The sequence below is a fragment of the Streptomyces sp. NPDC020801 genome (assembly GCF_044334385.1).
Classification (GTDB): domain Bacteria; phylum Actinomycetota; class Actinomycetes; order Streptomycetales; family Streptomycetaceae; genus Streptomyces.
Window position 1 is genome coordinate 173015 of record NZ_JBIRST010000013.1, and the last position, 57545, is coordinate 230559.

Below are 57545 nucleotides of genomic sequence, written 5' to 3' on the forward strand. Positions count from 1 at the left end.
GTTTCGCGGGATTCGAGGGCCAGGGCGCGGATGTCGAAGTGTTCCGCGCGGGCCGCGTCGGTGATGGTCTCGCCGGCCTGGGCCGGCACAGTGCCAAGGGCGGCCTGGGCCCGCACGAGTGCCGCTTCCGCATCAAGCATGCCCTGAAGCCAGGCCTGGTCGCTGACGGCTGCCTCGACGGGGGTGCCGGCCCGGACGGGGGAGAGGAGTCCCGAATCGGCCGGGACGCCGGACGGCGCGGTCATGAACCCACTTCCCTTCCGCCGGCCCCGGCAGCTGTCCCGGCACCGGTTCCGGCCATTCCACCGGTATCGGCCCTTGCACCGGTCGCGGCCCCGGCCGGTATGCCGGGTCCGGTCCGGCCGGCGGCCAGGGCGGGTGGGAGTGCGAGGACGGCGCGGGCGATGGCGTCGGCGTCGGCGAGGCTGACGGAGTCGACGCCGGGGCGTGCCGCGGCGGCGGTCACCCAGTGAACCGACTCGGTGGGTACGCCGTGCGCGAAGCGGCGCGGATGGGCGCGGCCTTGGGCGTCGATGACGTGGCCGGGGCGGGCGGTGACGGCAAGTCCACCGGTTTCGTATGAGGTTCCGCAGCCGCCCTCGATCCGGAAGGGTGTGATGTGCCCTTCGTCCAGCAGTTGCCTCATCAGCGGATCGGTGGTCCGGCGCAGGTCGGGCTCGGGCAGCCGGGCCTCGATGAGGACGCGTGCCCCGACCGGCGGTGCCGGTATGTCCCGTGAGGTGCACACGAAGCCCGGCCGGCCGGGATCGGCGTGGATCTTGGCGCCCGGTCCGGTCACCTCCAGGATCCCGGCCTTGATCAGCGCGATCATCTGCTCGATACGGAAGGCCGGCGGTCCGATCGACAGGAAGGCGTTGAGGGGGGTGTACCAGCCTTCCAGGTCGTTGCGGTGGGAGTTGCCGTCCAGGCCGCCGTGGTCGACGGCGAGGCGGATCTCGTTGCGCAGGTCGCGCAGGATGTCCAGGGCGGCCTTGACCGGGTTGCTGACGTTCCCGCCGCGGGCCTGCCGGACGTCCTGCCGCAGGTATTCGATCAGCCAGGTGTGGAAGGCGTCCCTGCCGGTGAACTGCCGTCCGGCGCTGGGGTGCGCGAGCCTGTCCCAGTCCCAGCGGCTCTCGGCCGGGATACCGAAGGCGTCCAGGATCTCCACCCGGTGCGCTTCGCGTTCGGCAGCCAGATACAGCTCACTGAACGCCTCCCGGTCGGAGCTGCGCCCGCAGCTGTCCAGCAGGGTGCTGTAGTAGACGCACTCCGTCTCGCGGGTGATCAGCGGCCACAGGTCGGTCCCGAAGTAGACGCGGTCACCGTCCTGGGCGCGCTGGTGCAGCTGCGCTATGCGCTGCGCGGTCAGCAGCCGCGGGACGTACCGCCCGTGCGCGCCCTTCTCGTTCTCGCCGCGCGAGTGATAAGGGATGCCCCGCCGGGAGGTGGCGCACAACCGGGGCTCCAGCCCCGACTTCTCATACACCAAGTCCGTGCCGTGCCGGACGAACCGGCCGCCGCGGCCGCTGGTGAGCAGGGCCATGTGATCGAAGAAGTTCAGGCCCAGGCCGCGCAGCAGGACCTGTTCGCCCGGGGCGATGCCGGAGAGGTCCACATCGGCCGGGTTGGCGGGGGGTACATAGAGCAGTCCTTGCTTCCGTGCCTGGTCGGACAGCAGCCGTTCCTGGTTGCTCAGCTCGGCGCCGACATGCCCCTGGGAGAGGACCACGGCGTCCAGGCCGTCGATCAGCCGTCCGTTCTCCAGCAGCACGCTCTGCTGCACCACCGTGTCGTGCCCGCCGCCGAGGGCCACCGCCCGGGTGCAGTGGGTGGTGATGTCGACGTGCGGCGGGGCCGCCAGACATATACGGGCGAACATCTCCCGCAGGTAGCTGCCGAAGAAGGCCCGCGTCGGATAGCTGTCGGGGCCCAGCCGGCGCGCCTCGGCCACGGTCCGCTCATCCCGGCCGGCTGCCTCGCGGCCGTTCGTGCCGCGGACCTCCTGGGCCCATTCGTACAGGCTGGAGCCGGGCTCCACCGGCCCGTCCATGGACACGCTCTTGTCGGTGAACACCGTGATCTGGCAGGCCACGGTGTTCATGAGCAGCTGCTGTGACTGATCGGTGCGCCATACGGCTCCGGCACCGGCCGGCCAGGGGTCGACCAGGTAGATGTGGACGCGCCGGCGGTGCGGTGAGCGACGAGCGTTGGCGCACAGCCGTTCCAGCACGGAAAGGCCGCGCGGGCCGACTCCGACGATGCAGATCGACAAAGGCCTTCTGGGCACAGATCTACTCCTGCTGCGGGGGCCGATGGGGGGTTGCCGTTCTCTGCGATCACCGTAGGTCAGGGCCCAGTGCCTCAACGGACCACTTCATCACGGCCTCATTGGTCCACTTGCCGCCCCCGGCACGCGAGGCTCCCGGCCGTCTCCCAAGGGTGGCGATCTTCGAAAGGCGGACACTGAAGATCCGGTGCGGCGAAGGAAGTTGCTCCGGTCCAGGGCGGCCACCGCTGTCCCGGCGGCCGGCTCCCCTTCGCCGGGGACGGGACCGCACACGCGGCGGCCCGCGTGCTGCTCGCTTCGACGACTCTGGCTGCGTGCGGGAGCCGGTGGATCCGGCGCGGACGCGTCTGCGCCGAGGAGCCCGGATGCAGTGGGCCTTCGCCATCGCCCCTGACGGTCCCATCGACCGATACGGCCACGGGTCTCGATCATTGAGCCGAACCGCTCGGTGCAGTAATCGCTATCCTACGAGGATGCACGAAACGAAGACCGCGAAGGGCGCGGGGCGACCGCGGTCGGCGGAGAAGGATGCGGCGATCCTGCGGGCGGCGCTGGAGCTGCTCGGGTCGCATGGCTACACCCGCATGAGTCTGAGCCAGGTGGCCGCGACGGCGCAGGTGAGCAAGTCCACGATTCACCTGCGATGGAAGACGAAGGCGGACCTGGTGACTGCGGCGCTGGAAGCGCTGCGGATGGCCGACGCCCCGCCGCCCAGCGGGAACACGAGAGTGGACCTGCTGGCCATCCTCAAGGACTTTGCCGCGACGGTCGAGCGTGTGCGGGGAATGGCCATGATCGGTACCTGCCTGGCCGAGGAGGCACACACCCCCGAGCTGCTCGCCCTGCTGCGCGAGCGGACGGTCATTCCGCGCCGGGCGCTGCTGCGCAAGGTGCTCGAGGACGCCAGGGAGCGGGGCGAGGTGCGGCCCGGGGCGGATCTGGAAGCGGCGGTGTCGGCGCTGCTCGGCCCCTTCTACGCCGACTACATGGCTGGGCGCGGCGGCCACATGGGGTGGGCTGAGCAGGCCGTGGACCTGGTGATCGCCGGGCTGCGCCCGCCGCGCGGCTGAACGATACGGGCACCGGCTCTCTCCCGTGAAGGGATCCCGGTCCCCAATGGCGAACCTCTTGGTTCGGTAAATCGGAATGGGCTCGGTGGGCCCGGCTGCCTTCGGCTGGAACGTCTGCCCGGCGCGTGCCCTCCGGCGTCCCCCCGTGTTCGTCGCCCCCGTCGCCCCGCCGGATCCCCGGCGCCGGCGGGCCCGGCACGCCCCGCGCCCGCGCATGCCGAGCCCACGGCCCCGTCCCGACTGGGTTGTTGGATCACGCCACGGACCACGGAGCCGAAGAGGGCCGCCCGGCTGCCGAAGAACGGAACCTGCGAGTCCGGTTACCCGGCTGCGAGCCCGGCCGGCCTGGCGCGTGGATCGCCTTGCGGATCACCTGCCGGGCCGGGCGCGGCGCACGGGCGCAGAGCGGCCGGTGCCGCCGCGGCCGGCCCGGCCTTCGTCCTGAAGCGCAGATGGACGGTGGCCTTGCCGACCGCGACGGTGCGGGCGACCTGGTGGCGGGTCATCCGGGTGAAGCCCTGCTCGGCCAGCAGCGTCAGCGCCGCGTCCAGGATCGCCCCCTGCTTGCCTTGGCAGCGCGGTCGCCCCGCGGTGCCGGGGCAGTCGCCCCTGTCCGTAGTGCGCATGGCGGTCAGTCTACCGGGTTGAAATACCGAACCGCTCGGTTTAGTTTTACCTCGGTGAAGGTGCCGCGCACAGGACCGCGCCCCGGTACCAGCACTCCTTCGAAAGGACCCTGCCTCTCATGCGTTACGCAGTTCTCGGCACCGGCGTCGTCGGCCGGACCATCGCCGGAAAGCTCGTTTCCCTCGGCCACGAGGTGGTCATCGGCACCCGCGACGTCGAGGCCACGCTGGCCCGCACCGAGCCGGATGCCTACGGCAACCCGCCCATCGCCCAGTGGCTCGAGGGGCACGCGCAGATTCGTCTCATGCCCTTCGCGGACGCCGCGGCCTTTGGCGAGGCGGTGGTGAACACCACGGCCGGCACCGGCTCGCTCATGGCGCTCGAGGCCGCAGGCCGCGACAACCTGGCGGGCAAGATCCTCCTGGACGTCGCCAACCCCCTGGACTTCTCCCAGGGCATGCCGCCGTCCCTGAGCCCCGTCAACACCGACAGCCTCGGCGAGCAGATCCAGCGCGCGTTCCCCGAGACGAAGGTCGTCAAGACCCTCAACACGATGAACGCCCGGGTCATGGTCGACCCCTCCCGGGTGGCTGGTGAGCACAACGTCTTCGTCTCCGGCAACGACGCCGAGGCCAAGAAAGCTCGTCACCGAGCGCCTGGTCGAGTTCGGCTGGCCCCGGGAGAGCGTGATCGACCTCGGGGACATCAGCTCCGCGCGCGGCACCGAGATGCTGCTGCCGGTCTGGCTGCGCCTGTGGGGCACGCTCGGCCACGCCGACTTCAACTTCCACATCGCCGGCGCCCGTACCGGCACCTGACGCCGAGCCGGGCGGGTCGTGCGGCGGGTCGAACCCCCGGACCGCGGTGCACGGCCCGCCGTCGCGCTTCACGTCGGCGTGCCGCGGTGCTGCAGGTGCTGCAGGTGCTGCAGGCGAACTCTGCGTTCGGGGGAATTGCTTCCCGGTCGCAGCCCGGAATGGCCCCCACGGGCACGCGGGTGCCGAGGGGACGGGGGCCGGCCACGTTGCGAAGAGAACCCGGCGGCGCCGGTCTGGCGCCGCCGGGAAGCGCTCTTCTTCCTTCACGTGCGTTGAGGGCCTAGTCGGTCACCTTCAGCAGTTTGTTGGGCGTTCCACTGCCGGGGTTGGTGATCTTTCCGCCGGTGGCTGCACCGGTCAGTGCCGAGGCGACCTGAGCCGGTGTGGCATCCGGGTGGCCGGCGAGATAGAGGGCAGCGGCTCCGGTGACGTGGGGTGTGGCCATGGAGGTGCCGGAGATCGTCTTGGTCGCCTGGTCGCTGTCGTTCCAGTCGGAGGTGATGTCCGACCCCGGTGCGTACAGGTCGACCACGGAACCGTAGTTGGAGAAGTCGGACTGGGCGTCGCTGTTGGTGCTGGAGGCGACGGTGATGGCCTCGGGCACGCGGGCGGGTGAGCCCTTTGCGGCGTCGGTGGATTCGTTCCCGGCCGCGACCGCGAACGTGACGCCGGAGGCGATGGCTTTGCTGACCGCCGCGTCCAGGGCGGGGTCGGCGCCTCCGCCCAGGCTCATGTTGGCCACCGAGGGCCCCTTGTGGTTCTTGGTCACCCAGTCGATGCCGGCCACGACCTGCTCGGTGGTGCCCGAGCCGTTGTTGTCGAGAACTCTGACTGCCACGATCTTGGCCTTCTTGGCTACGCCGTGGGCGGTTCCGGCGATCGTGCCCGCGACATGGGTGCCGTGGCCGTTGCCGTCGTCCGCTGTGCCGTCGTTGTCGACTGCGTCGAATCCGTAGCTGGCGCGGCCCTCGAAGTCCTTGTGGCTGATGCGCACCCCGGTGTCGATGACGTACGCGGTGACTCCCTCCCCGGCCTTGTCGGGGTAGGTGTACTTGTGGTCGCCGGCGGTGTCGGTCTGGTCGATGCGGTCGAGTCCCCAGGAGGGCGGGTTGTCCTGGGTGGCCTCGGTGTGAAACGTCTTGTTCTGCTCCACCGTGGCGACCGCGGGGTCGGCGGCCAGCCGCTTGGCCTCGGTCTCGGTGAGGCTGGTGGCGGAGAACCCGTTGACCGCCGAACCGTAGGTCCGGCTGAGCTTGCCGCCGTACTGCGCAGCCAACTGCGCCTTTTGAGCGGGTGAGGCACTGTGGTCGAGCAGGACGACGAAGCTTCCGGCGACCGCACCTTCGGCATGCAGGCCGTAGACCGTTCCTTCGGCGGGCTGCTGCGCCTGGGCGGCAGGGGACACATACAGGGCAGTACCGATGACCGTTGCAACGGAGGCGATCGCGGTGGCGATCCTCGCCTTTCCCGTTCGCTTGTGATGCGCCGTCAAGAGGGGTCTCCTCGTGATGTGGGGGGATGAGTGGGGGGTTGAACGCCAGGCGTCAGGCACTTGGCGTGTTATCGGAGCGTGCCGACTTGTCGCGAACAGATCAACCCCGTGGTGTGCGGCGGACACCCCTCCTGCGCCCCGCTCTCCACGCAATCCCCTCACTTGGGATGGAACCCGGCAGTGAAACAGCAGCTCCTCACCTTGATTGAAAGAAGGAGGAACCTGGAAGGAAAGTTGGTGTGCCTTTCTGCACACATCGATCACGCATGCGGTCGCCCAGGTGCGTCAACGGCCAACTCGACGCGGGAGCAGATGGGTTCGGACCGCCACCTCGCGGGTCTCGTTCACGCCTCAAGCGTCCTTTGACTGCGCACGGCGCTCCAAGTCCTGTGGGAGTGTCCGGACGTCCGCCCAACCGCAGTGTCTCGGCGACCTTCTGGTACGGCGATGCAAGCACCGGCGCGCCCGGTGGGAGCCCCGGGCTCCGCCAAGCGGTGCCCGGGTGTGTGGCTGCCGCCGGACGACACCGGAGGCCACGGCCGTCCCGTCAGCGGAGCCTGCCCGGCTGGTCGTCGCCGGCGGGCTGCTGGACGATGACGTTTCCGCGGTTGAAGGCGTTGATGAGAGCGAAGGCGCACACCAGGGCGGCGAGCTGGTCCTCGTCGTAGTGCTTGGCGGCATTCGCCCAGGCCTCGTCGGTGACGCCACCGGCCGCGTCCGCGATGCGGGTGCCCTGCTCGGCCGGCTCCAGGGCGGCGCGTTCGGCATCGGTGAACACCGTGGCCCCCCTCATGGCCGCGACCAGGTTGAGGCGCGTCGAGGTCTCCCCGGAGTGCGCGGCGTCCTTGGTGTGCATGTCGGCGCAGAAACCGCAGCCGTTGATCTGACTGGCGCGGAGCGTTCGCCCTGTACTGGCCTGCCCCTGGCGCTCCGGTGGGCGGGGGAACAGGCAGAGCAGCGATGGCTCTGTCGTATGTCCGGGTGAGTCCGCGCCCGCCGTATGGCCTACCTGCGTGGCTTTGGGCGGTCGCAGGCATCCTCTCCGCTTACCGTCACCCGAGGAGCAACTCCCGGTCCTGACCATTCCGGATCGGAGGGGCGAACCGAACAGGACGTTGGGCGACGAGCGGCACCGCCATCGGAGAAGGGTTCCGGGTGCCAAGGAGGTCGGCAATGGCGACGCGACAGCCGCGGGCTCACCGGACACGGAGAAGGGCCCGTCGCACCGCCGGGGCCTGCGTGCTCGCTGCGGGGTGTGTCTTCTCAAGCTGCATGCCGACGGCCGCGGCGACTTCGCAAGGGGGTGCGTCCCGCCTCTGCGCGACGACCCCCTTCCCTCCGTCGCAAAGTACTCCACCCCCGATCCTGTCGGGCAGCGACGTGTGGAGTTTTGTCTCCGAGCCGGGCCTTCACCCCATGCGGGTGTCCGTCACCGCGCACAAACCGGGGACGGCTCCCGGCAGTATCTTCGTCGCCCCGTTCAGCGCGGACCAGATGGTCGGCCAGACCGGGGCACTGGTCAACGACAACTCCGGTGATCCGGTCTGGTTCCGCCCACTGCCTTCAACGAACCTCCAGAACGCCGACTTCAAGGTCCAGACCTATTACGGCGGCCGCAGAGGCCGGGGACAACCGGTGCTGACCTGGTGGCAGGGCACCCTCGCGCTTCCCCCGGCGTATACGAACCTGCCGGCCGGTGCGCCGGAACCGGGCGGCTGCTACTACATCTACGACACCCACTACCGCCTGCTCAAGACGGTCTTCGCCCATCATGGCTACTACCCGGACGAGCACGAATTCACCCTGACCCGCAGGGGCACGGCCCTGTTCATCGCATCCAGACCGGTGCCCATGGATCTCACGCCCTATGGGGGTCCGAAGAACGGAGCCATCGAGAACAGCGAGGTCCAGGAGGTCGACCTGGCCACGGGGAGGCTTCTCTACTCGTGGAACGCGCTGGACCACATCGACCCCGCCGATTCCGAGGAGGCAGCCTCCAGCGCATCGTCGTCCGGCGGAGTGTGGGACGCCTTCCACATCAACTCCGTCGACGAGGGGGCCGACGGCCGCCTATTGATCTCGGCCCGGAACATGTGGGCCATCTACAACGTCGCCAAGAAATCCGGGAAGATTCGCTATCAGATCGGTGGTAAGAAAAGCGACTTCACCTTCGGCCCGAACGCGGACTTCTACTGGCAGCACGATGCCAGATTCCGGCCGGGAAACCGGATCAGCATGTTCGACGACGGCTGCTGCGACCTGCCCGACGGCGCACCCGAACAACAGTCACACGGTCTGATCCTCAACCTTGACTTCCGCAGCCACAGGGCGACGACGGTCAAGACCTACTACCACGAGCCGCCGTTGTACTCGCCGACCCAGGGAAACACCCAGGCCCTCTCCAACGGCGACGAGTTCATCGGGTGGGGCCAGAGCCCGTACTATTCGGAGTACGCGGGTGCGGGGAACACCGAGGGCCACGGCGCGCAGAACCTGCTCTACGACGCGAAGCTGCCGGGCTCCGACATCTCGTACCGCGCTCTGCGGAACGAATGGATCGGCACGCCCTACTACCCACCGAGTGCGGCGGCACGGTCCGGCGGCGGGGGCAGCGTCGTCTATGCCTCCTGGAACGGCTCGACGCAGACCAGAGCATGGCAGGTACTCGCCGGATCCGACCCCGACTCTCTCTCGGTCGTCGCCAGGCACGTCCCACGGTCCGGATTCGAGACCGCCGTCACCACACCCAACCCGGGACCGTACTTCAAGGTCCGGGCGCTGAATGCGAAGGGCAGGGTCATCGGGGTCTCCCGCGTTGTGAAACTCTCCGGCTGACCGTTGGCGGAGACGGCGCCATGAGTAGGTCACGGCCGGGGTCCGGTGCCGCTCTCGCCGCGCGCCGCACGACGAAACCGCCGGGGCGGAAAGGCACACGCTCCACGCCTTTGCCCGAAGTTGCAGCGATGCGCTGCCGAGAGACGATGGGAGGTGGTTCGGGCCGGCCGTCATGACCGCATTCCTGAGGCAGGAGGCGTACCATGCCCACTTCTCCGTCCCTCTCGACCCCAGTCCTGGAGGCCGCGGCCAAGGATCTGGCGGATGCCACCTCGCAGCACCCGCGCATCTACGAAGTCTCCCCGGAGAACGGCCGCGAGATCCTCGATGATCTCCAGGCGGGCAGGGGGGTGGCCAAGCCCGCCGTGGACGAGGAGTGGGTGAGCGTCGACGCGGGAGAATACGGCCAGGTCCGCGCCCGTGTCATCCGCCCCAGGGGAGCGACGAGAACCCTGCCGGTGGTGTTGTACATCCACGGCGCCGGATGGGTGTTCGGCGACGAGAAGACTCACGACCGACTGGTCCGGGAACTGGCGGTCGGATCGGACGCCGCGGTGGTCTTCCCGGTCTACGACCTGGCCCCCGAGGCGAAGTACCCCACTCAGATCGAGCAGAACTACGCGGTCGGAAAGTGGATCATCCAGAACGGCGGGGAGCGGAACCTCGACGCCTCCCGGATGGCGGTCTGCGGCGATTCGGTCGGCGGCAACATGTCCGCCGTCTTCGCACTGATGGCCAAGGAACGCGGCGATATTCGCCTGGCGGCTCAGGTGCTGCTGTACCCGGTCACCGATGCCAACTTCGACACCCCCTCATACCAGCAGTTCGCCGACGGCTACTACCTCACTCGCGACGGAATGAAGTGGTTCTGGGACGCCTACACCACCGACCCCGAACAGCGCGCCGAAATCCATGCCTCGCCGCTGCGGGCCGACATCGGGCAACTCCGCGGTCTTCCCACCACCCTGGTCATCACCGACGAGGCCGACGTACTGCGCGACGAAGGCGAGGCCTACGCATCCAAGCTGCGCGAGGCGGGGGTGGACGTCACAGCGGTACGGGTGCTGGGGATGGTGCATGATTTCCTCATGCTCGACAGCCTCCGCGACTCCAAGGCGACCGTCGTCGCACGCACGCTGGCCATCGAAGCGCTGCGTCGAGCACTCCACCCCTAGCCTCGCCCTTTCCTCGTCTGTCTGGTCACCCGCGTTCGATACGCGATGCTCAGGCTTCGGCGGCTGCGGTGCGGATGTCCTGGCGGACATGGTCCATCAGATCGCCCATGTCACCGACACCGGGGTCGAGTTGCTCCGCGCGCGGCGAGACCTGGTGAAGCCAGGAGGCAGCGGCGAGGGCAAGCTCAACGGCGTCTTCCTTCCGGCCGTCTCCGAGCAGCTCTTCGATCTTGCAGGCGAGGCCGCCGAGGGTCTCGTCGTCGGTTTCCGGTACCAGGTGGCCCTTGAGGCCCGGGGGATAAGGGGTCTGCTCCCGGGATTCGCGCAGGGCGGTGACAACGGCCGGCCTTTCGCTGAACTCATCAAGGAGCCCCATCAGGACGTACAGCCGGGCCGTCAGCCGTGGCGGGCCCGGGTGCCGGTCCAGCCAGGCCATCAGTTCACGCTGACCACCGAGGTGGTCGATCACCTGCGCCATGGACTCGGTGGTCGAGTTGGGCAGAACCCCGTGGAACGGCAGGAGCTGCGCCATCTGGTCGGCGAGTGCTGCCTCGCTCTGGGGATCCAGCGTGCCGGCGACGAAGGCGCCGACCAGTGCCACGTCCAAGCCGAAACCGCTGGGCGCCGACCGGGCTTGTGAGGTGCGCGACGAGTCGTGGCGCAGACGCAAGAGCTCATTTGCGATCTTGCTCAACGGTTTGTGGTGCACGGATCCTCCCAGCACGCCAGAGGTAGGTCTTCATCCCGATGGTGTTCGTTGTTCCTGACCGCATGCTGTTGGGGGGGCACGGTGCAACGAGGGAAGCTGCTGCCTGGAGCCTGCATCAACACTTTGCCGTCCGATGCCAGGACGTGCGCGTCCGTTGGGGCCATGCGGGCGATGGAGGGCGCTGACGGGGGAACCACCGAATCCGCCGTCCGCGCACCGTAGGAGGGCGACGGGTTCCTTCAGATGCCGATCACGCCACTGGCCGCGGTCCCAGAACCCTGCGGGCCGTCTGACGCCGGGGCGCACCCGAGCGGATCTGCCTCGGCCCTCATCCTGCGCATCCACCTCCGCATCCGCCACCTCCACCGCAGCCCCCGCCCCCACCGCCCCCGCCGTCTCCACCAGAGGACGAGTGGGAAGCCGATGCGATCGGCCCGAACAGTGCCTCGCGCAGTGACGCGTCCTCGAGTCCGTACCCACCTCGGTGGGCGAAGTGCACGACGGCTTCCGGCACCGCGATCGCAGTGGCGGCGTAGACGCCACGTACGTACTTTCGGTGGTCCTGCCCCATGGCCCAGCGCAAGCGCTCGGAGGCCCGCGTGGTCTCGTACGCCGCCGTGTCCACCACGCCCTCCTCGCCCTGACGCATCCCGTAATCACGCACGTAGCGAGCCGCGACGGGCCGGAGTCGCGAAGGAGGCGCCCGGACAGAGCAACCCACCGGGCTGCCTGCCCGGTGCTGCAGGAAGAACCCGCCCTACCAGGCTCATCTACGAGAGCCAAAAAAATCGGACGGCGATGTCGAGAACCCGTGACCGGCTCCGTCCCAGCAGTGAACGCGACCACAATGGGTCGCACCAGCACCGAGGAGAACGACGATGGCCAAGTACTTGCTGCTCAAGCACTACCGCGGGGCCCCGGCTGCGGTCAATGACGTGCCGATGGACCAGTGGACGCCGGAGGAGATCTCGGCCCACATGCAGTACATGCACGACTTCGCGGCCCGGCTCGAGGAGACGGGAGAGTTCGTCGACGGTCAGGCTCTCGCCCCCGAGGGGACGTTCGTCCGGTACGACGGTGAGGGGCGCCCGCCGGTCACCGACGGTCCGTTCGCCGAGACGAAGGACCTCATCGCCGGCTGGATGGTGATCGACGTCGACAGCTACGAGCGCGCCATCGAGCTGGCCGGGGAACTGTCGGCCGCCCCTGGGGCGGGCGGGAAGCCGATCCACGAGTGGCTCGAGGTGCGCCCGTTCCTGGCCGCGCCGCCCACCATCACGGAGTGAGCTCCCAGATGAACGAGGCCCTGCTCCGGAGCCTCACGCCGAGCGTGCTCGCAATCCTCGTCCGCCGCGGAGCCGACTTCGCGGCGGCCGAGGACGCCGTGCAGGACGCGCTTCTCGAGGCGGTCCGCGTCTGGCCGGCCGACCCCTGCCCAGGCTCTTCGAGCAGGGTATACCCCATGCGGGACCCGAAGGGCTGGCTGGTCACCGTGGCCTGGCGCCGGTTCCTCGACGCGACCCGCGCGGACGCCGCCCGCCGCCGTCGTGAGGCCCTCGTCGACGAGGAGCCGGCGCCCGGGCCCGCGCCCGCGGTGGACGACACGCTCCAGCTCTACTTCCTGTGCGCCCACCCGTCGCTGACACCGTCGTCCGCGGTCGCGCTCACGCTGCGCGCCGTCGGCGGGCTGACCACCCGCCAGATCGCCCAGGCATACCTGGTGCCCGAGGCGACCATGGCACAGCGCATCAGCCGGGCCAAGCGCACCGTCTCCGGCGTGCGGTTCGACCAGCCCGGCGACGTCGCCACCGTGCTGCGCGTCCTCTACCTGGTCTTCAACGAGGGCTACTCCGGCGACATCGACCTCGCCGCCGAGGCCATCCGGCTCACCCGGCAGCTCGCGGCCGCGATCGACCACCCCGAGGTGGCGGGGCTGCTCGCCCTCATGCTGCTCCACCACGCCCGGCGCGCCGCCCGGACCGCGCCCGACGGCAGCCTGGTGCCGCTCGCCGAGCAGGACCGCGGCCGGTGGGACACCGGGTCGATCGCCGAGGGCGTCGAGATCCTGCAGGCGGCCCTCGCCCGCGACCGGCTGGGCGAGTTCCAGGCCCAGGCCGCCATCGCGGCACTCCACGCCGACGCGCCCACCGCCGAGGAGACCGACTGGGTGCAGATCGTCGAGTGGTACGACGAGCTCGTGCGCCTGACCGGCAGCCCGGTCGTCCGGCTCAACCGCGCGGTGGCCGTCGGCGAGGCCGACGGACCGCGCGCCGGTCTGACGGCGCTCGCGGCGCTGGACGACTCACTGCCCCGCCACGACGCGGTGGCGGCGTACCTCCACGAGCGCGACGGCGACCTGGCGACGGCGGCACTGCTGTACGCCGAGGCGGCCCGAAAGGCACCCAACCTCGCCGAGCGCGACCACCTGACGCGCCAGGCCGCCCGGCTCAACGCCCGCCGGTGTCGCTGACGGGTCGCGCTCGGATGTGCCCGCAGCACCCTGACGGCCCCTCGGCCAGAGCGGTCGCAGCAAAGTGAGCAGACGTGAAGCGCCGGAACACGGGAGCACACGCGGTCGGTCATGGCCCGGCCGGCCGGGCGGCGCCACCGTCCGGACAGGCGTGGCATCGCCCACTGACCACGCACCGGAGAGCCGACCGGGCAGCGCCACGGCGGATCCCGGACACCGTCTGCGGGCCCGTCCCTGCCGCCCCGGGTATTCGGGCGCGAGCCCCGCGTGAGGAGACGCCCGCTGTTGCCGCGATTGCACAGGGTGTGACCAGCACGATTGGCGCCGCGAGTGTGAAGGAAGCAGTCTGCGAGGATGTGTGGATGACTGTGCGGAGCAGGAATCATGTGACGGTGTCCGGCCGGGCCGGGGGGCCGGTGGTGATGCTGGCGCACGGGTTCGGATGCGATCAGAACCTGTGGCGGCTGGTGGAACCGCTGCTGGAACGCAACTTCACCTTGGTGCTGTTCGACCACGTGGGAGCCGGGCGCTCCGATCTGTCGGCGTGGAGCAGGGAACGCTATTCCACGCTGGAAGGCTACGCCGAGGACGTGCTGGAGATATGCCGTGAGCTGGCGCTCGGCCCGGTGACGTTCGTGGGGCACTCGGTGAGCGCGATGATGGGCGTCCTGGCCGCGGCGCGGGAGCCGGAGGCATTCGCCGGCCTGGTGCTGCTCGCCCCTTCGCCGTGTTTCATCGACGACCCGGCCGCCGGCTATCGCGGCGGGTTCAGCGCCGAGGACATCGATGAGCTCCTGGGTTCGCTGGATGCGAACTATCTGGGCTGGTCAGGCGCCATGGCCCCGGTGATCATGGGCAATCCCGAGCGGCCGGAACTGGGTGAGGAACTGACCAACAGCTTCTGCCGCACCGATCCGGACATCGCCCGCGTATTCGCCCGTGTCACGTTCCTGTCCGACAACCGTGAAGACCTCGCCAAGGTCACCGTTCCCGCTCTGGTCGCGCAGTGTTCCAACGACGCGATCGCGCCCCCGGAGGTCGGAGCCTTCGTGCAGTCCCGGATTCCCGGCAGCCGGCTGGTCACCCTGAACGCGACCGGGCATTGCCCCCAGCTCGCCGCACCGGAGGAAACGGCTGCCGCGATCACCGACTTCGTCGGTACCCCGCGATGATGTCCAAGACCAGCGACGGCGACAGCGGCGAGCATCCGGTTCCCGGGGAACCGCCCGGTGCCGACCACGCGGCGTTCTCCGCGCTGCTGGAGGACAGCGCCGAGGATCTGTACGAGCACGCGCCGTGCGGCTACCTCTCCACCCTGCTGGACGGCACGATCGCAAAGATCAACACGACGCTGCTGGGCTGGCTCGGTTACGCCCACGACGACCTGGTGGGCCACAAGACGTTCTCCGATCTGCTGACCGTGGGGGGCCGGCTCTACCACGAGACCCACTTCGGCCCGCTGCTGCGCATGCAGGGCGAGATCAGCGGGATCGCCCTGGAACTCAAGGCGGCCGACGGCAGCCGTCTGCCCGTGCTGGTCACTTCCACGGTCAAGACCGGCAGCGACGGGCAGCCGCTGCTGATCCGCACCACCGTCTTCGACGCCCGCGACCGCCGCGCCTACGAAACCGAACTGCTGCGCGCCCGCCGGCAAGCAGAACGCGAACGCGAAGAACTCAAGCGCCTCAACGCCACCCTGCAGCAGACCCTGCTGCCTCCGGCGCTGGTGAGCGTGCCCGGCCTGGACGTGGCCGCGCACTACCACATCGCCTCCACCGACATGGTCGGCGGCGACTTCTACGACCTCTTCCCCCTCACCGCCGGGACGTGGGGACTTTTCCTGGGCGACGTATGCGGCAAGGGCGCCGCCGCCGCGGCGGTCACCTCTCTGGCCCGGTACACCCTGCGTGCCGCCGCCGTCTACGACCCCGATCCGGTCGCAGTCCTGAGCAACCTCAACACAGTCCTCAACCACGAGTACAACGGCCACGACCCGCGGTTCTGCACCGTGATCTTCGGACTGCTCACCCCCGACACCGATCAGGGCGGCTTCCGGATCACCCTGGCCAGCGGCGGCCACCCCCCGGCCCTGCTCATGCGCGCGGACGGAACCGCCGACTACCTGCCCACCCCCGGCGGACAGCTCATCGGCGTCCTGCCCGACGCCCACATCGCCACCACCACCATCCGGCTCGAGGCCGGCGACACCCTGCTGCTTCACACCGACGGCCTCACCGAGGCCCGCACGGCTCAAAACAGCAACGACGACCGCTACGGGGACGAAGCCCTCCTCGCCTTCGCCCAGGCTCTTGCGCCCACCACCGCCTCCGGCGCCGTCGCCGCGATCCGTGGGCTGCTCGACACCTTCGGCAGCGGCGTCGACGACGACACCGCAGTCCTCGCGATCAACGTGCCCCGACCCACCAGTGAAGAGCAGCCGTGACTCACCTCACCCTCCATACCCGAACCACCCCCGCCGGGCCCGTCATCGAACTGACCGGAGAACTCGACTACAACAGCTGTTCCCAGGTACGCGGACTCCTGCCCCAGCTGACACTTCAGGCAGGTCAGCAGCTCGTCATCGACCTGGCCGGCATCACCTTCTGCGACTCGAGCGGCATCACCGCCCTGATCGCCGCCCGCAACCACGCCCTCGCCGCCCAGGCAGGCATCGCCCTGGCAGAAGTCCCCGACCACATCAGCCGCATCTTCGGCATCGTCGGGCTGGACCAGGTCTTCCCCACCCACCCCACCGCACAAGCGGCCGAAGCAGCCTGGACACCCCCCGCAACCCGCCCCTGAAACAACCACCCCGGCCCCCATGGAACCACCGGGCCCAGCCGATGGGCGATCCACTCGGTACTTGGCCGTCCGGATTCCCGTGGGCGCGTTGGCTGGTTCCCGTGGGCGCGGCCGATGCAATTCGGTGCGCCGACGTCAGGGCACCCGCCGATCACGTACGCCCTCTATGCCCCATGTTCGCACCATCGTGGCGTTTAAGTGGATTACCCACCTCTTCGCTGATCAGTACCCGAGACGATGGCCACCGAGAGGACTCCCCTTCCCAGGGGCCTCCGGGACGAAAGGACATACGTATGCGAGGCAAGCAGGCGGTCGGCGCGGGCGTTCTGGCACTGGCCCTGGTGTCCGGAGTCGGCTGGGCCGCTCAGGCCACCACCAGCGAGACCGCCACCGGCCCGGCTGCCGCGGCCAAGGCACCGGCACGGGCAGGCGCCATGGACGGCTACCAGATCGTCAGGCTCCCCAACGCCAACGTGCCCAACTTCCAGCGCCGGACCGTCCACTGTCCGGCGGGCAAGCGCGTCATCGGCGGCGGCGCCGAAGCCCAGGGCAACCACGCGATCCTGGTCGGCAGCTTCCCCACCGACGACGGGACCGGCTGGATCGGACTCGGCCGCCAGGACGGCTACTCCACCGTCGGCATCAGCGTGTACGCGATCTGCGCCCACGCCTGAGCAGCGGACCCTGACGCAGGGGTGGGTTCCTGCTGCCTGGCAGCAGGAACCCACCCCTGCGGCGCGTAGGCACCGACGGCGGCTCCCGGCGTGCGCCCCACCGCAAGGCCGCCCGTAATAGATCTTGACCGTGGGGGAGGAGCGGGGCGGGGAGGGGTTGCGTTGCGTGAGTGGGTGGGTCGTTCGGCCCGTAGGTTCGGCCCTCCGCGGGGCGGGCCTCGGTCGCGGGGTTCGACGTGGCCCGGCAGCCCGGGTCCGTGCGCCGCCGTATCGGGCTGGTCTTCCAGGAGCAGACCCTGGACGACCAGCTGACCGCCGAGCAGAACCTGCGTTTTCACGCCGTGCTCCACCACGTGCCGCGGGCCCAGGTGGAACCGCGGATCGACCGGGTACTGCGGCTGGTGGCGCTGGAGGGGCGGCGGCACGACCTGGTGTCCGCCTTCTCCGGTGGGATGGCGCGCCGCCTGGAGATCGCCCGCGTGATGCTGCACACCCGACGAGCTCAAGCGCCGCGCCGGCGCCGACACCGTCGACCTGGTGACCGCCGACAACCCCCATGCCGCCGCCCGGCTCAACGCCGCCGGCTACCAGGTGCGGCGAGCAGGCCGTGATGACTCGGATCAATCCGCTCACCTGCGCCGTCGATCCGCTCCGCCATCTGGTCTTCGCCGCGCAGCACATGCCCTCCAGTGCCCGGGCCCGATTCCCCACCGGAGTAACGCTCTTCGGATACCAACTGCTGCTCGCCGCGGAGCTGGGCATCGTCTGCGCCTGTGCGGCCGCCTTCCTCGCCCTGGCCGTCAGCGGCTTCGGGAAACCCGAGTAGACCCTGTTCAGGCCCGGTCTCCATCCGCTCGCCGGAGGCGATGGCAAGACGCCCGGGCGGCGACAGCCGCCGTTCCCACTGTGCGACACCCGCCCCACACGGGTCCGCATGCGCCGGAGGAAGCTCTGGGGTAATCCTCGAATCAGGGAAGCGGCCGTGCATGGCGTGCCGGCGCTGTCTGGACAGGCGGACCCGTTCACCGTCATTCCAGCTCTTCACGAGACGGAGGCCGTCGCCATGGAACCAGTCGTCACCGCGGGGCTCGACGGCTCACCCGAGAGCCTTGCCGCCGCTCGTTGGGCCGCCGACGAAGCCGAGCGGCGCAAGCTGACGCTGCGCCTGCTGCACGCGTGGCCCCTCCTGGTGCCGGAACCGACCCGCGTCCCCTCGGAGATCGATCAGAACTACTGGCCGAAGCGGATCGTGCACAACGCCCGGGAGGAGCTCCAAGCGAGCCACCCGGGCCTCTCCATCGTCGGAGACCTGGTCGCCGACGACGCCCAGAACGCACTGCTCCGAGCGGCATCGGAATCCGAGATGCTCGTGCTCGGTTCGCGCGGGCTGGAGCTTGTCGAGAGCTACTTCCTGGGCGACATCAGCATGCCCGTCGTGGCCCGGGCCGAGCGGCCGGTGGTCCTCGTCCGTGCCGAACCCCCCGAAGACGGGCCACCGCCCACACCGAGTACGGCAGGAGGCGTAGTCGTGGCGCTGAAACTGCACGGCCCCTGCGACGACCTGCTCGAATTCGCCTTCGTCACCGCTGCGGCGCGGGGCGCGCCACTTCGGGCCGTCCACGGCCGAGGCGTGCCGCTGCATGCACATGCTCCGTGGGGCATGGACCACGGAATCACCGAAGAGATCAGGCAGGACGCGCAGAGCCACCTGACGCGGGCGCTTCGTCCCTGGCGGGAGAAGTTCCCGCGCGTGGAAGTTGCCGGCAGCGTCGGTCTCGAAAGCGCCGCCAAGACCGTCGTACGGGCCGCCGAGGGCGCCGGGGTGCTGGTCGTCGGCCGGCGCAAGCACCGTCCTGCCCTGGCGCCGCGCCTCGGCTCCGTGGCCCAGGCCGCCATCCACCACGCGCGCTGCCCCGTCGCCGTCGTCCCCCATGACTGAGCCGAGCCGGCACAGGGAGGCGACGATGCCGCCGCACCAGAGCGACGCGTCCGTGCTCCGGCCCGGCACCGGGCCCGACACGCCCCCGCCCCCACGTGCAGAGGTCCGCGAGACCCACACCGCGATCCTGTTCTTCGTCGGCGAGCGCGCCTACAAGCTCAAGAAACCGGTCGATCTGGGATTCCTCGACTACACCACCGCGGCGGCTCGCCGGACTGCCTGCGAACGGGAAGTCGCTCTCAACCGCCGCTTCGCCCCCGACGTCTACCTGGGCGTGGGAGAGGTCCGCAGCCCGCAAGCCGACGCACCCGAACCGCTCGTGGTGATGCGCCGCATGCCCACGGACCGCCGTCTCTCCTGGCTGGTGCGGGAAGGGGCCGCGGTCGACGATGTCCTCCGGGCCGTCGCCCGGCAACTCGCCACGCGCCACGCAGACGCGCCCCGCAGCCGGGAAGTGGACGAACAAGGCACGCGGGACGCGCTGTCCTCGCGCTGGGAGGCCAGCTTCGCCCAGGTCCGGGCCCTGGCCGGGAACGGCGTTCCGCCCGACGGCGTGGACGAGGTCGAGCGGCTCGTGCGTCGCTATCTCGCCGGTCGCAGGCAACTGTTCGACACCCGAATCGAGCAAGGGCGGATCGTCGACGGCCACGGCGACCTCCTCGCCGAGGACATCTTTTGCCTCGACGACGGCCCCCGCGTCCTGGACTGCCTGGAATTCGACGACCACCTGCGCTACGTCGACGGTCTCGACGACGCCGCCTTCCTCGCCATGGACCTGGAGCAACTGGGCGCTTCCGAGGCCGCGGCGTACTTCCTCGCCCGGTACAGCGAATACTCCGGCGACCCCGCGCCCTCCTCCATGTGGCACCACTACGTCGCCTACCGCGCGTTCGTCCGCGCCAAGGTTTCCTTGATCCAGGCCCGTCAGGGCGCGCCCCGCGCCGAGACGGCGTCCGGGCGGCTGGTCACCACGGCGCTGCGCCACCTGCGCGCCTCGGCCGTCGGCCTGACCCTCGTCGGCGGGCTTCCGGGCAGCGGGAAATCCACGCTCGCCGGGGCACTGGCCGATCGTCTGGGCGTCACGCTGCTGAGCAGCGACCGGCTCCGCAAGGAGCTGGCGGGCCTCCCGGCGGAGCAATCCGCCGCGGCCGGCTACGGGGAAGGTCTGTACACCCCCGAGTGGACCGCCAGGACCTACACGGCCCTGCTCGACCGTGCCCGCGCTCTGCTGTCCAGCGGGGAGTCGGTCGTCCTGGACGCCACCTGGTCCGACGCGGGACAGCGCGAAGCGGCCCTGCGCATGGCCGAACGCGTCAGCGCCGACCTGGTGGCCCTGCACTGCCGGGTTCCGGGTGATGTGTCGGCGGCCCGTCTGAGTACGCGCGCCGCAGGAGTGTCGGACGCCGACCTCGACGTGGCCACCGCCATGGCGGAGAAGGAGCCGCCGTGGCCGGAGGCCGTCACGATCGACACCAGTGGTCCCCTGGAATCCGCGGTCATCCAGGCATTGGCAGCCGTACGGCCGTGGGGGACCGGCCAGGCCCCGGTCTTCCGCCGCCCCTACATGGAGCCGGACTGACGCGGCGGCACGTCACCGCGGCGACGACCCGATGTGCAGGTCCCCGCCGCCGACCATTCCGCCCACCGCAAGTGCCCCTCCCTCACACTCGATGACGCGGTCCTTGCCGCTGAGGCCTCCCCACGGCCCATGAGGTCGGGCTGTTCGTCTGGTCCGGTGCACTGCCCGGCTCTACCGTGGAAACAGAGGCTGGACCGTCGAGCGGCCGCAAGGCGGAGGGCTTGGAGGGCGCGGGCCGCATGCACCGGGACGAAAGGACGGGGCGCCAGGCGTGATCGGCGAAGACCGTGAGCCGGCAGAGTTCGTGCCGCTCGCCGGGGCGGCAGGGCAGCGGACCGGCGGCCAGGACGCCGGGCCGTGGGCGGGGTTCGGGCCCGTGGTGGCCGTCCCGATCGGTACGGGCATGGCGGTCCGCGGCGTGCTGCTCCTCGCGCGCCACAGGGGGCGACCGGTTTTCGGTGTGGCGGAGACCGGACCGCCTGCAGGCTCCGCGGGGCACGCGGCCGTGGCCATCGGGGGCCGTCCCGTGATCTTCGGGCTGCATACGCCTGGAGTGGGCCCGCAGGACCAGGAACGCGATGCCGGGTGACCACGGCGAGCACGCCGTACCCGCCCAGCCCGTCGCCGGCCTGCGGTACCTGAGACCTCACGCCGCCGGTCGGGAGTGATGGCCGATGTCCGGGCGACGGGAGGCCGAGGCGGTGCGGGGTGCCGAGTGGGCGCACGGGCGTCCCGCGCGACCGGGCCCGCTGTGGTGGCTGGTGGCCGTGCTCCTCGCTGCGGCCGTGGTCCTGGTCGCCGTCCTGCGGCGGCGCGAACTGGCCCAGGCCTACCACCTCATCGCAGGGGTACACCCGCTGCCGGTGGCGGTCGCCGTGGTGTGCGAGGCGGTGTCGATCGTGTGTTTTGCCGCGGTGTACCGCTGGCTGCTGGGCATGGGTGGGCTCCGCTGGGCCCTGCGGCGCACGACGGGGATCGTGGTGGCCGCCAATGCCGTGGCCGGTGCGTTGCCCGGCGGGGCGGCCTTCTCTGCCGCCTGGGTCTTCCGGCAGCTGCGCCGCCGGGGCGTGGAGCAGGTGCTCGCGGTCGCCGTGCTGGTGGTGGCCGGTGGACTGTCGGTGCTGGCGCTGGCCGTCCTGTTCGTGGTCGGCATGGTCGCCGCGGGACCGGCGGGGCTGCGGACCGTTCTGCTCCCGGTGGTCGGCCTGCTGCTGGTCCTGGGGATCGCCCTGGCGGTCTTCGGGGCATCCCGCTTCTCCGGCTTCCGCAACGCGGTGGGGCGAGCGTGGACGGACGCCGGGATACGCTCCCGCCGCATCCGGCAGGCCCAGGAGGCACTCGCCCAGCTGGTCGAACAGGCCCGCAGCCTGCAGCCCGGCCTGCGGCCCTGGCTGCGACCGTTCGCGTTCGCGCTGCTGAACTGGGTCTTCGACGTCGCTTGCCTGGCCGCCAGTCTGTGGGCGTTCGGTATCGGCCTGCCCTGGCACAGCCTGTTGCTCGCCTACGTCCTCACCCAGATCCCCGGCAGCCTCCGCCTGACCCCGGGCAGCCTCGGCATCGTGGAGACGAGCCTGTCCGCACTGCTCATTCTGTACGGTCTGCGGCCCGGACCGGCGATCGCCGCGACGCTCCTGTACCGGGCCGTCAGCTATTGGGCCCTGCAGCCCATCGGCTGGGCGTGCTGGCTCGCGATCACGCTCCAGACCGGTCCGTCCAGCTCCGTGCCCGGCCGCCGTGCACGACGGAGCAATCTCAGCCCGTAGCAGTCGAAGAAGTTCACCCGCCTTGCCCCCGGGACGGACGGGTTCACCCCGAGCGAGTGGCACTGCTCTCGGGCCCGGACCCGTGCCTCGGCCGTCGCGGTACGAGCCGGGCCTGGGGTGGCATGGCACCGGCCCGGCCCCTCGCGGCCCGCACACGCCGGTACTCCGCGGCGGGCGGCGATGGAGGGCTCGGGCGGATTCCATGGGAGCGAGCCGTTGCGGGAAGCCGCGTCCGGACGATGTGCAGCTGCGCGCCGACTCCATCGGTGGAGCCCGGGACCGAGTGCGCTTCCTGCAGGAGGCCCTGCCGGCCCTCGGTCACAGGCTGGGGTGATCGCCCAGGCCGCGCGCACCAACAGTGGAAAGGCCGCAGGGCCGGTGGGCCGGGTGCTGCGGGACGCCCTCCTCCCGCTGTTCGCCCGCCTCGCGACCCCCGAGAAGATGGCCTGGCAGTACGACCACCGGATCGACTGGGACGCACCCGTCGCGGCCTGAGGGGTCGGACTGCAGTCCGCGTCTCCTCTTCCGTACTCTTCGCCAGGACGCGGCGTCCGTCATCGGGACCGGTCCGCGGGTGACCTGTGCCGGCCCCCGTCCAGGGCTCGTGCAGCACAGTTTCCAATGGCGTGGCACGCAGATCGAATACGCCGTCGGCAAGAGTGGCGGACTCTCCTCGAGCAGCCGACGTGCGGCCGCGGGCAGCGCCGTCGGGTCCCTCGGCCCGCTCACGGGTCCCGAACGGCACGTGGGAGGCCCGACAGGCGCGGTCTGCTCCGAGGCCGTAGCCACGGCGGCCGTACGGAATCGCCTCCGGAGAGGTCGCGATGCCCCGAGGCCGCGACCGACCTGCGCGAACCAATGTGAGGTGCAGCACATGGATGCGGGACTTCCGCTCCGGCGCGTGGAGGCGTACGTTCCGTTTACCCCGCGAGGGCGCCATTCGAGGCGCTGGCCCGCCGGTCCCGGGACGGCGGGCCAGCGGGGGCCAACCAGAGTCCGTGTTCAAGGATCACCAGGTGACGGGATCACGGTGGGGTGATACGCCGTAGTGAACCGACCCATCATGAATGGGAGTTACTCGCTCCGCTGATACCGCGGGCTGCGACGGCTCGGCGGTTTCATCAGGACGCTGCAAGGACACGTGCGCCGTCGGCCTCGACGGTGATCTTCGGGTGGCGGGCGGTGAAGGCCGCGCGCCCGGCCTTGAGCGTGCCCAGGAACAGGATCACCGGGTCCGGTGCGGCGGGCAACTGCTCGCCATGAGCTCCCACGCTCCCGGCATCCGGCAGCCGACCTGACCCTCAGAGTTCCCGAGATCTCAAACGCGCTCCGAGCCGACCCCACGAGTGGCTCATTAGTCCCGGTCCACAAGGTGAGGGACCGCTGATGGACTGAGACTCGTCGACATGCTTTGCCACCTCTGTACGTGCTGTCCCACTCACGGCCATGCGGAGTGATCAGACTTCCGCTCGCGCGCCATGGTGACGCGCGATGAGGAGGGGACGATGAACCGTCTGGGAATCGCGACCGCGGCGGCCACAGCCGTGGTCCTGTGCCTGGCCGGCACGGGTCCGGCCAGTGCCAAGGGGCCGGCCAGCGCCAAGGCGCCGAGACTCCGGGCGCGCGACGACACCTACACAGCGCACGCCGGGCAGACGCTGAGCGTCGGTGCGCGGCATGGCGTACTGGCCGACGACACCGGCAGTCCGGCGACACTCGTCGCGCACACGCAGACCGCCCACGGCTCGCTGACACTGAACCAGGACGGTTCGTTCCGCTACGCCCCCGACGCGGGTTTCCACGGCACCGACACCTTCACCTACAAGATCAGCGACGCGGTACGGTTGTACCAGAGCCACCTGAAGCCCCTCGCTGTCATCGGCGGAATACCCGTCACCGCGGGGGCGTACGGTTCGTCGCTCTACCCGGTGCCCGGATCCAAGGACGAGTTCTACGGCCTCACCGACCGGGGCCCGAACGTCGACGGGCCGAACGGCGAAAAGGTGCTGCCGCTGCCGGACTTCGACCCCGCGATCGGCAGATTCCGGCTGAAGGGCACCAAAGCCGTGCTGGAGCGGACGATCCCGCTGCGCGCAGCCGACGGCACCCCGTACAACGGACTGGTCAACTCCCGGGCGAGCACCGGCGAGAACCTGTTCGACCTGAACGGCAACGCACTTCCGCACTCCCCCTACGGCTACGACTCCGAGGGCCTGGCGGCCATGCGCGACGGCACCTTCTGGGTGTCCGACGAGTACGGGCCCTACCTCACGCACTTCGCCCGCGACGGCAAGGCCATCGAGCGGCTGTCCCCCTTCGACGGCTCGCTCCCCGCCGAACTGGCGAACCGCGTGCCGAACAAGGGCATGGAGGGGCTGACCCTCACCCCCGACGGTCACACCCTCGTCGGCATCATGCAGTCCGCGCTCCAGCAGCCCGACCTGCCGGGCGGCGTCAAGGCCAAGAACGTCACGGCGCTGCGCATCATCAGGTACGACCTGCGCACCCGCGCCACGCACGAGTACGCGTACCTGCTGGACGACCCCAGGACGAACAGCGGCGCGGTCAGTGAGATCACCGCGCTCGGCAGCACCCGCTTCCTCGTCGACGAACGGGACGGGAACGTCGAACCCGGCGCCTGCAAAAAGCTGTTCGCCATCGACATCTCTGGGGCCACGGACATCGGCCCGTCCGCCACGGTGCCGGGCGCCGTGTACGACGCGGCCAAGGGCGGGCTGCTCGTCGGCTCGGCCCGACAGACGGTCGAGGCCCACGTGGGCGCCGATGACACCGCGACCGCGACCGGCGCCCTGAAGTCCGCGGGCATCACCCCCGTCACCAAGAACCTCCGCCTCGACCTCGGCGGCCTGGTCAGCAGCCTCGACCCCACCGGCGGCTTCTTCGGCCACGACAAGATCGAGGGCGTCGCCACAAGGGACGGCGGACGCACCGTCGTCCTCAGCAACGACAGCGACTTCGGCATCGACGGCGTCTCCGGCACGACGCCGACCCCGCCCTACGTGCTGCACGCCAAGATCCTGGCCAACGGCAAGCAGGACGACGGCGAGTACCTGGCCGTGGACACCACCCGCCTTCCGGCCGCCACCAGTACGGCAACCGTCACCATCACCGTACGGTGACGCCTGTGCGCCATGACCACCGAAGGGACACCGGCATGACACGCGTCCTCGCATCCGCCGCCGTCCTGGCGGCAACCCTTGCGCCGGCCGGCACCGCCTTCCCGGCGCACGCCGACTCCGCGCACGCCGACCGGTCCCTGTACACGACATACACGACCAAGACGCCGTACGCGCCGCAGGAACGCCTGGCCGACTACCAGCCCGTGCCCAAGGACTTCACCCCCGTGTTCACGGAGAACGTGGCCCGCCACGGCTCACGCGCCATGTCGGACAGCAGTGACGGCGACGCCGTCCTCACGGTGCTCGGCAGCGCCCGGGACCACAACGCGCTGACCGACCTGGGCAAGCGGCTCGGTCCTCAGGTGGAGTCGCTGCTCACCGCGGGCTCGTCGATCGGCTACGGCAATCTCGCCGGCCTCGGCGCACAGGAGCAGCGGCAGACCGCGCTGCGCATGCAACGCCGCCTGCCGTCCCTGTTCGCGGACATCACCGCCAAGGGCGAGCCGATCGAGGTCGAGACCTCCGGCGTGGCCCGCGTCGTGGCGAGCGCGAACGCCTTCACCGCCGGCCTGACCGCCGGCGACCCGGCGCTGGCCCCGCTGATCCGGGCCCCGGTCACCAACAAGGACCTGCTGTACTTCCACAAGCAGCCGCAGAACGCCGACTACCAGGCCTACCTGGCAAACGACCCGCAACTGACCGCCGTGCTCGCCGAGATCGACGGCGGGCCCGCCACCGCGAAGGCCGCCGGGGACGTCGCCTCGCGCCTGTTCACCCCGGCCTTCACCGCGGCGATGTCCACCGACGACCGGATCTCCTTCTCCCGCTCGCTCTACGAGCTCCGCAGCGCCGCCCCCGATCTGCGCGTCGAGGCACCCGACGTGGATCTGGGCTCCTTCCTCCCGCCCCGGGACGCCGAGTGGTTCGCCTATCTCGACGACGCCGAGGAGTTCTACCAGAAGGGTCCCGCCTTCCGGGGCCGCACGATCACCTACAAGATGGCCGGCGTTCTGCTCGACGACCTGTTCGCCCAGGTAAAGGCGAAGGCCGACGGCACCAGCGACAAGGGCGCCGTGCTCCGCTTCACCCACGCCGAGGAGATCGAGCCGCTCGCCGTGCTGCTCGGCCTGCCCGGCAGCACCAAGGGCGCGGACACGGAGGACCCCTACACGTACCGGAACAACCCCTGGCGGGGTGCCGAGGCCGCCCCGATGGGCGCGAACATCCAGTGGGACCTGTACGCCAGGACGACCCTCCAGGGCACGCGGTACCTGGTGCGGATGCTCTACAACGAGAAGGAAACCGCCTTCAAGCCCTCCTGCAGGCCGATCGGCAGGGGCAGTTACTTCTATGACCTGGACGAACTGGAGCGCTGCTTCGAACAGGGCTGATGCCGGTGCCCGCTTCGCGGTGCCGGCGTCCCAACCGTGCCGTCGGCACCGCGGCTTTCGGCCGATGTGAGACAAGCCCGAACCGGCTCGTCGGCCGCTTCGGGGCTCTCCGAAGCGGCCGCTCAACTGCCGCACCGACCGCACTACGGTGGCGTGCCGGCCTGGGCGGGCAACGCGCCGAGCTGATCGACGGCATACGGCGGCGGACCCGGTCACCGGGTCAGGAGGGGGACGCCCGCCTGCGCCTGCGGACCAGCAGCACCGCAGCGGCGGCGCCCAGAGCGAGGGCTCCGGTGCCCGCACCCGCCCACACGGCGGTCGGTACTCCCTCGTCACCGCCGTCGCGAGCGGGGCCCCGGGTGACGGTGAGATAGCTGGTCCTCTTCACCCGCCCGCGGTGGCTGACGACGGTGACGGGATACGAGCCCGGCTTCAGGCCGGGCTTGATACGCGCCGCACCCCAGAAGGTCGGGGCATCCATCTCATGGCCCTTGAGGAGATCGGACTTCAGCTTGGCCGGGGCCTGGAACGCCGGGGACGTCGCGGTCATACGCTCCTCCTCCCCGGGGTCGGGATAGGCGTCCTGCCACCTGACATGCACCGTCCTGCCCGCCGCGATCGTGAAACCCTTGGCCCGGGCGTTGAGCACAAGGCCCGCCTCGCCGAAGAACGCCGGGCCCTCGGCCTTGCCCAGATAGTCGTCGTCGCCGGGGCGTGCCGAGCGGACGTTCAGCCGGGTCTCGGCCTTCCGCTTCCCGTCCGCATCGGTCACCCATACCGCGTATGCCCCGTCGTGGAGGGTGTGCGGCAACGGCACGTCAAAGGCGTTGAAAATGCGGGTGTTGTTCCAGGAGTCCTTGTCGTGCGCGAGGTGGACCGGCGAGGTGAATGCCGTGGAATGGGCCGTGAAGGACTTGCCGGTCTCTCCGGGGTACAGGTCGTCGAAGAACAGATCCACCTTGGTGCCAGGCCGCCTCACGCGGTCTTCGTCCACTTCGATGGACGGACGCTTCGTCGGCTGGACGTCGATGGTGCCACGCGCCACGACCTTGCCCCGGGCTTTGACGACGAGCGGATACGATCCGGGCTTGGCCGACGCAGGGATGGGCGCCTTGACGCCGTATCCGCCGGTGTCGCGCGCAGGGTCGTCCATCCGAATCGGGGCCGCGAAGACCGGCGATTCGGCCACCAGGTCCACGCCGGGCTTCCGTTCGTAGCCGATCAGATCGATACCGATGGCCTCTCCGGGGCGTGGGTCGGCAAACGCCTGGCTGATGGTCGGAGGGTCTTCGCCGGCCGCCGCCGGCCGCGCCAGGCACCCACCACTCAGCACTCCACCGCATACGCAGGCGGCCACCACCCGCTGCCAGCCCGACCTCATGGCTCCCCCTCTCGCTCACTGAGGAAGAGGGAAGGACCAAGGCGGCGGTTGTCCGGCCCCGAGCCACCAGCACGAGGACACGGGTGCCTGCCAATCGGACACCCGGCGACCGTTGCCACGCCGTCAGCCGCGCCGCTGAGCGGGCACGCGGCCAGTCGGGTCATCCATGGCGCAGTCACACAGGTGTGACCGAGCATCCGGGTCGGCAGCGCTCGCCAACTGGAGCGCTCACTACGGCGGCACCCTGGCCGAGTGCGGGAAAAGCGTTTCGTGGGGCGGGACTTGATCCGGGCATGATTCCTACCGTGCATGAGGTTGGGGGCGGACGCGGGCGCGGGCGGTACACCCGGTACGCACTGACGGATACGGAACACGGTCACATTTGGGGTATGTGCGCCGCAGCGGACGGACTTTTCGGGGAGCCCCGGCGCGGGACGTACGAACTGTTCGGCTGGGTCCCGGAAGGCGCCGAGTTGCGCGGCTGGGTCGGAAGCCGGGTGTGGCTGGTGCCGGACGACGAGGCACTCGACCCCTGGCTGCTGGAGGACGCGGAGAGCCTGGGTCGGCTCTCTGGGACGGACAGTCTCGTGCTCACCGGCCTGGACGACTACGAAGGCCCGCCCGAGGGACACAGGGGCCCCGTCCGGGTGCACGACGGGGACCGGTGGCTGGGCTCCTGCCGGGAATTTGCCCGCATCCTGCCGTCCGATCAGGCGCCGTCCCCGCTCGTCCTGCGAGGGCTCGCCCCGTCGGATCAGTTGCGGGCGGCATGGCGAAGGGCACCCGGCGGGCACTGGACCTGGATCAGGCCGCCCTGGAGGTACAAGACGACCGGGGCGAGCCGCTCACCTATCGACTGCTGTCGGCCGAAGTCCGTGCCTGGAGCCCATCCTCCCACGGGACGGATCTGATCGACCTGGAGCTTGCGGGAGAGCAGTTCACGCCCGTTCCCGAATACGCCCGGCCCATCTGGGAGCGGTGGCTCGCCGGGCCGCCGGACACCCTGGGCGCGTGGACCGGCCTCGACACCCGGTGCCGCGGGGCCTGGCTCGATCTTGTCCGAGAGCGTGACTGCCGGCGCGCCCACCGTGACCGGCCGGCTGGTCACGCCTACGAACTCGACGGCCGGCACATCACCGACGAGCCGGGCCTCTACCTGGCGCTGGGCGAGGCGGTGAACGGGCCGGGTGGCTACTTCGGCGTCTGCCTGGCCGCCCTCGACGACTGCCTGCGCGGCAGCTTCGGCCACACCGTCCCTGCGACCCTGCTCTGGCGGGACGCCGCGACCGCAAGCGGGAACCTGTCCCAGACTCTGACAGCGGACGGCCAACCCTATGACCTGTTCGTCGCGGTCCTCGATGTCCTGGCCGAGGGCGGCATGCACGTCACCCTGGCATGACCTGCGACCCCATAAACCGCCCGCGCAGCGTCGCAAACGCCGCCGTCTTCGTCCGCCGCAAGCCGTTCGAGCGAGGCAGACCGCCGAGCCCGATCGGGGGGCCGGGGACCACGCGGCCCAGAACAGAACGCCGCGTCCGCGACCCGCCCGAAGCAATTCGCCCCGCCGAGGGTCGATGCAATCACGGAATTGGGGAGCTCTGCGACCACGGGGGGAGACCTGTGCCCGCACTGCCGTCATGGCCGGCGCCTCAGCTGATGCGAGCTCCTGCGCCGCTGACACGGACGCGCCGGTCACCCGCGCGCAGCGTCACCGTGAGTTGGCCGGGGCGGCCCAGGTCCTCGCCCTGGTGCAGGATGAGGACGGCGTCCTCGGGGACCAGTCCGAGCTCACGGGCGTACGCACCGAACGCGGCGGCCGCGGCGCCGGTCGCAGGGTCCTCGACGACGCCGCCGACGGGGAACGGGTCACGGACATGGAAGACGGTGGCCGACTCCCGCCACACCAGCTGGACCGTGGTCAGGTCCAAGCGGTGCATCAGGGCCTCGAGGCGCGCGAAGTCGTACGCGAGATCTGCGAGGCGAGCGCGCGTCGCCGCCGCGAGAACGAGATGGCGGGCTCCGGCGAAGGCGATACGAGGCGGGAAGGCCGGGTCGAGATCGGCGGCCGGCCAGCCGAGCGCGGCGAGCGCCTCCGCGAGGTCGGCGTCGGCGATCTCCCCGATGTGCGGCTCGACACTGGTGAGCGTGGCCCTGACAGTCCCGCCCTCCTCGGCCACCTCCACCGGCACGGTGCCGGCGCGCGTCGCGAACAGCAGTTCCCCGGGGCCCGTCCGCTCGGCGAGCGCGACGGCTGCCGCGACGGTGGCGTGCCCGCAGAACGGCACCTCGGCCTTGGGGCTGAAGTAACGGATGCTGTACGCCCGCCCCTCCTGGCCGCCGAGACCCTCCGGGGGCGCGGTCAGGAAGGCGGACTCCGAGTATCCGAGGTCGGCGGCGATGGCCAGCATGTCGCTGTCGTCCAGGGCGGTGGCGTCCAGAACGACGCCGGCGGGGTTTCCGCCGTCGGGGGCGCTGGAGAAGGCGGTGTATCGCAGCACCTCGGGCCGCGGCGCATTCGTCGTCATGTTCGTGGCAACTCGGAGCGGGCCCGCGGCTATTCCTGGACGCGGGTGGAGGCGGGGATGGGTGCGTGCGGCGGGCACCCGCGGCGGAAAGTTCGCCGGCAACACCTCGTGGCAGAAGACCCGTCGGCCTACCGGCCGATGGATGCCGCCGGTTTGCAGCGCCGCCGCCCGACCGGGCTCGCCCTGAAGGGTGAGGACCTCATCGACGCCGACCAGGTAGCCCCACTGTGGCTACCGTTGTTCCAGCAGCCCACTGAACCGACTCCTGGAGAAACACCCGTGCCCGTACCCCTCGGCGAGGACGTGGTGGCGTTGCTGCGCCGCCCCTGCACCTGCTACATCGCTACAACGATGCCCGACGGATCGCCCCAGCTCACCCAGACATGGGTCGACACCGACGGCGAGCACGTCCTGATCAACAGCGTTGAGTCGCATCAAAAGACCCGAAACATCGCGCGCGACCCGCGGGTGGCCGTGGCGGTCTCCGACCCCGCGGATCCGACCTCCTACGTCCAGATCCGCGGTCGTGTGGTGCGTGTGACCACCGAGGGGGCGGTCGACCACATCGAGGCGCTCGCGCAGAAGTATCTCGGCGGGCCCTACCCGTGGTTCGGCGGCCGAGACCAAGTCCGGGTGATCTATGTGATCCAGCCCGAACGGATCAGCAGCCCCCGCGGCCAACGATCGTGATGGCCGTGGGGCCGGGACGGCCCGGAGCGGTTCGAGTGGGGCCACCGCACTCCGGAGGCGGAGCTGCGGCGGCGGCCGGCCGCGCCACGGGTGGTTCCCGTTCGGCCGGAGGGGCCGCGCGCCTGCATCGGACGGTACTTCTCCATGCTGGAGTCGGTGCTCGTCCTGGCCGTGCTGCTGTGAGGCTGCGAGCTGACCGCCCTCGACTGGGAGGTGCCTGTCGGCACGGCCGTCACCCTCCAGGCACGGGGTCCGGCCCGCTGCCGACTGACGCCGCGGTGCTGACGGCCGCCGCCTTGCGCCGCTCCCGCCACCAGGCCGCGACCAGTGCCACCGCGGTACCGCCCACCGCGTAGGCGCCGAGCACCCACCATGCGTCCGCCGTGGCGTGCGCGCCGAAGTACACGGTGTTGCGGACGAGCGTGGTGCCCGCGCCCGGCGGCAGCGCCTGGCCGATCGCGCTCCAGAACCCCGGGAGCAGCACCGACGGGTACACCCCGCCCGAGCTCGGGTTGCCCAGCACCACGAACAGCAGGATGGTCAGCCCGGTGCCGAGCATGCCCAGCAGCGTCTGCAACGCCAGCGAGGTCGCCGCCGACGCGAACACCACCAGCGTGCCGATCCCGGTCAGCGCCCAGAAGTGACCGCTCAGTGCGTCGAACACCGGGCCCACGATCACCGCGCCGGCGACCCCGGACACGATCGCGTACAGACCCAGCACCGCCAGCCTGATCATGATCCGGTGCTGGTTGGCCGGTCGCGAACCGGCGGACATGTTCATGATCGTCGCAGTCAGGTAGCCGCCGACCACCCAGCCGAGCACCAGGTAGAAAGAGGTCATGCCGCGCCCGTCGCCGCTGTTCGGGGCTTGGATGTCGGTGACCGTGACCTGACGCTTCTGCACGGCCTCGATTTTCTGGGCGAGTTGTGAGGCGGTCTGTGACACCGAGGGGCCGCCCGCCGAGGCGACCAGCAGTGTGTCCTTGGTGCCGGCCGCGTTGAAGAGGAAGGCGGCGTCCGCCCTGCGGTCCATGATCTGCCGCCGGGCGGCGGACTGGCTCGCGGTGGCGGTCGCCTTCACCGGGTCGCCGTCGAGCCCGTTGAGCGTGGCCACGATCTGAGCCGAGGCCTGCCCCGGGGCCACCACCGCCACCGGAATCCGGTGCGGGGTGGGGGAGTGGAAGGCGCCCAGATAGGAGACGGTGAAGGCGAGTTGTATCAGCAGGCCGCCCAGTACGAGCCCGAATGCGCGGATGCTGATGGCGTCCCGCAGTTCGGCCAGGAAACCCCCGGTGGGAGCGGCGGTGGTGGAGGGAGAATCGGCGTTCATGGACGCATGGTCTCAGCCGGGCACCGCTGTTCACGCAGCCCCCCGCGGACGCGTCGGCAGTCCGGCCGCTCGCACGCACCCCCGAACGCCCCGGCGCACCCAACGTGGTGAGTGTCTCCAACTGGTCTTCTGTGAGGGTTTGTTCGTAGTCCATGCCGCGGGTCCGCCGCCGCGGTGCCGACGTGGTTCACGCCGCCCGGTCCGGTGCCGTTCGCGGAGAGGCGCCCGGCCCGAGACAAGATCCCCGACGGCGTACAGCGCGTTTCCAAGTCCCCGTCCACCGCGGGGCCCAACCGGCCGTCGTCACGCTCTGCGGGTCTCCCGTCCGGCATCCCCGACCCCAGGACGCGGGCGAATCGCCGACTTGCATCCACGCGCAGGGAAGTTGTGCCGGTGCGCAGCATGCCCCGGGCGGCCTCGCCAGACACGCTACGTCGAAGTAACTTCACGTCTCGTATTGATGTCCGAGTGCCAGGGAGGCCGCGATGGGACACCCCCGACACCCCAGCCCGTTGGTGATCGATGCGACGGGCCGAGACATCCACGGGGAGGCCGCCCGGGTGCGCGAGAGGGGACCGGTGACGCCAGTGGAACTCCCCCACGGCGTGCCGGCGTGGGCCGTCAGCAGCCCCGACCTGCTCAAGCGCCTGCTCACCGACCCGCGCGTGTCCAAGGATCCCCGGCAGCACTGGACCACCTGGATCGACGGCGGGATATCCCCGCAGTGGCCGCTGTTCACCTGGGTCGCGGTGCAGAACATGTTCACCGCGTACGGCGGTGAGCACAAACGGCTGCGCGCCCTGGTGTCCAGGGCGTTCACCGCGCGCCGAACGGCGGCGCTGCAGCCCCGCGTCGAGGAGCTCACCAAGTCGCTGCTGGACGGCCTCGAGGAGGCCGGGCGGCGCAGCAACGTCGTCGACCTCCGGGAGGAGTTCTGCTATCCGCTGCCGATCCGGGTCATCAGCGCGCTGTTCGGGCTGCCGGAGGAACAGGGCGCGGAGCTGCGGGCCGTCGTGGACGGCATCTTCCACACCTCGGCCGCCCCGGACGAAGTCACCGACATCTACGCCCGGTTCTACGCCGCGCTGCGCGAACTCGTCGCCCTCAAGCGGCGCTCGCCCGGCGACGACCTGACCACCGCTCTCATCGCCGTCTGCGACGACGGGAGCGACGCCCGGCTCAGCGAGCAGGAGCTGCTCGACACCCTGGTGCTCATGGTCAGTGCCGGGCACGAGACCACGGTCAACCTCATCGACAACGCGATCCACCTCCTGCTCGCCCACCCGGACCAGCTCGACCACGTCCGCGCGGGCCGCGCCTCCTGGGAGGACGTGGTCGAGGAGGCGCTGCGCGTGGAGGCGCCGGTGGCCAGCCTGCCGCTCAGGTACGCCGTCGAGGACCTCCCGCTGGGAGAGTTCGGCGGCCCGGACGATATCGTCATCGGCAAGGGCGAGGCGATCCTCGCCGCCTACGCGGCCGCCGGGCGCCATCCGGACCGCTACGGTGAGGACGCCGCCGTCTTCGACGTCACCCGCATCGACAAGGAACACCTGGCCTTCGGGTACGGCGTGCACTTCTGCCTGGGTGCCCCGCTCGGGCGGCTGGAGGCCCGCATCGCGCTCCCGGCGCTCTTCGGGCGCTTCCCCGGGCTGCGGCTCGCTGTCGAGAGCGAGAAGTTGGAACCGGTCGACTCCTTCATCTCCAACGGCCACCAGTCCCTGCCGGTGCGTCTGTCCTGAACGGCCCGGGCTGATCACCGCGGACGATCACTCAGTACCGATCACTCGCCCCGCCACCAGGCCCGCAGCCGGCCGGACCAGCCGCGCCGCGTGCCCCCGCCCGCCGTCGAGGACCACTGCGGCGGTGCGGACGGTCGCCCCGCCGCGGAGACGGATCCGGGCTCGGCGGAGCGCTCGTCGACCGCGCCGGACGGCTCCGTGGCGGCCGGCGGGAACGTCACCGGCAGAGCGGCCAGCGCCCGGTGGAAGGGGCCCGGACGCCAGACCAGTTCCTCCACGGGCACGGCCAGTTCGACGTCGGGCAGGCGGTCGAGCAGCTTCTCCACCGCCACCGCCGCGATCAGCCGGGCAGGCCCCTGTGCCGGGCAGTTGTGCGGTCCCGCGCTCCACGCCAGATGGGCGCGGTTGCCCGCCTTCTGATCGGCCGTCAAAGTCGGGTCGGTGTTGGCGGCGGCGAGGGAGACCACGAGCGGGTGGCCCTCACGCAGCGTCACCCCCTTGTACACGGCGTCGTGCACCGGATAGTGCACGGCGTAGTTGGCGATCGGCGGGTCGGTCCACAGCACCTCGTCCAGGGCGTCCTCCACCGGCAGACTGCCCCCGGACAGGTCGCCCCCGAACCGGTCGTCGGACAGCAGCAGCCGCAGGCTGTTCGCGATCAGGTTCTGCTGGGGCTCGGTGCCGGCGCCCATGAGCAGGACGAGGGTGTGGACCATCTCCTCGTCGGTGAGCTCCGCGGGATGGGCCATGAGCCAGGACGTCACATCCTGCCCCGGACGCTCCCGCTTCAGCGTGACGAGGTCCAGCAGCGTGGTGGCGAGCAGCTCGTTGGCCTTCTCGGCGTCCACGCCGTCGAAGATCCCGGACATGCCCTCGACCAGCCGCTCACCGTAGTCCGCCGGGCAGCCGAAAAGGTGGTTGAACACCAGCAGCGGCAGGACCTGGGCGTACGCGCCGAGCAGGTCGGCGCGACCGGCCGGGGCGAACCGGTCGATGAGCGTGTCGGCGCTCCTGTCCACGTAGCCGCGCAGCGTGTTCGGGTCCACGCGGGCCAGGCTGTCGGTGATGGCGCCGCGCAGCCGGCGGTGCTCCTCGCCGTCGGCCCACAGCGCGTTCGGCCGGTACATCATCATCGGCACGACCGGGCTGTCCATGGGCACGGTGCCGTCCGCCAGGTCCTTCCAGCGACGTGGGTCCTTGGAGAAGGTCTCGGTGCCGCGCAGCACGTGCAGGGCGTCGTCGTAGCCGAGGACGAGCGAGGCCGGCACGCCGGGCGCCAGTTCGACCGGCGCGACGGGGCCGGTCCTGCGCAGCCGCCGGTACGCGGCGGCCGGATCGGCGGCGAACTCGGGTCCGTACAGGGGTTCGTGGGCCGGGCAGCCCGGGGGCGGCACCGCTGGTGGCGGCGGCACCGGTGGTACAGGTGGTACGGAGGTCACGCGTGCTCCAGCTGGCCGTTGGGGGTCCCCCCGCTCGAGCGAAGTCGAGAGTGGGGGAGGGTCATGAGGTACTCGACGAGGGAGATCAGGGCGCGGGTGGAGGAGATCCGGTCGCGGGCGTCGCAGCGGACGAGAGGCGTCTCGGGGAGCAGGTCGAGCGCGTCGCGGACCTCGGCGAGCTCGAACGCGGGCGCGTCGTCGAACTCGTTGAGGGCGACCGCGTACGGCAGCCCGAGCTCCTCCAGCACGCCCATGACCTCGAAGGACTGGCTCAGGCGCCGGGTGTCGGCGAGGACGAGCGCGCCCAGCGCGCCCCGTGTCATGTCCTGCCACAGCTGGGTGAAGCGCTGCTGGCCGGGAGTGCCGAACAAGTAGAGGACCAGGTGGTCGTTGAGGGTGAGCCGGCCGAAGTCCAGGGCGACCGTGGTGGTGGTCTTGTCCTTCATGCCGGCCAGGTCGTCGACGAGGGCGCCGGCCTGCGTCATCACCTCCTCGGTGCGCAGCGGACGGATCTCGGAGAGCGCGCCGACGAAGGTGGTCTTGCCGACCGCGAAGTGTCCCACGACCAGCAGTTTGGCCGCGGTCCGCACGCTCGGCCGCAGATAGACGCCGCCGGTGGCGTGTTCAGAGGCGGGCGCGGAGCCCATCGAGCACCTCCTGGAGGATTCGGGCGTCGGTCGGTGCGGCGGTGGGGATCGGCGCGCGGGTGACGAGGTGGCCGCTGTCCATGAGGTCGGCGATCAGCACCTTGGTGATGCCGACCGGCAGCCCGAGATGACCGGCCACCTCGGCGACGGAAAGGGCCCCGGGCCGGCACAGCTCCATCAGCCTGCGCTTCTCCGGGTTCAGGCCGGTCAGCGGCAGGTCGTCGGTGGCGATCAGCAGCGTGACCAGGTCCAGGGTGTTGCGGGTGGGGTGGGCGCGGCCGTCCGTGACGACGTACGACCGCACCAGCCGGTCTGCGGGGCGGCGGCGGGGAGTCATGCCGGGCTGCCGGTGTCCTGCCGGGCGGGGCTGGTCAGCTCCTTGCCGAGCCGGTCGACGAGTTTGTGCATGCGGTAGGTGACGGCTTCCATGTCCACGTCCTCTCCGGTGGAGACCGCGAGGTAGGCGCCCTCGCCGGCGGCGACCAGGAAGACGTAGCCGTCGGCGAACTCGATCAGGGTCTGCCGCCACGGCGTGTGCGCGGTGCCGCAGAACTCGGCGGTGCTGCGGCTGATCGACTGCACGCCGGACAATCCGGCGGCCAGCCGCTCGGCGTCGTCCCGCTCGATGTCCTTCGAGCAGGCGCGCAGCATGCCGTCGGCGGAGAGCAGGATCGCGTGCCGCGCCTGCGGCACCTTCAGCACCTCGTCCAGCATCCAGCCCAGCTCGTTGCTGGTGGGCCCGGTCATTCGTGGCTGTTCCCTTCGTCTTCCTGGGGGGTGTCTCGGCCGGCCCGACCCGAGCGGGTGCCGCGCGCGAAGGCGCCCATGCGCCGTGCGTTCTCCTCGGCCGACCGGCCGCCCACCTCCACGGTCGGCATGGCGGCGGCCTCCGCGTCCGCCTGGCGGGCGGCGCGCCGACGCCGTTTGGGCAGCCCGCCGGACGTGGTCCCGGTGACGTCTTCGGGGTCCCGGCCCGGGGCCCCCGGCGGGATGGGTCCGGGGGCGGCGTCGGGCGTCTGGCGGGGGATGGGCCGGGCGGCGGGTGCCGGGCCGCGGGCGGCGCCGGAGGCGGGCACCGCCGCGGAGGAACCCTTGGGGGCGGGCACCGGCCGGGAATCAATCCCGGTGGCGGGCACCGCCCCGGAGGCGGCCCCGGTCGCCGGGGCCGAGCGCCCGCCGCCGGCGGCCCGTGCCGCGCGCCCGGCCGCGTCATCGGCAGGCACCGGGCGCAAGGCGGTCTCGGCGGCACGGGCGTGCTCGGGGGGCGGCGCCTGGGCGACGGCGAGCGCGGGTGCGGGCGGCTCGGCCGACGGCGGACGCTCCTGCTCGGCGCCGAGGTGTGTGAGCAGCGCGCTCGGCAGGAACACGACGGCGCGGACACCGCCGTACGGGGAGAGCGTGTCCACGGAGACGGTGAAGCCGTACCGTTCGGCGAGCGCCCCGATGACGGCGAAGCCGAAGCGGGGCGGGTCGCCGAGCCGGATCACGTCCACCGTGCGGCTGCCGGACAGCAGCCCCGCGGCGTGCTCGACCGCCATGCCGTCCATGCCGACCCCGGCGTCGTCGACCACGACACAGGCACCGTTGTGCACCGTCTGGACGGTGACCTCGACGGTCGTGCCCGGCTGCGAGTGCCGGGCGGCGTTGTCGAGCAGTTCGGCGACCGCGAGCACCACCGGTTCCACCGCCCGGCTGCGTACGGCCATGTCGACGCCGCCGTTGACGCGGACGCGCCGGTAGTCGCGGATACGGGAGGTGGCCCCGCGGACCACCTCGACGAGCGCGGAGGTGGCGCGCTGCCGGCCCGGCCAGGATCCGCACAGCACGGCGATGGCCTGGGCGCGGCGGCCGAACTGGGCGTTGGTGTGGTCGATCTCGAGCAGGTCGCGCAGCACGTCCGGCTGGTCGTGCCGGTCCTGCATCTCCGCGATGGACACCTGTTGTTCGCTGGCCAGGGCCTGCAGGGAGCGCATCGACGCCTTCAGCGCGGCCTTGGCGGACCGGTCGGCGCGCGCCTGAGCGTGCTCCACCGCCGAGGCGAACCGTTCGAGTACGCCGTCGAGGCAGGCCGCGAAGTCGGTGCCGGCGAGGCGGCTGCCGAGCGGTCCGGCGGCCGGGTCGGGCCGGTCCGCGGCTTCCTCCAGGGCCGGCAGCCGGGCCGTGACCAGGTGGCGCAACTCCGCGTCCCGTGCCCGCAGGTCCTCGATCAGTTCGGCGGTGCGTCCGCGTTGCCGTGCGGTGATACCGCGCTCGCGAACGAGCAGCACGGTGGCGGCGAGCAGGACCGCGGCCAGGCCCCAGAACACCGCCTCCGGTATCTGTTCGGTCATGAAGTCCCTCAAAAGCGGGGGTGGGTGACGGAGGCATGACGGTAGCGGCGCCCTTCCGTACACACTTGTCCGAGCGCGCAAAGAAGTTTCCGTGGGGCGCAAACGCTGCGTGGGACGGCAGCTGCGTGGGACGGCATGAGGAGGCCGGGTCACCTTCTTACCTTCGGCATATGCCAAGCAACTCCCGAGCCCCGCAGGGAAACCGGTTGCTGCCCTAGTCTGACTCGAGTGACAGACCGTGAGCACACGCGTGCCCACGGCTGTTCTTCCGGCCGTCGGGACACGTTGCAGCGGAGGGGATGCGTTGCCCGCGGGACGTTACGTCGTGGAGTCGCAGACCACGGGTGAAGTGGATCCGGGTCGGCGGGTCGACTTCTGGAGCGAACACATCGGGTCCTACCAGTCCCGGATGGGGTACCGATACGCGCGCACGGACAACTTCTGCGGCGGGACGGACCGTCAGCGCACCGACAAGTACCAGCTCGTCCGGTTCTGGTCGGACGAGATCGAGTACACCCGGACCGCCCAACAGGTCCGGCAGGGTCCCGACGGGGATTACCGCTTCCTGTTGCCGCTCGACGGGCGGATCGTGCTGCGCCAGAGCGACGAGGAGGCGCGGCTCTCCCCGGGAGCCGGCGCCCTGGTGACCTTCGGGGCACCGTTCGAGTGTCTGCAGGCGGCGTCCACGCGGGCGTTCATCCTCACGATTCCCGCCCGCGAGATCGACGGTCCGCTGAACCGGAAGTCGCCGGTGGCCGGCGGGGTTGACCTGACGAAGGGGCTGGGACGTGTCGTCGCCTCCATGCTGAACGACCTGCACGCGCAGCGCTACGCCCTCACCGACCCCCAGTTCGACGCTGTCTCCGACCGTATCGTCGAACTGCTGTGCATGCTGCTCTGCGGCGACGACCGACCCGACGCCCCCGGGCATCTGTCCGAGGTGGAGGCGATGGTGCGCCGCTACGCCCGCGACCAGGCGGCCGACCCGAAGCTGACCGGCACCTCGATGGCCCACGCCCTGGGCTGGTCGCTGCGCCAGATCCAGCTGGCCCTGCAACGCGTCGGCACCACCCCGCGCGACCTGATCCGGGAGGAGCGCCTGCGCCTGGTCCGCGACCGCCTTCAGTGTGCCGACTGCGTGCACATGACGATCACGGATCTGGCCCACGCCTCGGGCTTCTCCTCGGCCAGCGCGATGAGCACGGCCTTCCGCCGCCGCTTCGGAGTGAGCCCCCGCGAGATGCGCCTCAAGCCCCGCTGACGGGCCGCTCCTGGCCGTCCGACGCGATGCCGACCACCCACCCCGCGTGCCACTGCCCATGGGGAACCCGTGCTCGCCCTCGGGGCCCCGGCCCGCTGTGGGACTGCAACGGCGGGGCCGGCCGGCAGTGGAACCCGTCCTGACCGCGCCGCACCCGGGCCCGCACCTCTCGCCAGTACAACGGTGTCTGTGCTGGTGGGTGTGCAGTGGCTGGGCGCTGTCGTCTTCCGCGTCAGGTTGACCGGGCGGAGCGATCTCCGACCCAGTATTGACGTGAGCACGACCCCTGGCTACGTTGCGGCAGTGCTTCGCATCGAAGTGTTCGAAGTCCCCACGGCAGGTAGCAGGTTGACGAATCCGGTCACCCGTGGACAACGTTGTCAGGCTAGTTGGCGGTGAATCTTGAGTGAGTTTCAGCTGTCTCGGGACAACGTTGTCGCCGCCCGACCGTCCGCCTGCCTCGAAGCGTCCTGCCACCGAGCCGTTGCCCTTACCCTCTTCGGCCCGGCGCGCTCCCGAAGGCATCCCCCATCACCCGCGCAGGAGGCAGATCGATGTACCCGTTTCCGTCCGCCGGCCGCCGACGCGGCCCGCGCAGACGCCCGCCAAGCAGCCTCCGGATCCGCGCCGTCCTGGGTGCCGGCGCTGGTGCCGCTCTCCTGGGCTCGTACGCCTTACCCGCTCCCATCGCCTGGGCGACGCCCCAGGTGTCCGAGCGGCCGGCGCACCTCGTGTCGTCCCCGGCGGATCTGGTCAACCCCTTCATCGGCACGTCCAACGACGCCAACGACTTCCCCGGCGCGGACGTCCCCTTCGGCATGGTGCAATGGGGGCCCGACACATCGTCCCGGCCGCCCGGCGGCGGGTACGAGTACAAGGACTCCTCGATCTCGGGGTTCAGCCTCACCCATATCGCGGGACCGGGCTGCGGGGCCGCCGGTGACGTGCCGGTGCTGCCCACGGTCGGGGCTGTCAACAACGGCGCCATGGACTCCTTCTCGCACGCCGACGAGTCCGCCTCACCCGGGTCGTACAAGGTCGCCCTCGACAACAGGGTGACCACCGAACTCACCACCACCACGCGCAGTGGCATGGCGCGCTTCACCTTTCCCGCCTCCTCCCAGGCCAACCTGATCCTCAAGCTGACCGGCAGCCAGAACGGCGCCGGCGCGACCCAGTTCAATGTCGTCTCCAACACCGAAGTCAGCGGGCAGGTCACCAGCGGACGGTTCTGCGGCGCCGGAAACACCTACACCGTCCACTTCGACATGGTCTTCGACCGGCCTTTCATCTCCAGCGGCAGCTCGCTCGCCCACCGGGCGAGCCCACCTGCACCGTCCGCCGGACGTGCCGACAAGAACGCTCCCGAGCAGCCGAACAAACCGCAACTGCACGGCGCCATGCCGAAGCCCACCGCTCACCCGGTGACACCACACGCCTCGGCCGCGGTGAGCGCCGCATCGAATGCGCACGTCACGTTCGACACGACGGCGAACCCGGTCGTTCAGGCCAAGGTCGGCATCTCGTACGTCTCCGTGGCGAACGCGACGGCCAACCGTGACGCGGAGAACACCGGATGGAACTTCGACGGCATCCGGACCGCCGCGCACCAGGCCTGGGACACGGCACTGGGCAAGATCCGGATCGCCGGCGGCACTTCGGACCAGCAGAAGAGCTTCTACACGGCGCTCTACCACTCACTGCTGCACCCGAACGTCATCAGCGACACCAACGGCCAGTACTACGGCTTCGACGGCAGGACGCACACCGTCGACGCCGGGCACAGCGCCGCCTACGCCAACTACTCGGGCTGGGACATCTACCGTTCCCAGGCGCAGCTCGAGGCACTGGTCAGCCCGCAGGTCGCCTCCGACACCGCCCAGTCGATGACCGACGACTACGCCCAGACCGGCATCTTCCCCAAGTGGTCGGAGAACAACGGCGAGTCCTACGTCATGGTCGGTGACCCGGCGGCCGCGATCATCGCCGACTACTACGCCTTCGGTGCCCACGACTTCGACACCTCGAAGGCGCTGTCCGGACTGCTGAAACAGGCGAGCACCGCCAACAACGACCGGCCGGGACTCAACTACCTAGACAACCCCGGCTACGAACCCCACGACGGCAGCTACGGCTGCTGCAACTTCTACGGCCCGGCGGCCACGACACTGGAGTACAACACCGCGGACTTCGCCCTCTCCGCCTTCGCCGGAGCCCTCGGCGACAGCCGGAGCCGGCAGACCTACGCCCATCGCGCGCAGGACTGGCGCAATGTGGTGAATCCGGCTTCCGGTTTCGTCCAGCCCCGCAATGCCGACGGCTCCTGGACCGGCGGATTCGATCCCACCAGCGGCTCGGACATGGTCGAGGCCGACTCGTGGATCTACTCAGGCATGGTGCCTTTCGACGTCGCCGGGCTCGCCACCGCCAAGGGCGGCAACAAGGCGATGAACGACTACCTCGACACCGTGCTGCGCAGCTACACGGGCGCCAACGGCTACGCGTGGGTCGGCAACGAGCCCAGCATCGAACTGCCCTGGGAGTACGACTACATCGGCGAGCCCTACAAGACTCAGGGGACCGTGCGCTCGATCCAGGACCAGATCTGGTCGAACAGCCCAGCCGGCCTCGCCGACGGCAATGACGACCTCGGCGCGATGAGTGCCTGGTACGTGTGGTCGGCGCTCGGGATGTACCCGATGACCCCGGGAACGTCCGATCTCGCCCTCGGCTCGCCCCTGTTCTCCCAAGCAGTGATCACGCTGCCGTCCGGCAAGACCCTGACGGTCAACGGCAACGGCGCGGCGGACAACGCCCCCTACGTCCAGTCCGCTACGTTCAACGGCTCCGCGTGGAACAACGCCTACGCGCCGACGACCGCGATCACCTCCGGAGGCACGCTCACCTACACGCTCGGAACCAGCCCGAACGTGAACTGGGCAGCGGGCGCCGCTGCCGCCCCGCCCTCCTATCCCGGTGACGCCGGCACACCGCCGAAGCCACGCGTAGGTCCCGTCACCGCAGGCGTGAACTCCGCGCTGTGCATGGACGACGACAACTCCGGCACCGCCGATCACACAGCGATCCGGCTGTGGAGCTGCAACGGCACCTACGCTCAGGACTGGTCGATCGCCTCCGACGGCAGCCTGCGCACTCTCGGCAAGTGCCTCGACGTGCCGGACAGCGGAACGACCAACGGCACCCTCGTGCAGCTCTACAGCTGCAACGGCACCGGCGCCCAGAAGTGGCAGGCGGGCACGGACGGCAGCCTGAAGAACACCAACTCCGGTCTCTGCCTGGACGATCCCAACTCATCGACGACGGAGGGCACCCGACTGCAGATCTATACGTGCAACGGCACAACGGCGCAGAAGTGGACTCTGCCGCCGGCCTGATCCGACACCTCGGTACCACACACCATCGGCATGGGCTTGTGTCCCGTCAGCCCGCGGGACACCAGCCCATGACACACATCCTGGCCCGCGACCGGTGACGCAGCGCGACAGCCTCCCTCGACGCGCCGTCCCCGAGTGATCGCGCCTGAAACAGCCGGGCCCGTCATGGCCGTCCTGCCCACCGGGACTTTCCAAGACCCGGGCATGAACTGTTGACTGCACCTCAGTTCCCCAAAAGAGCGGGCGACTTCATGGGCGGCAACCTCCACTCACCTGGACAGCTCGGTCCGCTACTCGGACCGGTAGCGCCCGGCGGCGACGCCCACCCCCGGCAGAGCCGAATTTCTCACGACCATGAGAGAGTCGACCGGTAAATGTGACTGTATGAGTTACCGCTTGAGTATTCCGCTGTCATGACCAATGAGAAGATAGTAGAGGGGAAATGCTGCACTTCGAGCAGGAGGTTCGTCATGTCCTGTCCGCCGTCGGTTGATGCGCGTAAAGCGCTGGATTTCCTCAGGACCAGTGGTCTGGTCGATCTCAGTGTTCCCCTGGAGCGCGTGGTCGGCCAGGTCAGCCAGTTGGACGATGTCGCAGGCTATGTGCTGGCCTGGGAGCGCTACGTTCTGGTCGTCGCCAACGAGGTAGCGGACGTCTCCGCGCCCGCAGACAGCTGAACCGCTGGAACCGAACAAGGTGACTGCCGGGAGGATCACGGTGGAAACAGCAGAACCCGGCGTCCGGTCATCTCGAAGGCGCGCGGTGGAGGACCGGGCGGTTGCCTGGCTCGCTGCGCGCCGGGCCATGCTGGACCCACGCAACGCGCAGCCGGACACCGTGCTGTTCACCCGAAAGGCATTGATCGAGACAGCTTTTCTGGCGGGGTTGCGTGCCCGACTCGACGATGCTCCCCTCGACGGTGACTATGCGGCCATTCTTGAACAGGTCGAGGACGTCGCCAGTCAGCCCTCGTACCGGGAAATGATTGCGCGGGACGAGACAGCCCTCCTGCTGTACGCCGGAACGTACGCAGCGCTGCGCCTGTGCGGCCGGGAGGACCCGGAATTCAGGCGCATCATCCAGCAATCAGTGGACGGCGGGTACGCCGCGGTTTTCGAAAGGGTTCCCTACCGGCAGCTGGACCTGCTCCACACCCTGTACCTGTGCGGCATCGAACACGACCTGCCGGCCATGGACACGGTTCTGCCGTTCACCCTCCTTTGCCGGCGCCCGGACGTCCTCAAGCTGGCCGACCGCGACATCTACGCCATCACCCACACCATCTTCTACGCCACGGACTTCGGCCGGCGCGAGCCCGTATGGCCCCGCGGCTACAGTCCCGGCGGAGCCGCCGAAGTCCTCGAAGCACTCCTCGTGCTGGCCGAAGCCCGTGCCAACGCCGACCTCGTCGGGGAGCTCCTTTGCTGTCTCTACTGCCTCGGTGTCAACGACTCCGAAGCGGCAGAACGGGCCTGGGCATTCCTGGAATCCGTCCAGGAGGACAACGGACGGGTCAACGGCCCCGAAGGCATCATCCACCCCGGACTGGACAGCGGGGATGACGCCTTCCGGCATTGGGCGGAGGGCTACCACACCACCATCGTCACCGCCCTGGCCGGCCTGCTCCAGCGAAGCCCCCGGCGCCTCACCAGACCACGCCCGAACCCGCCGACTGCGGAGGTACCTCTGAGGGCGCCCCTGCGGGGTGCTGTGGTGTGGCTGTGCGACGAGAGCCTGGCGCAGGATCCGCGCGTGGGACTTGCCGGAGTCGCTGCCGCCGCTGTCGGCGCTGCCGCAGTCCAGGAACACCAGCTCGCCAGGCCGGCCCTCGAGCACTACGCAGCACACCTCGCCGACGCGCCCGGGGACCTCTGGCAGGAACAGGGTGTGGAAGTAGCGGGGGAGTTCGCCCTGGCACTGCGCGCAGCGGGACTCAGCTGCCCGTCCCTGGAAGACTTCCTCAGATCCACAGCCGAGGTGGTCAGCTCACTCGACACCATCCCTGCCGACGTCGCCGATGGCGTGCACCGGCTGATCAGCCTCGGCCTCCTCAGCCCATCGGCTGCCGCGGTCATCCCCCGGCAGACCACACCACGCGAGCAGCGTGCCTACCTTCTCCAGTCCGCTGCCTCCCTGCGCGAAGCCAGAGAGACCTACCACCTCGGCCAACTCGCCACCGGCATCCGCACCCTCGCCCAGACCGGATGGGCCCGGCACCGCATCACCCAGGACGCCCTCACCTACCTCATCGCCCAGCAGACCACCACCGGATCGTTCGGCTACCCTGCCTGCGACAGCCCGGTGGCGCGTACACGGGCCCAGTACTCCTGGACCCGAAGCGCAGTAACCGCCCTCGCCACCACAATGGGGCACCGGCTGAGGTTGCGGCGATGATCGAGGGCCTGCTGCGGCACTGCACGGACGCCGAGATCGAGTCCAACTACCTCAACACGCACGGCGCGAGCGTGGTGGGGTTCGCCTTCACTGAGCTGCTCAACTTCCGGCTGCTGCCCCGGTTGAAGAACATCGGCAGCATCCGCCTGTACCGCCCGGACGACGACCCGCCCGGGTGGTCGGCGCTCGGCGCCTCCCTGACCCGGGCCATCAAGTGGGACCTGATCGAGCAGCAGTACGACCAGATGGTCAAGTACGCCACCGCCCTGCGCCTGGGCACCGCCGAGGCCGAGCAGGTGCTGCGGCGCTTCACCCGCGGCGGACCCAAGCACTACACCTACTCTGCGCTCGAAGAACTCGGCCGCGCCGTACGCACGACCTTCGCGTGCGACTACCTCGCCAGCTCCGGCCTGCGCCGCGAGATCCACGGCGGGCTCCAGGTCGTGGAGAACTGGAACAGCGCGAACACCGTCCTGCACTACGGCAAGGACGGCGCCCTGACCGGCCCGGACAAGGAACACGCCGAGACCTCGATGCTCGCGCTGCACCTACTCCAGTCCGCCCTGGTGCACGTCAACACCCTGCTGTTGCAGCAGGTCCTCGCCGAACCGGCCTGGGCGAAGAAGCTGTGCGACGAGGACCGGCGAGGACTGACTACGCTGTTCTGGCCGAACATCAACCCGTACGGCACCACCGGCCTCGACATGGACAAGCGGCTCGACCTGCTGCCTGCCCTGGTGCCCGGGCCGCGCCGGGCGGCGGATGACGGCGTTCAAGCAGCAGGCTCGGCATCCGACCGCTGAACCGGAGCAACACCGCCGCCCGCGTCGTGACCACCCGCAACCTTCCATGGACGTGATCCAGGCGGGAGCATCCTGGTGTCGGTGGACGGGGGTGGCAGACCATGGGGCGTAGACGGGGTGCGTGGGCCGGGTCGGCGGTAGCGGGAGCAGCCGCAGTGGTGGCGGCTGTGCTGGGGCCGGTGACCAACTACGCCAGTGCGGCGGTGCCTGGCTGGGCGGCGCAGGCGTGGGTGATCTGACCGGTGTTCGCCGTGCCGGTGGCGGTCAGCATCGGGCTGTTGCTGTGGGGTCGGCATCTGGATGCCGCAGCAAGGCCCCCGGCGCGGCCGGCACCGGTGAGCCGACTGGCCCGAGGCCAGCAGGCTTCGTTACGCCCCCCGCATGTTCAGCGCGTGCGGGGGCGTGAGGGCGAACTCGCCGTGCTGGCAGGCATGCTTCGGCGGCCACAAGGCCGGTTCGCGGTGCTGTGCGCGGTCGGCGGGATGGGCAAGACAACGGTGGCCGCGCAACTGGCCACCCAGGCCGAGGCGGCGGGCTGGCGAGTGTTTTGGGTGCGCTGGCGCGACGGTGCCGAGCTGGCGCAGCAGATGGTGCAGGCGGCGCTGGCCTGCGGCCTGCCAGAGGCAGAGCTGGAGGCCGCGCGAGCGGGGCAGGCGAGTCTGCCGGATGTGGTCTGGCGACAGTTGGGCCGGGTGCGGCGGTGGCTGCTGGTGGTGGACAACGCCGACGAGCCGCACGAGATCGGCCCGGCAGGGGAGCCGGTGGCCGACTATCGCGGCTGGATCCGTCCTCACGGCCGGGGCCTGCTGGTGGTGACCAGCCGGGATGGCAGCGAGCAGACCTGGGGTCCGTGCGCACAGCTGGTGCCACTGGAGCCACTGCCGGTGCGGCCTGCGGGGCAGGTCCTGCTGGACGCTGCTCCCGCAGCCGGCACCGCCGAGCAGGCCCGGGAGCTGGCGGCGCGACTGGGCGGGCTGCCATTGGCGTTGCACGCGGCCGGCACCTATCTGGCCGGACCCACCAGCCGCTACCGCACCTTTGCCGCCTACCACCATGCCCTGGAACAGGAACTGCGGTTCTTGTTGGGAGCGGCGCACCCGAATGCCTCCCATCCGCACGTCGCCCGCGCCGTGGTGCGGCACACCTGGGAGGTGTCCTTGGATCAGCTCGCCGGGGAGGGCAACGCTTTGGCCCGCCCTGTGTTGCGACTGCTGGCCCTGCTGGCTCAGGCCCCCGTCCCACTGTCCCTGATCACCCCGGACCTGCTATCCGTCGTCACCGGACACTATCCGTCGTCACCGGACACGACGTCAGCGCGGTGGCCCGGGAGGCCGCGTTCGCCGGCCTGCACCGCTACGGTCTCCTCGGCCTGCCCCACTCTCCCGGCAGCACCGGCCCGGCGTCGGGCAGCAGTGAGGGGGCGCAGGCGGTGCTGCATCCCCTGATCCGAGAGATCAACGCTGTCGCCCTCACGGCCGAGACCTCCGATCTCGCCGTGTGGCACCAGGCCCTTGCCGAGCGGCTGACCACGGCCGTGCACGGGGCCAACCAGCGCGGGCGCGCTGGTTGGCCTGCAGCCGTGCTCCTCGCCCCCCACCTGCCGCTGCTGCTCGACTACGCGGACCCGCGCACCGCCACACACCACCGCACCACTCTCAACGCCCTGGCGCAGGTGCTGCAGAAGGCTGGCGCTTTCGGTGCGGCGCGCCTGCTGCATGAACGGGTCCTCGACGTCGAGACCCGCATGCTGGGTCCCGGGCACCCCGATACCTTGACCAGCCGCAACAACCTGGGCAATGCCTTGTTCGGAATGGGAGAGCCGGCCGAGGCAATACGCCTGCTCCGGCAGACCCTGGAGGACCGCACCCGCATCCTGGGCCCCGTGCACCCCGATACCTTGACCAGCCGAGTTTCCGACAATGCTTCTTGGCTACTGCCGCACTTCGACGGCCGACCAGAACCCCGATCATCAGATCGACGCGCTTCTCCGCAACGGCGTCGACCGACGCGGTCTGCGGCCGGTACTTCCTCAGCTTCGTCGTGGACACCGGGCCGGACATCATCCTGCAGGCGGAGGCGGAGTCCGCTATCGACCTCGCTGTCCGCCTTCGCGGTCCTGTCCGACGGCCGGGAGATCGGCAGCACCCGCCTCCTGCGCCGGGCGGAGAGGAAACCCGAGCGCCTTCCGAGACCTCGCGGTGTCCGGCCTCGGCCGCACTCGGCTCGCCAAGTCCGTGCACGACACGGCGATGGTCCGCGTTCGTCGGCATGCTGGAGTGCAAAGCGGTCGAGCACGGCCGCACCTTCGCCAGGGTGGACCGTGTCTTCCCGCCATGCACGTCCGGGAGTGGACATGCGGCGCCTGCGGCACCGGCCAGGACGAAGGTTCCGGCACAGCGCGTTGAAGCAGGAAGCCCCCGGCAGAGCCGGAGGAGTCAGGCCGGAATCCCTGGATTTCAGGCCGGGGCACAGGTCAAAGCCCGGGAGCATCGAATCCATTGAGGGCCCACAGCGCGCCGGAGTACCAGAGCAGTCCGATGGCGCAGGCGATGAGGCTGCCTGCGACCGGGAGCATCCAGCCCGGCAGGCGGCGGCTGCGCACCACGAGCACCTTGGCGACGAACGCGCCGTACAGCGCGCAGCCGGCAACCGAGTGCAGGAAGACTCGCGTGCTCGTGGTCTCCACGCCGTAGGTGCTGACACAGTGGTACGCGATGGGCAGCGACAGCAGGATGGCGACCCATCCCAGCACACGGTGTCCGGTGCGCACCGTGCGAGGCGCGGCTGCGAGGCCGGGAAGACGGTCGTACATCCACAAAGCCAGCAGGAGCTGGACGAGCGCAAGGCCGAACAGGGCGCTTCCCAGACGAGCCTTGAGGTCGACCGCGTCGGTGCCGTGGGCGCCGAACAGACCCATCCCGAATTGGGGGCTGTGGTGACGCCCGGTAACCCAGATCGCCACCGCCACGGCCACGGCGGCGCCCAGCACCAGCGCGGCGGCGCCCCCGGCAGACCGCCGCCCGACAGTACGGTGGTCTGTGGTCATCGTCGCGACCGCCGTCCGGCTGCGGATTCGGCGGGGGTCAGCTCAAATCCACCTTCTGGCCGCTGGCGTCGATCACATACCAGGCGGCACCGAACTGATTGAGGCCCTCACCGTTCGTGTCGCCGGGCTTGGCGTCTCCGGCATACCCGTAGAGCGGATGCCCGTGATAGGTGACCTGCATCTTGCCGTCGGACCGTTTCGTCGTGCCCAGCAGTCCGGACTGGGCCGAGTCGCCCGCCGTCGGGTTACCGGACGTAAGCAGTGGTGGCCAGGCCGCGGCGCACGCACCGTTGCAGGTCGACTCCGTCGACTTGTCCGCCTCGAACAGGTACAGGGTGTGGCCCTCGGCGTCGACCAGGATCGTGCCGAGCTTGCCGGCCTTGGCGGTCTTGACCACGGCCGGCGCACCGGCCGAGGCGCTGCTCGCCGGTGCGGACGGGCTTTGGCTGTAGCCGGGCGCACTGCTCACGGCCCCGCTCGGCGGCGTCGCTGACGGCGAGGCCGCCGACGAACCGCCGCCGCTGGAGCAGCCACTCGTGCCGGCGGCGAGCGCCACGACGGCAGCGGTCCATGCAACAGCAGCCAGGCAGGTGCGCCTCATCACAGCTCCACACCGTCGGTGGTGGCCCGGACGGCTGACCGGGCCAGTGGAGCCATGCTCCCCGCGGCTCGCGGCCCTCCGTGCTCCACGGCGCCGCAACACCCGGGGATTTCACTCAGATGCACGCTGGTCTCAGGTGATTTGCACCACCACTCGACCGCTGTACGAGCCACAGCGATGGCAGGTCGTGGGCCACGGCCTTCGGCGCTGCACACTCGGTGGTCGGCGGGAGTCCGCCGGGTCACGTCGGGGGACGGGCTCCGCTCCCGGTGGCTGCGGCTACTGTCGGCGGCCCCGGCAAAACGGCCATGAGTGGCTCCAGGCGGTCACGGATTCAATGACGTTGTGAAGTGGCCCCGCGCGCCTGCGGCCGGCGAGAGCCGGCAGGCCGTCGGCGGCGAACCGGCCCCGTAGGCCATCTTCTTCAACCGGTGACGCTGCGAGGCGGTCAGCGCGACGTGCACCGCGGATGTGACAGGCGAGAGAGGAAGGCGGCCGTTTCCATGGGGCCCTTAGGGCCGGCCAGTTGCAGATGCCACCGACCGGCGGGTTCGGGTTCGGTGGCCTGCGATTGTCGGTGAGGGCGTTTCAGGATTCGGGATGAGCCAGGCGACCGAGCAGGGCTATCGCATCGTCGATGGGCACGGGCTGGAAGAACAGCGCGTCGACGCGCTCAACCGCTGCAATCGCGCGCGGGGCCAGGTCGGCGCCGGTGTCGGTGACGCGCAGTCGTTTTGCGCGGGTGTCGGCCGGGTCGACCTCACGCTCGATGAGTCCCTTGTGTTCCAGGGTGCGTACCACCTGGGAGGTCATCTTGACGTCGGTGCCGGCTTGGCGGGCGAGGGCCAACTGGTTGGGGTGCTCGCCCTGGGTGTTGAGCCACCAGGCGCAGGCAAGCAGTACGAACTGCACGTGGGTGAGACCGAGGGGGGCGAGGGCTGTGGCGATGTCGCGCTGCCATCGCAGTGTGGCGTGCCACAGCAGGAATCCGGGGCTGTCGCCGGGGCTGAGGGGCATCAGCGCAGAGCCAGCCGGACCAGTGAGGCCATGGTGTCGGGCCAGTCGGCGGTGATGCCCGGGCCGATCTGCGGGCCGGCCTCGTCCGCGCCGGTGCCGGTGATCTCCATGCGGTACACCACCCGGATCCGGTCCTCGTCGATCCGGTCGATCCGGTGGATGGTGCGCAGCAGCAGGTCGCCGAAGCGGGCCTCGTCGACGAAGAGTTCGCCCTCGACGGCTTCGGCGACGTGCAGCAGTATCGCGTCGTCCCCGGGCGGCGTCATCGCTATCTGTGCTCCCGCCGCGAAGGGGCCACTGATCTCGATCTTCTCGATCTCGGCGTTCCAGGTGCCCCAGTTCGGAACATCGGCCCAGAGCCGCCAGATCGCCTCGGGGGTGGCGCTGGTCTCGATGCTGTGCTCGTACTCCCACATGAGAGGCCTCCTCGACTGGATGATGTATCCATAGATTATCTGCGCAGAGACTAGATGTCCAGTGCGCAGCAGCAGCACCCGCCGCAGCGGCAACCCCGGAAAGATTGTGGAGCGTCGATGGGCCGGCAGCTGAACGCTGCGGCGGATCTTCGGACGGCTGCCCAGGGGAAGTGACCGGACCGCCTCGGATCGTCGCTGTGTGGGGCGGCGGAACGCGAGGGCGGTGAAGGCCCACTGAGTGTGGAAGTCAGAGGTCGGCGCGCTCGTGCCCGGGGGCTTCGGGTTTCACTCGCTCAGCTGGCCCCGCCAGCCCCGCGGCGGCGGACCGTCCGCTGCAGACGTTCGAGCGTCGTCGAATCATTCGACCGCGAACATGACATCCGGCTTCTCTGGATCGGGCCGGAAGCCGTCACATGGCGACCGGAACCAGTTAGGCCGGGCCGGGTCGGGGGCGGTCCAGACACGCCACCCAACCGTCGACCACCGGCTCGGCTCCACCCGTGCACCAGAAGGGGGAACCACATGTCCCGATTCAGCAAGACCCGCGCACTGGCCACGACCGTGGCCTCGTTGGCGCTTCCGAACCGCCGACGACCACCAACCGCGGACACCACGCGGTCGTCCAGGCGGACGGCAACTTCGTCATCTACGACGTGAACAACGCTCCCATGTGGGCGTCCGGCAGCTACCACTCACCGAGTTGCCCCGAGACCCGGCCCTATCAGGGCTGACGTCACCGCGGCCCGTGGCAGCAGTTGGGCGGCGTGGTTGCGGTGTCACCTCGCCGACCGGGACCGGGACGTCTGGCAGATCCTGGATCAGGTCGTCCACGCCGCCCACACCGCCGTCATCGCCGGCCGCTCGCAGTCGCCGCGTTCAACCCCGCCGGTCGTCGAGGGGCTCCAGCTGGTCGGCGGCCGGGCGTGCGCTCACGCCTGGCCTCCGCCCTCGTTCCCTGCCTGGCTGCGGGGTACGTGCCGTTTCGTCAACTCCCTGGACTGCGCGCGGCCTGCTGTCGGCAGACCCCGCGAGGTCGGCGAGCCGTGCACGCCCCCGCATGCCGGGGAGCCGGGCGAACTCGGCGAGTTGCACGGGGAGCGGGCTCCCGCCATGCCCGGTGACGGCGACGGGACTGCCTTGCGCTTGAAGATCCGGTTCGGCTCCCCGAACCACTGGGCCCCGAACTCCCCCCGGGACATGTCCCGTCGCCGGATGGAGAGAAGGCGGGAGGGAGTCCGGGGCTTGATCCTCGTCACGTTCCACTCGGACACCCGGGGCGTCACGGAACGCACCCTGGCCAAGACGGCCTGAACCGGACCCGACGGTGAATTTGTCACGACAACAGCTTGACGTGTCACATCGTTGGTCGCTTTGCTATCGGCCATTCGGGTCGCTACGTTGCTCCCTGGTTCGGAAGGCCCCCTGACATGAACGCTTGTACCGCCCGCAGGGCCCCTGTGCGCCGTACCGTCACAGCCCTGGCCGTTTTCTCCTCCGCACTTTCACTCGCCGCGTGCGGCGCTCTCGACGGCATCGGCGGCGGGGGCGGCAGCTCCGCGGGCCCCAAGCGCGACGACATCACGGTGGGGCTGCTCCTGCCCGACCGGGACACCGCACGCTTCGAGAGGTTCGACTACCCCATCATCAAGAAGGAGGTCGCCTCGCTCACCCACGGCAAGGGCAAGGTCCTCTACGCCAACGCCGAGGCGAGCGTGGCCCAGCAGAGCCAGCAGTTCCGGCAGATGGTGGCTGACAAGAAGGTGGACATCATCCTGGTGGACGCCGTGGACGCCAAGCGCATCGCGCCGGACGTGCGGAAGTCCAAGGACGCGGGCATACCGGTGATCGCGTATGACCGCCTTGCGCAGGGCCCGATCGACGCGTACGTCTCCCACGACAACGAGCTCGTCGGCCAGGTACAGGGCCGTGCGATCACCGAGGCACTCGCCGCGAAGGCGTCGGGCGGCAAAGTCGTCATGATGAACGGGGATCCCGCCGACCCGAACACCGCACAGTTCAAGCAGGGCGCGCTCGGCGAACTCCAGGGAAAGGTCGACATCGTCAGGCAGTACGACACCGACAAGTGGTCGCCCGCGGTCGCCAAGGCGCACATGAAGCAGGCGATCCGGTCGATCGGGCTGGGCAACATCGCCGCCGTCTACTCGGCGAACGACGGTATGGCAGGTGCCGTCATCGACGCGCTGAAGGAGGCGGGCGCGAAGTCGATCCCACCGGTGACCGGGCAGGACGCGAACCTGGACGCCGTGCAGCGGATCGTCGCGGGGGAGCAGTACATGACCGTGTACAAGTCGTTCCTGGACGAGGCCACCAACGCCGCGCAGATGGCGGTGGACAAGGTCCAGGGCCGTGACATCGCATTCGACGCGCTTACTCGCGACAGGGTCGACAGCCCGACGCAGAAGAACATCCCCGCGATGCACGTGCCCGTGGTCAGCCTCACGAAGGACAACATCGAGAAGACGGTGATCACGGACGGCGTCTACACCGTCCGGCAGATCTGCACCGCGGCCTACGCGGCCGACTGCGCGGCCATCGGGCTGAAGTAGCCCTGCGCATGCCGGAGACTCCGTCCATGCAGGTGAGGGCCTGTCCGTGGGCGGAGTACTCGTGAGCCCGGCCGCCGCTGCGACCAGATGATCTGCCGTTCCGCTTCAACTGCCCACCCCGGCATGACACATGTGTTCTCCGCACCGCGCCTCCGCTGAGCCCCAACGGTACGGGGCAGGCGCGGCCGGCTCCGGCGCCACTCCACCGTGGTCCTGGGCGACCGCGGCTACGACCATGACGGGTACCGCCGTCCGGTCTGGGATCTCGGTGTGAAGCCACAGCTCGCCCGCCGGGGCACCGGCCACGGCTCCGGACCCGACACCGAATGCTGGATCGTCGAGCGCGCGTTGGCCCACCTGCACTGGTTCCGCCGCCCGCGGAGCCGCTGGGAGATGGCTGGGGATTGCAGCCCGGCTTTGACGGGTCCACGCCATACGGCGCCACGGAGCCCCGCCGCTGCCTCCCGCCGCTCGCCCGCCGCGTCCACCTTGACGGCCAGGGAGGGTCCGGGGCGGCGCGACCGGTGAAACCGCCGAACGGTCGCACGGCCGCCGCTCGGTACCTCGCTGGGGGAGCGGTCGCTCGATTCCGACGTACGCGGATCCTTGACCGTCGCGCGGCGCTCCACGATGCTGTGTTGCGACACATGAGATGCGTGCCGCAATGAGCAACAATTCGCTCAGATCTCGTACCAGCCGAGGAGTGGCCATGACTCACCAGGTCCGTGCTGTCGTTGCGCGGGGCAAGGGCGCCCCCGTCAGCCTGGAAACGATCGTCGTGCCCGACCCCGGACCGGGTGAAGCGCTGGTCGGGATCGAGGCCTGCGGGGTCTGCCGCACTGGTCTGCACTACCGCGAAGGCGGCATCGGTGACGACTTCCCCTTCCTGCTGGGCCATGAGGCGGCGGGTGTGATGGAGTCGGTCGGCGAGGGGGGCACGGACGTGGCGCCCGGTGACTTCGTGATCCTCAACTGGCGTGCGGTGTGCGGCCAGTGCCGGGCGTGTCTGCGGGGCCGGCCCTGGTACTGCTTCAGCACACACAACGCGAAGCAACCGATGACCCTCACCGACGGGACCGAGCTGTCCCCGGCGCTGTGACGACAGCGAGGCGGTCGTCATCGACGCCGCCCATGACGCCGACGCCGTCGCCGAGGCTCTCGGCGGGCGCGTCCTGCGCGCGATCCTGTGCACCCACGCCCACAACGACCACATCGACGCCGCACCGGACCTGGCCGCCCGCACCGGCGCCCCGATCCTGCTGCACGCCGACGACCTGCCGCTGTGGAAGCAGACCCACCCCGACCGGACGCCGGACGGTGAGCTCACCGACGGGCAGACCGTCACGGTCGCGGGCGCCCGGCTGACCGTGCTGCACACCCCGGGCCACGCCCGGCTTCTGACCGCCCGGCGGCGGCCTCGCCCCGGTGCCGGTGCCGGTGCCCTGTGCGCCGCCGTTCCCTGCCCAGCGCTCGTTCTCCCTGTTCAACCGCGTTGTACGAGGCACTCCGGCATGCGCGGAGAACCGCTGTCGGAACCGCTTCACCGTGGCCCTTGGACGCCTTGACAAGGGTTCAGCGGGGCCCGCAGACTAGCGTTGCGTCAATCGCAATCCGTTTCGCTATACGCACCGAGGTGTCATGATGATTCCCGCGTGCCGTCTCGCGGATCTGCCGCGAGGCGAGGCCCACCGCCTCGACATCGACCCGCCGGTCTCGGTGTTCCACACCGATGACGGCGAGCTCTTCGCCATCGACGACACCTGCACCCACCAGGACGCCTCGCTCGCCGACGGCTGGCTGGAGGGCTGCGAGGTCGAATGCCCGCTGCACGCTTCCAGGTTCGACCTGAGGACCGGTGCCGTCGACGCCCCTCCGGCCAAGCTCCCGGTCCGTACGCACGAGGTCGTCGTCGAGGACGGCATCGTCTACGTGCGGCTGTCCACGGAGGCTCCCAACCTGCCGCCCTGTGTCGCCTCCCGCCTGGCCGGAGGCCCCGCGTGAGGGCCGTGGCCGTGGTGGGCGCCTCGCCGGCCGGTCCGTCGGCCGCACGCTCGCTGCGGAAACGGGGGTACGACGGTCGGCTGGTCGTCATCGGCGACGAGCCGCACCGCCCGCACGACAGGCCGCCACTGTCCAAGGAGTTCCTGTCCGGTGCCATCGGCGAAGCGGATCTGGCACTGGAGCGGGACGACGAGGACCTGGCGGCGGAGTGGGTGCTCGGCACCCGGGCCACCGGACTCGACCGCACCGAGCGGGCGATCCGGCTCGCCGACGGCCGGGCGATCCGGGCCGACGGCGTGATCGTGGCGACCGGTGCCGCCGCGCGCACGCTGCCCGGCACCGACGGCCTGGCCGGCGTGCATGTGCTGCGCACCCTGGACGACGCCCGCGCCCTGCGGGACGAACTGGCCCGGAGCGGACGGCTGGAGGGATCCGGCGTCGAACTCGGCAACGGCGTGAAGTGCGGCGCCGGCGGCCGCACCAGCCTGGCCGGAGTCGTCGCCGTCGGGGACTGCGCCAACTGGTACGACCCGCACACCGGCACGCACCGCGGCGTCGAGCACTGGACCGGCGCCGTGGAACGCCCCGACGCCGCCGTGGCCGCTCTGCTCGCCCACGGCGCCACGGAACCGGGCGTGCCCAGGCCGCCGTACTTCTGGTCCGACCAGTACGGCGTGAAGATCCAGTTCGCCGGCCACGTCACCGGCGCCGACAGCGTGACGGTCGAAGAGGGCACCACCGACGACCGCAGCTTCCTGGCCGTCTACCGGCACGCCGGCCGGCCGGTCGCCGTACTGGGGATGAACCAGCCCCGGCTGTTCACCCGCCGGCGCAAACAGCTCATCGCCGCCGCGCCCTGACAGCGCCAACGCTCGATACCCAACGCCGTCAGAAGTCGCTCTTCCCGGCGGGTGAATGACCGATCCACGACGTTTCCCGAGGAGTGCAGCGTGACCTCGACAAACCTGCCGGAGAGCCTGATCGCCACCCTCCCCGGCTCCTCCTACACGGATCCGGGCATCTTCGCCCAGGAGCAGGAGCGCATCTTCGAGACGATGTGGTTCTGCGCCGCCCGCGCCTCCGACCTGCCGAAGCCCGGCGCCTTCCGCACCGTCGACGTGGGCCGCGAGAGCATCCTCGTCACCCGGGCCCGCGACAACTCGATCCGGGCCTACCTCAATGTCTGCCG

At 70.3% G+C, this 57545-nt stretch carries 48 protein-coding genes and 7 pseudogenes (2 of these 55 running past the window's edge); 36 read left to right on the forward strand and 19 right to left on the reverse strand.

The annotated features are described in order from the left end of the window. Positions 1-245 carry the beginning of a 3-carboxy-cis,cis-muconate cycloisomerase gene (gene pcaB / locus ACH4UM_RS26110; protein ID WP_398183924.1) on the reverse strand. It extends 1243 nt beyond the left edge of the window, so the window shows 245 of its 1488 coding nt (coding positions 1-245); it begins with the start codon at positions 243-245; its stop codon lies beyond the left edge, outside the window. Beyond that, positions 242-2290, reverse strand: coding sequence for an FAD/NAD(P)-binding protein (locus ACH4UM_RS26115; RefSeq protein ID WP_398183927.1), 2049 nt, complete (start codon positions 2288-2290; stop codon positions 242-244). The genes pcaB and ACH4UM_RS26115 overlap by 4 nt, the downstream gene beginning before the upstream one ends. 473 nt (positions 2291-2763) lie before the next feature. On the opposite strand from ACH4UM_RS26115, the gene ACH4UM_RS26120 reads away from it, so the two are divergent. Next, on the forward strand, positions 2764-3360 hold the full coding sequence (locus ACH4UM_RS26120; RefSeq protein WP_398183930.1) for a TetR/AcrR family transcriptional regulator: 597 nt from the start codon (positions 2764-2766) through the stop codon (positions 3358-3360). Between the two features lie 320 nt (positions 3361-3680). Here the strand turns inward: ACH4UM_RS26120 and ACH4UM_RS26125 are convergent, their stop codons facing one another. Beyond that, a complete protein-coding gene (locus ACH4UM_RS26125) occupies positions 3681-3986 on the reverse strand; it encodes a helix-turn-helix domain-containing protein (RefSeq protein ID WP_398183933.1) in 306 nt (101 codons plus the stop codon). A 119-nt stretch (positions 3987-4105) separates the two neighbouring features. On the opposite strand from ACH4UM_RS26125, the pseudogene ACH4UM_RS26130 reads away from it, so the two are divergent. Then, positions 4106-4805: pseudogene (locus tag ACH4UM_RS26130) on the forward strand (NADPH-dependent F420 reductase). Between the two features lie 280 nt (positions 4806-5085). On the opposite strand, the gene ACH4UM_RS26135 reads toward ACH4UM_RS26130, so the two are convergent. Next, positions 5086-6297, reverse strand: coding sequence for a S8 family peptidase (locus ACH4UM_RS26135; RefSeq protein WP_398183936.1), 1212 nt, complete (start codon positions 6295-6297; stop codon positions 5086-5088). 547 nt (positions 6298-6844) lie between these two features. Further along, positions 6845-7195 (reverse strand): annotated as a pseudogene (locus ACH4UM_RS26140) (carboxymuconolactone decarboxylase family protein); the annotation flags it as partial. Between the two features lie 518 nt (positions 7196-7713). On the opposite strand from ACH4UM_RS26140, the gene ACH4UM_RS26145 reads away from it, so the two are divergent. Both ACH4UM_RS26145 and ACH4UM_RS26150 read left to right on the forward strand, forming a co-directional pair. Next, on the forward strand, positions 7714-9132 hold the full coding sequence (locus tag ACH4UM_RS26145; protein ID WP_398183939.1) for an arylsulfotransferase family protein: 1419 nt from the start codon (positions 7714-7716) through the stop codon (positions 9130-9132). Positions 9133-9335: 203 nt separating this feature from the next. Further along, positions 9336-10307 (forward strand): alpha/beta hydrolase, encoded by a 972-nt coding sequence (locus ACH4UM_RS26150; protein WP_398183942.1) that lies wholly within the window; start codon positions 9336-9338, stop codon positions 10305-10307. Between the two features lie 49 nt (positions 10308-10356). Here ACH4UM_RS26150 and ACH4UM_RS26155 read toward each other — a convergent pair whose 3' ends face one another. After that, a complete protein-coding gene (locus tag ACH4UM_RS26155) occupies positions 10357-11001 on the reverse strand; it encodes a hypothetical protein (RefSeq protein ID WP_398183945.1) in 645 nt (214 codons plus the stop codon). An 893-nt stretch (positions 11002-11894) separates the two neighbouring features. Here ACH4UM_RS26155 and ACH4UM_RS26160 point away from each other — a divergent pair. The 13 genes and pseudogenes from ACH4UM_RS26160 (at position 11895) to ACH4UM_RS26220 (ending at position 22738) form a co-directional block, all read left to right on the forward strand. Then, a complete protein-coding gene (locus ACH4UM_RS26160) occupies positions 11895-12302 on the forward strand; it encodes a YciI family protein (RefSeq protein ID WP_398183948.1) in 408 nt (135 codons plus the stop codon). Between the two features lie 8 nt (positions 12303-12310). Beyond that, positions 12311-13486: an RNA polymerase sigma factor gene (locus ACH4UM_RS26165; protein ID WP_398184061.1), complete on the forward strand. Its 1176-nt coding sequence runs from the start codon at positions 12311-12313 to the stop codon at positions 13484-13486. Positions 13487-13848: 362 nt separating this feature from the next. Further along, positions 13849-14658, forward strand: coding sequence for an alpha/beta fold hydrolase (locus tag ACH4UM_RS26170; protein ID WP_398184064.1), 810 nt, complete (start codon positions 13849-13851; stop codon positions 14656-14658). Then, positions 14655-15929, forward strand: a complete 1275-nt coding sequence (locus tag ACH4UM_RS26175; protein ID WP_398183951.1) for a SpoIIE family protein phosphatase — start codon at positions 14655-14657, stop codon at positions 15927-15929. The genes ACH4UM_RS26170 and ACH4UM_RS26175 overlap by 4 nt, the downstream gene beginning before the upstream one ends. Then, positions 15926-16288 carry an STAS domain-containing protein gene (locus ACH4UM_RS26180; protein ID WP_398183954.1) on the forward strand — a complete coding sequence of 121 codons (363 nt, stop codon included), beginning with the start codon at positions 15926-15928 and terminating at the stop codon, positions 16286-16288. Before ACH4UM_RS26175 ends, ACH4UM_RS26180 begins: the two co-directional genes overlap by 4 nt. A 293-nt stretch (positions 16289-16581) precedes the next feature. Next, positions 16582-16962, forward strand: coding sequence for a hypothetical protein (locus ACH4UM_RS26185; protein WP_398183956.1), 381 nt, complete (start codon positions 16582-16584; stop codon positions 16960-16962). Positions 16963-17171: 209 nt separating this feature from the next. Further along, positions 17172-17573 (forward strand): annotated as a pseudogene (locus ACH4UM_RS26190) (ATP-binding cassette domain-containing protein); the annotation flags it as partial. Next, a complete protein-coding gene (locus ACH4UM_RS26195; protein WP_398183959.1) occupies positions 17573-17788 on the forward strand; it encodes a hypothetical protein in 216 nt (71 codons plus the stop codon). The pseudogene ACH4UM_RS26190 and the gene ACH4UM_RS26195, both read left to right, overlap by 1 nt. A 237-nt stretch (positions 17789-18025) precedes the next feature. Continuing rightward, positions 18026-18901, forward strand: coding sequence for a universal stress protein (locus tag ACH4UM_RS26200; RefSeq protein WP_398183962.1), 876 nt, complete (start codon positions 18026-18028; stop codon positions 18899-18901). Positions 18902-18926: 25 nt separating this feature from the next. Continuing rightward, on the forward strand, positions 18927-20480 hold the full coding sequence (locus ACH4UM_RS26205; protein WP_398183965.1) for an AAA family ATPase: 1554 nt from the start codon (positions 18927-18929) through the stop codon (positions 20478-20480). 271 nt (positions 20481-20751) lie between these two features. Further along, entirely contained in the window at positions 20752-21069 is a 318-nt protein-coding gene (locus ACH4UM_RS26210) for a hypothetical protein (RefSeq protein ID WP_398183968.1), read from the forward strand. A gap of 85 nt (positions 21070-21154) precedes the next feature. Continuing rightward, positions 21155-22243 (forward strand): YbhN family protein, encoded by a 1089-nt coding sequence (locus tag ACH4UM_RS26215; RefSeq protein WP_398183971.1) that lies wholly within the window; start codon positions 21155-21157, stop codon positions 22241-22243. A gap of 330 nt (positions 22244-22573) precedes the next feature. Further along, a complete protein-coding gene (locus ACH4UM_RS26220) occupies positions 22574-22738 on the forward strand; it encodes a hypothetical protein (RefSeq protein WP_398183974.1) in 165 nt (54 codons plus the stop codon). 626 nt (positions 22739-23364) lie between these two features. Here ACH4UM_RS26220 and ACH4UM_RS26225 read toward each other — a convergent pair. Then, on the reverse strand, positions 23365-23514 hold the full coding sequence (locus tag ACH4UM_RS26225) for a hypothetical protein (RefSeq protein WP_398183977.1): 150 nt from the start codon (positions 23512-23514) through the stop codon (positions 23365-23367). Positions 23515-23748: 234 nt separating this feature from the next. Between ACH4UM_RS26225 and ACH4UM_RS26230 the strand changes: the two genes are divergently transcribed. Both ACH4UM_RS26230 and ACH4UM_RS26235 read left to right on the forward strand, forming a co-directional pair. After that, positions 23749-25383 (forward strand): esterase-like activity of phytase family protein, encoded by a 1635-nt coding sequence (locus ACH4UM_RS26230; protein WP_398183979.1) that lies wholly within the window; start codon positions 23749-23751, stop codon positions 25381-25383. A 35-nt stretch (positions 25384-25418) separates the two neighbouring features. After that, positions 25419-26774, forward strand: a complete 1356-nt coding sequence (locus ACH4UM_RS26235) for a histidine-type phosphatase (RefSeq protein ID WP_398183981.1) — start codon at positions 25419-25421, stop codon at positions 26772-26774. Between the two features lie 220 nt (positions 26775-26994). On the opposite strand, the gene ACH4UM_RS26240 is transcribed toward ACH4UM_RS26235, so the two are convergent. After that, positions 26995-28155, reverse strand: coding sequence for a hypothetical protein (locus ACH4UM_RS26240; protein WP_398183983.1), 1161 nt, complete (start codon positions 28153-28155; stop codon positions 26995-26997). A gap of 293 nt (positions 28156-28448) precedes the next feature. Between ACH4UM_RS26240 and ACH4UM_RS26245 the strand changes: the two are divergent. Next, positions 28449-29554, forward strand: a pseudogene (locus ACH4UM_RS26245) (barstar family protein). A 250-nt stretch (positions 29555-29804) separates the two neighbouring features. Here the strand turns inward: ACH4UM_RS26245 and ACH4UM_RS26250 are convergent. Continuing rightward, positions 29805-30680 carry a PhzF family phenazine biosynthesis isomerase gene (locus ACH4UM_RS26250; protein ID WP_398183986.1) on the reverse strand — a complete coding sequence of 292 codons (876 nt, stop codon included), beginning with the start codon at positions 30678-30680 and terminating at the stop codon, positions 29805-29807. A gap of 108 nt (positions 30681-30788) precedes the next feature. On the opposite strand from ACH4UM_RS26250, the gene ACH4UM_RS26255 reads away from it, so the two are divergent. Continuing rightward, complete coding sequence (locus ACH4UM_RS26255) at positions 30789-31370, forward strand: PPOX class F420-dependent oxidoreductase (protein WP_398183989.1); 582 nt, start codon at positions 30789-30791, stop codon at positions 31368-31370. 232 nt (positions 31371-31602) lie between these two features. On the opposite strand, the gene ACH4UM_RS26260 is transcribed toward ACH4UM_RS26255, so the two are convergent. Next, positions 31603-32700, reverse strand: coding sequence for a DUF3533 domain-containing protein (locus ACH4UM_RS26260; RefSeq protein WP_398183991.1), 1098 nt, complete (start codon positions 32698-32700; stop codon positions 31603-31605). Positions 32701-33185: 485 nt separating this feature from the next. On the opposite strand from ACH4UM_RS26260, the gene ACH4UM_RS26265 reads away from it, so the two are divergent. Further along, entirely contained in the window at positions 33186-34439 is a 1254-nt protein-coding gene (locus tag ACH4UM_RS26265) for a cytochrome P450 (RefSeq protein WP_398183993.1), read from the forward strand. Positions 34440-34480: 41 nt separating this feature from the next. Here ACH4UM_RS26265 and ACH4UM_RS26270 read toward each other — a convergent pair whose 3' ends face one another. Genes ACH4UM_RS26270 through ACH4UM_RS26290 form a run of 5 tightly spaced genes read right to left on the reverse strand, consistent with a single transcriptional unit; the run spans position 34481 to position 38855 of the window. Beyond that, positions 34481-35878 (reverse strand): cytochrome P450, encoded by a 1398-nt coding sequence (locus ACH4UM_RS26270; RefSeq protein WP_398183996.1) that lies wholly within the window; start codon positions 35876-35878, stop codon positions 34481-34483. Further along, a complete protein-coding gene (locus ACH4UM_RS26275) occupies positions 35875-36525 on the reverse strand; it encodes a GTP-binding protein (protein WP_398183999.1) in 651 nt (216 codons plus the stop codon). The genes ACH4UM_RS26270 and ACH4UM_RS26275 overlap by 4 nt, the downstream gene beginning before the upstream one ends. Continuing rightward, positions 36503-36862 (reverse strand): DUF742 domain-containing protein, encoded by a 360-nt coding sequence (locus ACH4UM_RS26280; protein WP_398184002.1) that lies wholly within the window; start codon positions 36860-36862, stop codon positions 36503-36505. The genes ACH4UM_RS26275 and ACH4UM_RS26280 overlap by 23 nt, the downstream gene beginning before the upstream one ends. Next, positions 36859-37272 (reverse strand): roadblock/LC7 domain-containing protein, encoded by a 414-nt coding sequence (locus tag ACH4UM_RS26285; RefSeq protein ID WP_398184005.1) that lies wholly within the window; start codon positions 37270-37272, stop codon positions 36859-36861. The genes ACH4UM_RS26280 and ACH4UM_RS26285 overlap by 4 nt, the downstream gene beginning before the upstream one ends. Further along, positions 37269-38855, reverse strand: a complete 1587-nt coding sequence (locus ACH4UM_RS26290; protein ID WP_398184008.1) for an ATP-binding protein — start codon at positions 38853-38855, stop codon at positions 37269-37271. Before ACH4UM_RS26290 ends, ACH4UM_RS26285 begins: the two co-directional genes overlap by 4 nt. 304 nt (positions 38856-39159) lie before the next feature. On the opposite strand from ACH4UM_RS26290, the gene ACH4UM_RS26295 reads away from it, so the two are divergent. The 7 genes and pseudogenes from ACH4UM_RS26295 to ACH4UM_RS26325 all read left to right on the forward strand — a co-directional run. Next, on the forward strand, positions 39160-40116 hold the full coding sequence (locus ACH4UM_RS26295; protein WP_398184010.1) for an AraC family transcriptional regulator: 957 nt from the start codon (positions 39160-39162) through the stop codon (positions 40114-40116). Positions 40117-40823: 707 nt separating this feature from the next. Next, complete coding sequence (locus tag ACH4UM_RS26300; protein ID WP_398184013.1) at positions 40824-43511, forward strand: lectin; 2688 nt, start codon at positions 40824-40826, stop codon at positions 43509-43511. Positions 43512-43924: 413 nt separating this feature from the next. Further along, positions 43925-44188 (forward strand): hypothetical protein, encoded by a 264-nt coding sequence (locus ACH4UM_RS26305; RefSeq protein WP_398184016.1) that lies wholly within the window; start codon positions 43925-43927, stop codon positions 44186-44188. 85 nt (positions 44189-44273) lie between these two features. After that, entirely contained in the window at positions 44274-45905 is a 1632-nt protein-coding gene (locus ACH4UM_RS26310; RefSeq protein ID WP_398184067.1) for a DUF6895 family protein, read from the forward strand. After that, positions 45902-46708 (forward strand): Tn3 family transposase, encoded by an 807-nt coding sequence (locus ACH4UM_RS26315; RefSeq protein WP_398184019.1) that lies wholly within the window; start codon positions 45902-45904, stop codon positions 46706-46708. Before ACH4UM_RS26310 ends, ACH4UM_RS26315 begins: the two co-directional genes overlap by 4 nt. A 242-nt stretch (positions 46709-46950) precedes the next feature. After that, positions 46951-48153 (forward strand): AAA family ATPase, encoded by a 1203-nt coding sequence (locus tag ACH4UM_RS26320; RefSeq protein ID WP_398184022.1) that lies wholly within the window; start codon positions 46951-46953, stop codon positions 48151-48153. A gap of 134 nt (positions 48154-48287) precedes the next feature. Next, positions 48288-48590, forward strand: a pseudogene (locus tag ACH4UM_RS26325) (tetratricopeptide repeat protein); the annotation flags it as partial. A 591-nt stretch (positions 48591-49181) separates the two neighbouring features. Here ACH4UM_RS26325 and ACH4UM_RS26330 read toward each other — a convergent pair. The 4 genes from ACH4UM_RS26330 to ACH4UM_RS26345 form a co-directional block, all read right to left on the reverse strand. Next, entirely contained in the window at positions 49182-49754 is a 573-nt protein-coding gene (locus tag ACH4UM_RS26330) for a DUF6529 family protein (RefSeq protein ID WP_398184025.1), read from the reverse strand. 37 nt (positions 49755-49791) lie between these two features. After that, positions 49792-50310 (reverse strand): hypothetical protein, encoded by a 519-nt coding sequence (locus tag ACH4UM_RS26335; RefSeq protein WP_398184028.1) that lies wholly within the window; start codon positions 50308-50310, stop codon positions 49792-49794. Positions 50311-50943: 633 nt separating this feature from the next. Continuing rightward, positions 50944-51372 carry a MarR family winged helix-turn-helix transcriptional regulator gene (locus ACH4UM_RS26340; RefSeq protein WP_398184031.1) on the reverse strand — a complete coding sequence of 143 codons (429 nt, stop codon included), beginning with the start codon at positions 51370-51372 and terminating at the stop codon, positions 50944-50946. After that, a complete protein-coding gene (locus ACH4UM_RS26345; protein ID WP_398184034.1) occupies positions 51372-51788 on the reverse strand; it encodes a polyketide cyclase in 417 nt (138 codons plus the stop codon). Before ACH4UM_RS26345 ends, ACH4UM_RS26340 begins: the two co-directional genes overlap by 1 nt. Before the next feature lie 768 nt (positions 51789-52556). On the opposite strand from ACH4UM_RS26345, the gene ACH4UM_RS26350 reads away from it, so the two are divergent. The 7 genes and pseudogenes from ACH4UM_RS26350 to ACH4UM_RS26380 form a co-directional block, all read left to right on the forward strand. Next, positions 52557-53099 (forward strand): hypothetical protein, encoded by a 543-nt coding sequence (locus ACH4UM_RS26350; protein ID WP_398184037.1) that lies wholly within the window; start codon positions 52557-52559, stop codon positions 53097-53099. A gap of 116 nt (positions 53100-53215) precedes the next feature. After that, positions 53216-54355, forward strand: coding sequence for a sugar ABC transporter substrate-binding protein (locus tag ACH4UM_RS26355; protein ID WP_398184040.1), 1140 nt, complete (start codon positions 53216-53218; stop codon positions 54353-54355). 709 nt (positions 54356-55064) lie between these two features. Continuing rightward, positions 55065-55451: pseudogene (locus ACH4UM_RS26360) on the forward strand (alcohol dehydrogenase catalytic domain-containing protein); the annotation flags it as partial. Position 55452: 1 nt separating this feature from the next. Beyond that, a pseudogene (locus ACH4UM_RS26365) lies at positions 55453-55746 on the forward strand (MBL fold metallo-hydrolase); the annotation flags it as partial. Between the two features lie 247 nt (positions 55747-55993). Then, the gene (locus ACH4UM_RS26370; RefSeq protein WP_398184043.1) at positions 55994-56356 is read left to right on the forward strand and encodes a bifunctional 3-phenylpropionate/cinnamic acid dioxygenase ferredoxin subunit; all 363 of its coding nucleotides are present in this window, start codon (positions 55994-55996) and stop codon (positions 56354-56356) included. Continuing rightward, positions 56353-57216 (forward strand): NAD(P)/FAD-dependent oxidoreductase, encoded by an 864-nt coding sequence (locus ACH4UM_RS26375; protein WP_398184046.1) that lies wholly within the window; start codon positions 56353-56355, stop codon positions 57214-57216. Before ACH4UM_RS26370 ends, ACH4UM_RS26375 begins: the two co-directional genes overlap by 4 nt. A 90-nt stretch (positions 57217-57306) precedes the next feature. Continuing rightward, positions 57307-57545, forward strand: the 5' end (the start) of a protein-coding gene (locus tag ACH4UM_RS26380) for an aromatic ring-hydroxylating dioxygenase subunit alpha (RefSeq protein ID WP_398184049.1). It continues 895 nt past the right edge of the window; only the first 239 of its 1134 coding nucleotides appear in the window; the start codon lies at positions 57307-57309; the stop codon falls past the right edge of the window.

Bases quoted from the DNA above. Each gene is read 5' to 3' on its own strand.
- ACH4UM_RS26370 (WP_398184043.1), top strand. From the start codon at position 55,994: ATGATGATTCCCGCGTGCCGTCTCGCGGATCTGCCGCGAGGCGAGGCC.
- ACH4UM_RS26275 (WP_398183999.1), bottom strand. From the start codon at position 36,525: ATGGGCTCCGCGCCCGCCTCTGAACACGCCACCGGCGGCGTCTATCTG.
- ACH4UM_RS26205 (WP_398183965.1), top strand. From the start codon at position 18,927: ATGCCGCCGCACCAGAGCGACGCGTCCGTGCTCCGGCCCGGCACCGGG.
- ACH4UM_RS26315 (WP_398184019.1), top strand. From the start codon at position 45,902: ATGATCGAGGGCCTGCTGCGGCACTGCACGGACGCCGAGATCGAGTCC.
- ACH4UM_RS26185 (WP_398183956.1), top strand. From the start codon at position 16,582: ATGCGAGGCAAGCAGGCGGTCGGCGCGGGCGTTCTGGCACTGGCCCTG.
- ACH4UM_RS26340 (WP_398184031.1), bottom strand. From the start codon at position 51,372: ATGCCCCTCAGCCCCGGCGACAGCCCCGGATTCCTGCTGTGGCACGCC.
- ACH4UM_RS26285 (WP_398184005.1), bottom strand. From the start codon at position 37,272: ATGACCGGGCCCACCAGCAACGAGCTGGGCTGGATGCTGGACGAGGTG.
- ACH4UM_RS26150 (WP_398183942.1), top strand. From the start codon at position 9,336: ATGCCCACTTCTCCGTCCCTCTCGACCCCAGTCCTGGAGGCCGCGGCC.
- ACH4UM_RS26165 (WP_398184061.1), top strand. From the start codon at position 12,311: ATGAACGAGGCCCTGCTCCGGAGCCTCACGCCGAGCGTGCTCGCAATC.
- ACH4UM_RS26120 (WP_398183930.1), top strand. From the start codon at position 2,764: ATGCACGAAACGAAGACCGCGAAGGGCGCGGGGCGACCGCGGTCGGCG.
- ACH4UM_RS26345 (WP_398184034.1), bottom strand. From the start codon at position 51,788: ATGTGGGAGTACGAGCACAGCATCGAGACCAGCGCCACCCCCGAGGCG.
- ACH4UM_RS26215 (WP_398183971.1), top strand. From the start codon at position 21,155: ATGTCCGGGCGACGGGAGGCCGAGGCGGTGCGGGGTGCCGAGTGGGCG.
- ACH4UM_RS26330 (WP_398184025.1), bottom strand. From the start codon at position 49,754: ATGACCACAGACCACCGTACTGTCGGGCGGCGGTCTGCCGGGGGCGCC.
- ACH4UM_RS26280 (WP_398184002.1), bottom strand. From the start codon at position 36,862: ATGACTCCCCGCCGCCGCCCCGCAGACCGGCTGGTGCGGTCGTACGTC.
- ACH4UM_RS26145 (WP_398183939.1), top strand. From the start codon at position 7,714: ATGCGGGTGTCCGTCACCGCGCACAAACCGGGGACGGCTCCCGGCAGT.
- ACH4UM_RS26265 (WP_398183993.1), top strand. From the start codon at position 33,186: ATGGGACACCCCCGACACCCCAGCCCGTTGGTGATCGATGCGACGGGC.
- ACH4UM_RS26240 (WP_398183983.1), bottom strand. From the start codon at position 28,155: ATGAGGTCGGGCTGGCAGCGGGTGGTGGCCGCCTGCGTATGCGGTGGA.
- ACH4UM_RS26250 (WP_398183986.1), bottom strand. From the start codon at position 30,680: ATGACGACGAATGCGCCGCGGCCCGAGGTGCTGCGATACACCGCCTTC.
- ACH4UM_RS26260 (WP_398183991.1), bottom strand. From the start codon at position 32,700: ATGAACGCCGATTCTCCCTCCACCACCGCCGCTCCCACCGGGGGTTTC.
- ACH4UM_RS26160 (WP_398183948.1), top strand. From the start codon at position 11,895: ATGGCCAAGTACTTGCTGCTCAAGCACTACCGCGGGGCCCCGGCTGCG.
- ACH4UM_RS26170 (WP_398184064.1), top strand. From the start codon at position 13,849: ATGACTGTGCGGAGCAGGAATCATGTGACGGTGTCCGGCCGGGCCGGG.
- ACH4UM_RS26195 (WP_398183959.1), top strand. From the start codon at position 17,573: ATGACTCGGATCAATCCGCTCACCTGCGCCGTCGATCCGCTCCGCCAT.
- ACH4UM_RS26305 (WP_398184016.1), top strand. From the start codon at position 43,925: ATGACCAATGAGAAGATAGTAGAGGGGAAATGCTGCACTTCGAGCAGG.
- ACH4UM_RS26235 (WP_398183981.1), top strand. From the start codon at position 25,419: ATGACACGCGTCCTCGCATCCGCCGCCGTCCTGGCGGCAACCCTTGCG.
- ACH4UM_RS26200 (WP_398183962.1), top strand. From the start codon at position 18,026: ATGGAACCAGTCGTCACCGCGGGGCTCGACGGCTCACCCGAGAGCCTT.
- ACH4UM_RS26230 (WP_398183979.1), top strand. From the start codon at position 23,749: ATGAACCGTCTGGGAATCGCGACCGCGGCGGCCACAGCCGTGGTCCTG.
- ACH4UM_RS26175 (WP_398183951.1), top strand. From the start codon at position 14,655: ATGATGTCCAAGACCAGCGACGGCGACAGCGGCGAGCATCCGGTTCCC.
- ACH4UM_RS26290 (WP_398184008.1), bottom strand. From the start codon at position 38,855: ATGACCGAACAGATACCGGAGGCGGTGTTCTGGGGCCTGGCCGCGGTC.
- ACH4UM_RS26355 (WP_398184040.1), top strand. From the start codon at position 53,216: ATGAACGCTTGTACCGCCCGCAGGGCCCCTGTGCGCCGTACCGTCACA.
- ACH4UM_RS26125 (WP_398183933.1), bottom strand. From the start codon at position 3,986: ATGCGCACTACGGACAGGGGCGACTGCCCCGGCACCGCGGGGCGACCG.